This is a genomic window from Roseibium marinum (assembly GCF_002906165.1).
Taxonomy (GTDB): Bacteria; Pseudomonadota; Alphaproteobacteria; order Rhizobiales; family Stappiaceae; genus Roseibium; species Roseibium marinum.
In genome coordinates this window covers 113,574-171,244 of the sequence record NZ_PPCN01000007.1, presented here as the reverse complement: position 1 = coordinate 171,244, position 57,671 = coordinate 113,574, and the positions used below count along the sequence as shown (strand labels likewise).

Here is a 57,671-nt window from a genome sequence, read left to right as displayed (position 1 = left end):
TCCTTCGGACAGGTGGATGACCTGATCGGCAGAACGGTCACAGACCCGAACGGGACGACGGGTGTCGTGGAACGGGTGGAAATCTACTCGGACGGTACGCTCCTGGCGCTCGACAACGGCAAGGGCGTTCTGCTTGGCCCGGGCATCACCGTATCCTGAGCGGGCAGACCGACCATGAATGAAGTAGACGCACTGGACATTGTCAGGACCGCAATCTGGACGATCCTTATCGGATCGGCGCCGGCGATCGTACCGGCGATGGTCGTGGGGATCGGGATTGCCCTGATGCAGGCCCTTACCCAGGTTCAGGAAATCACCCTGACCTTCATTCCGAAAATCGTTGCTATCCTGGTGATGATCGTCATTGCCGGACCGTTCATCGGCGGCCAGATCTACACGCTGACCACGCTGATCTACGATCGGATCGAGTCCGGGTTTTAAAAAATCCTTCCGGGAAGACCCCGCGTAACCGCACCGACCTTGCTCCGCCACGAGCAAGGCGGTGCGGTTCCGTTTTTCGGCGCTGTGAAACATCCCGGTTCCCCTCCCGGCGGGTCAACCGCATTCATCCGCGATTATCGCAATGCCAGGTGCTCTAAAAGCTTCACGCAAGCTTGAGCGGCGACCTTGCGGGTCTCCAACACGTCTGCGAGGGCAGGAATGACAGACACCTCAGTTTCACCGATTGCCGATGGACCGCCTGAAAGCCGCCGAGACGTGGGTTTCGCGCTTGGCATCATCGTCATTCTCGTGGTTCTTTTTCTGCCGATCCCGACTTTTCTGATCGATTTTGGTCTTGCCATGTCGATTGCGCTTTCCGTGCTTATCCTGATGGTGGCGCTGTGGATCCAGCGGCCGCTGGATTTTTCATCCTTCCCGACGATCCTGCTGATCGCCACCTTGCTGCGGCTGTCGCTCAACATCGCCACGACCCGGGTCATTCTCGCCAAGGGGCATGAGGGACTGGATGCGGCCGGTTATGTGATCCACGGCTTTTCGCAATTCGTGATGAGCGGAGATTTCGTTATCGGGCTGATCGTGTTCTCGATCCTCGTGATCGTGAACTTCATGGTGATCACCAAGGGCGCGACGCGTATCGCTGAAGTCGGCGCGCGCTTTACGCTGGACGCGATCCCGGGCAAGCAGATGGCGATCGACGCGGATCTTTCCGCCGGGCTTATCGATGACAAGCAAGCCCAGCACCGGCGCAAGGAACTGGAAGAGGAAAGCTCCTTTTTCGGTGCAATGGACGGTGCCTCGAAATTTGTGCGCGGCGATGCCGTCGCCGGGCTGATCATTACGGCGGTCAACATCCTTGGTGGCATCGTCATCGGGGTGACCCGCTATGACATGAATGTCTCGAACGCCGCCGACGTCTTTACCAAACTCTCCGTCGGGGACGGTCTGGTTTCCCAGATCCCGGCTCTGATCGTGTCTCTGGCGGCGGGTCTGCTGGTCTCCAAGGGGGGAACCAGAGGCTCGACGGACAAGGCGGTTCTCGGCCAGCTTGGCGGGTATCCGCGCGCCCTGTTCGTTGCGGCGATCCTGATGGCGATCTTTGCGGTCATGCCGGGGCTTCCCATGCTGCCGTTCCTGCTGCTGGCCGGCCTGATGGGTTTCGTCGGGTACACCATTCCCAAGCGCCTGGCCGCCAAAAAGAAGCTCGAAGCGGATAGCAAGACAGCCGCCGATGAAAAGACCAGGCTTGAGGAAAAGGATTCCGTCAAGGAGACACTCAAATCCTCCGAAGTCGAACTGGTTCTCGGCAAGCAGCTTTCGGCCGAACTCCTGACCAAGCACGGTGAACTTTCGCGCAGGGTCGCCAAGATGCGGCGGAAATTCGCGGAACAATACGGGTTCGTGGTGCCCGATATCCGCGTTACCGACAGCCTGACGCTGGATCCGAAAAGCTACCAGATAAAGATTCACGGCACGATCGTCGCCTCGCAGCACCTCAAGGTGGGCGAATTGCTGGTCATTCCGAATTCGGATGAGGCGCTGCCCGTTCCGGCCGATGCCACCAGGGAGCCAGCCTTCGGCATGCCCGCCTACTGGGTGCCGCCGGCCTACAAGGACGAACTGAAACGCCGCGGTCTGACGCCGGCGGAAAACATGACGGTCATTCTCACCCATCTGAGTGAAGTGATCCGCAACAACCTGCCGCAGCTTCTGTCCTACAAGGACATGCGGATCCTGTTCAACCGCCTCGACCCGGAATACCAGAAGCTGCTGGACGACATCTGCCCGGCCCATACTTCCTTCTCCGGCCTGCAGGCCGTCCTCAAGCTGCTGCTGGCGGAACGGGTCTCGATCCGCAACCTGAACCTCATTCTGGAAGCGGTAGCTGAAATCGTTCCGCATGTGCGCCGCTCGGAGCAGGTCGTGGAACACGTTCGCATGCGCATAGCCCAGCAGATCTGCGGCGATCTCGCCGAAGGCGGATCGCTGAACGTCCTGCGTCTCGGCAACCGCTGGGACCTTGCATTCCACAACGCCCTCAGGCGCGACGCGAAGGGGGATGTGATCGAGTTCGATATCGAACCGCAACTGGTTGAGGATTTCGGAAACCAGATGTCCGAAGCGGTCAAGAAGCACATGAAGAACGGCAGCCGGTTCGCCATCGTGGCGGCGCCCGATGCCCGGCCCTATGTGCGCATGATCGTGGAGCGCATGTTCCCGACCCTGCCTGTTCTGTCCCACCTTGAGATCGCCCGTGGAGTGGACGTCTCTGCCCTTGGAAGTGTCTCGTGATTGCCGGCGGACTGTTGCTCGGCACATTCAATGCTTCGGTTCTGCTGGCCGTCTTTCTGCTGTTCTGCCGGATCGGCGCCTGCCTGATGATCATTCCCGGGTTTGGCAGCAACCGGATTCCGGTCCGGATCCGCCTGTTCGTCGCCCTTTCGGTTTCGCTCGCGCTGTCGCCTCTGTTGACCCCTGCGATCCAGGCGGCCCTGCCGGATGAAGAACTGGCGACGGTCGCCTGGTTCATCGGCGCGGAACTGCTCACCGGTGCTTTCATCGGATTCCTTGGCCGGGCATTCATCGCGGCGCTGGAAACCCTGACGACGCTGGTGTCCATGTCGATCGGCCTCTCCAACATGCCCGGACTGCCGATCGAGGGTGTCGATGCCCTGCCGCCGGTCGCGAACCTCTTCACGGTGACCGCGACGGCAATGGTCTTCATCACCAACCAGCACTGGGAGATCCTTCGCGGTCTTGTAGCTTCCTACGAGGCCATTCCCGCGGGGGTGCCGCTGACGGCTGTCTCAAGCCTGGAACAGTTCACCGACCAACTGGCGCAGACCTTCGTGCTGGCACTACGGGTGTGCAGCCCTTTCGTGGTCTACACGGTGGTGGTCAACCTGGCGGTCGGCCTGGTCAACAAGCTGACCCCGCAGATCCCGGTCTATTTCATCTCCATGCCGTTTGTCATCGCAGGCGGACTCTACTTCCTCTACCTCGTCATAGCGGAGGCGATCATGATCTTCCTGGACGGGTATTTCACATGGCTTCAGATAGGATAGGACGATGGCGCGAAACAGTCAGGATATCGAACGTCTGTTCCGGACGCAGAAGCAGATCTTTCTGTTTTCCTCGTGGCTCTTGCAGAAACTCGATGCCCAGGTCTACCAGCTCTCCGAAAAGGAACGGCGTATTCTCCTGGCGCTTTCCAACGGCGACCTGGCCCAGCATGACCGCTTCATCGCCAATGCGGCGGAGCGCTTGCGGCGGATTATCGAGGAAATGGCGCGGCTGAGCGAAGCCCGTTCCAGGGTGAATTCCGAATTCGACCGTCAGCGGATGATGCTGAAGCTGATGGCCGAGCGGCTGGCGAAGATGCGCGGCGAGGAACAACGGGCGGAAGAAGAACGCGATCTGATGGATCTGCTGGCACGCCGTTTTGGCTGACGGCCCCAAAAGTTCGGGACGCAAGCCTCCCGCAAGCTGCGACAGCTACAACAGAAGCTGCAAACAAGGCCTGAAGTAAGCTTCCCTGCTTGCCTTGCCCTGTCACCCTGCGGGCCTTGTTTGCAACCAGTTTTGACCAAGGAGCCGTCTTATGGCGATTTCGCCCCCGTCCGACCTGATCCTGGATGTTGCCAAGGCCGCGGACCCGGCCAGTCTTCAGGCCGCCACCAGCCGATTGAAATCCATCGCCGTTTCGGGGTCGGGAGCAGATTTCCCACTCGCCTTTGCCGATGCTTCCGCCAGCACGACGGCGGCGTTCAACCGCTACAGTCCCGAGGCTGCAAAATCTTCCGGGGCGAATAAATCGCCTGCCGAGAAGTTCGAAGCCATGATCCTCACCCAGTTCGTGGAAACGATGCTGCCTGAAAACTCCGAAGCTATCTTCGGTGAGGGGGCCACGGGAGAGATCTGGAAATCGATGCTCGCCGAACAGGTCGCCAATCAGCTTGCCGCCAGCGGCGGGGTGGGAATCGCGGACATGATTTCAAACACGCTTGATCACGGAGTAAAAGCATAATGGACGCCGGCCAGGAAATCGCCATTCAGGAACAGGTTCCCAACCCGGTGCATTCGGCGCCGCTGATCGTCGCGGTCAAGCGTGCGAGCAATGCCGTGCGTGATGAAACCCTGGCGCTGCGCGCCGATCCGATCGCAGATCTCAAACGGTTCGAATATGCCAAGAGCCAGGCGCTTCTGGACCTTTCGCGAGCTCGTTCGGCAGTTCCGCCGAATGCCTTCTCCAGGGAGCTGAAAGCCGATCTGGCGGAGTTCAAGGAAGTGCTGGAAGAAAATGTCGGTCTCTTGAGACTGCATATGAATGCGGTTTCCGAAGTGGTGCAGATGATGTCCAGGACGATGATCGATTTCGACTCCGACGGCACCTACCAGGCGCCGTTTCCGGAGCCCGCGCGATGACGAAAATCCTGATTGCCGGCATCTGGATGGCGGCCACCATGCTGGTGTCGGGATATGCGACCGCGCAATATATCGCCTCCCAGAAGCGGATCGGCGTGAACGGCGAGGCAAATTTCGTCGGTCTCGACTATGAAACGCTCAAGCCGGTCAACGTTCCGATCCTGTTCGAGGGAGCCTTGCAGGGCTACGTCGTCGCCAAGCTGGTCTTCACCGCCGATGCCGAAGTCCTGCGCCGTCTGCCTGTACCGCCTCATCCGTTCCTGGTCGATGAGGCCTTCCGCGTGCTTTATTCGGACAGCCACCTCGATTTCAGAAACCTGGAACGCTACGACCTGGACAAGTTCACCGAGGGCCTGAAACAGAAGACCAACGCCCGTTTGGGCCGCTCCGTGATCCGGGACGTACTGGTGGAAGAACTGAACTATTTCGACCAGGACGTCGTGATGACGCATTAACGGGCAGGGGCCCCTGCCTTGTTTTTTTCACTGCCGCCTCCCAGGCACCGGCGCTTGCTTTTATGCAGGCGCCGTTTTTTTTGGAGGTCGCCTCTCAAGAGACATGAAACTGACAGCGCATTCCCGTGCATCGATTTCCGGGCTCACGCAACAGGATTGAAGATCGTGTCAATGGCCTGGAAAATCGTGTTGTAGACGCCAATTTCGTCTCGTGCGAAATCACCATGCGGCACCGCCTTTTTGGCCTCGTTGATCAGATCGGCCTTAATGGCTTCAAGATCTACACCTGTGCTGCCGGCGTGGTTTGAAAGCTCCAGATGCAGCCGCTTGGCGATACCGGCATAAGCGACGATTGCCGTCACCATGTGTGCCGGTTCCTCCGGTATCGGGATCTTCTTCATGCTCGCCGTTTCCATGGTTGAAACAATGCCGTTCTGACGCGGTTGAGTGCGCTCGGGGTGATTGTAACACTACAAATCAATTGAGCGCTTGGCGGAACCAGGAGGTCCGTTGAAATTGAGAAAGACCAGGTCAATGGCGCCGTGTCGCGTGAAGCGCTTCAGTGGAAAATCGACTGGCTGAAACAAGGCGCATGTGTCGAAAGACGCCTCGTCCCTACCTCAGCCGTGCATCCTTCAAGGCATCCAGCAACAACTCCGTCTCCTTCACCTTGTCGCCGGCGGCGTCGGGCACCTCGACGTAGGAGACGTTGACCGCATTGTCCGGCCAGGCCAGCACGACGGTGAAATAGATCCACGCGCCTTTATTGAAGAATTCGAGATCGAGCGAGATCTTCGGCGTGGTTTCCCATTCGACATCCGCCTGGGCGGCCATGGAGTAGCGCAAGGATCCTTCCTTGAAGTACAGCTCGGCCGCGGTCTTGATCAGTTCCTCGATGTTGCCGTGCTGGTCGGTGCGGATATAGGCGACGAAATCGACCACATCGACGAGCTTCAGGTCTTCGATGAAATCCGTCAGGGCCGAGGCTATCGCCTCCTGGCGCTGCCGGTCGCTGGAAAGGCCGGTTGACATGTTTCTGTCGCCTTCAGGCAGATCTTGCATAACCGGCACCTCCAATTCGATTGGAAGAGCCAAGCACAGTCCGGGTCGTGTATTCAAGGTTCGCGCGTTGTTGGAGCACCAGGTGCGCGCCGCGCGCCGAAAGATTCCGCGTGCGGCCGGAAGACCGAATTTGCTTCGCCGATAAACCCAAAATCAAACGTCCCTAACTCCAGCCGTAACGAGGATTAATCCGGTGCGATGGACTAATCTGACCACGACTTCATCTATACTGCAGTTCTTGTTTGGCGTGAGTACACATAACAGATAATTTCTGCAACCGCTCTATAGAATTCCGGTGGTATCATGCGTTCGATTTCCGTGGCCGCGTAAAGAGAGCGCGCCAGTTGAATGTCTTCGATCACCGGAATGTTGTTGGTTTCCGCGATCTCCCTGATCTTCAGGGCGATCAGGTCCTGTCCCTTGGCGACCACAACCGGCGCCGGGCTCTGGTCGCCGTCATAGCGCAAGGCGACGGCGAAATGGGTCGGGTTGGCGATGACCAGGGTAGCCTGCGGCACGGCGGACATCATGCGGTTGCGGGCCCTGTCGCGCGCCAGCGAGCGCTGGCGGGCCTTGACGATCGGGTCGCCTTCCATCTGCTTGTGTTCGTCCTTGATTTCCTGCTTGCTCATGCGCAGATTTTTGCGCCAGTGCGAGCGCGACCACAGGACATCGACGGTCACCAGCAGGATTGTGACGATACAAACGCCGGCGATCAGCCGCATTGAAATCTGCAGGATCGTTTCTGGCAACGCGCTGGGGTCTGTAAACATGGCGTTGATCAGTTCCACTTCATTTGCCCGGAACTGGCCAAACACGATGGCGCTGACCGTGGTGAACTTGAAAACCGCCTTGAGAAATTCAACAAGGCCCTGTGCCCCGAAAATCCGCTTCCAGCCTTTCGAGGGCGAAAGTTTCGAAAAATCCGGTTTGATCCGGTGAAAGACGATGCTCGGGGTGTTCTGAAGGAATGCCGAAGCCAGGCCGGCGACAGACAACAGCGCGATGACAGGGGCAAGGAACACGGCGGTCTCGATTGAAACCGCGTGGGAGAGCAGCAATGCGTCGGCGCTGTTTCCAAGTCTCACTCCTCCCGAGAGATCCAGGAGATGGGTCAGCTTTCCGACAAGCTGGCGTGCTCCCGATGTCACCACGAAACCACCGATCAGCAGGGCGGCAACGAAAGTGGCAAGGACCGGTGCTTCTCGCGAAACCGGAGTGTTGCCTTTCTCGATTGCATCCCGAACCTTTTTCTCGGTCGGTTCTTCTGTTTTTGAGTCCTTGTCTGTCTCTTCCGACATTCAGCGATCCGTCTCCTGGCCCGCGGCGCCGCATTTCCGGTCCGGCAGCGGTCAGGCGAAAAATGCGCCGTCGTCCTGTTTCGGATTCAGTTCGATCTCGCCCCTGCCGGCCATTTCCAGCGCCAGGTTGGTGATCGCGCTGCGGGCATCCAGAACGTCGCGCTGCGCGGCCGGTTCGCCTGCCGCCAGCTCATGCTCGGCAATGCGCCGCGCACGGGAGGTCAGGGACGACAGGATGACTTCGCGGAACTGCGCGTTGGTTCCCTTCAGCGCCAGGACGATCCGGTCGGTCGGGATCTGATCGAAAATCGCCATCCGGGTCCGGGCGTTGAGATTGATGACGTCGTCGAAGGTAAACAGCAGGCCCTTGAGAAGTTCCGCCGTTTTCGGTTTGACCACATTGAGGTTATCCAGCGCGTCCTCCATATGCTCGCGGTCCATCTTGTTCAGGATGTCCGCCATGCGGGCATGGGAATCGGCCTCCAGGGTTCCGGACAGGTTGAGCATGAAATCCTCGTGCATGGTCTTTTCCACGTCGCGCATGATTTCCGGAACCACCGCCTTGATGGACAGCATTCTGCGGACAAGCTGGTTGCGCGTTTCGCCGTTGACCTGGCCCAGAACCTTGGCCGCCGCGGCGGGTTTGATCTTGGTGAGGATCAAGGCGGCGGTCTGGGGATGCTCCTTGAGGAGATAATTTGCAAAGACGGTCTCAGAAACCGTGGTCAGGCGGTCCCAGATGGAGCGGTTCGAATTGCCGAGCACATCCGACATGATGTCAGAAAGCTGATCGTCAGGAAGGATCCCCTCCAGCATCTTTTCAACTTCATTGGCGGATCCGTAGAGGGTCGTGCCGTGGGAAAACTGTTCGATAAATTCCTCGGCCAGCCGGTCGAGTTCTTCCGATGCCACCGTTCCCAGCTGTGCCGCGGAGACGGTGATCATGCGGATTTCTTCCTGGTCGAAATGCTGCAGCAGCTTCTGGGAGCTGGTCTTGCCCAGCGACAAAAGAAGTGCCGCCACCCTTTGCACGCCGTTCAGGCGGCGCGCGGGCGGAGAAGGAGGATTGGAGAAGCTCGCGGATTGCGCCGCGGCCGCGGCATTGGCAGTGCTCGACATTGTCACACGTTCCTGAGGAGACCTGGGGCTACGGGCCGGTTAGCTTCTGGATCAGATGTCCAGACCGCCGTTTTGCGCGCTGATGATTTCCGTGAGAGAGACACCGAAACGGGAATTATCGTCTTCGACGACCACCACTTCGCCGCGCGCGATCACCCGGCCGTTCACGACGATGTCGATCGGTTCGCCGACACGGTGATTGAGCGGAATGACCGCGCCACGGCCGAGTTTCAAAAGGTTGGACACCAGCATCGTCGCGGAACCCAGAACAACCTGAATATTGACCGGAATACCCAGGATCGTGTCGAGGTTCTTGTCGTCCCCCATGGTGCCGGGCGAACTGTCCCTGGGCGGAGATTCAACCTTGGCGAAATTCGCCGCTTCGGCCGGTTTCGTCTTCACACCCGCATCCGCGGAAACGTGATCAATAACAGTGTCGGACATTACATCTTATCCTTTTGGTTCATGGAAACGGTGCGGAACGGACTTCCGCCAGGGTTGTCGATCCGGTGAACGCGGGCCGGGACCGGCTTCGGCGTTTCGCCCCGGTGAATGGACGCCGTGTCCTTTTGGGCTCTGCCGGCGGTCATGACGCCCGCGTGCTGCAGGGGAGCGAGCGGTGTGTCCGAATCCGCGAAGATCTCCAGGTCGTCCCTTGCTGGCGTAAGCCGGCTTGACGTCTCGAACAGGGCCGTTGCCTTGGAAAGCTCCTTCAGTTCCGCCCGCAAAACCGTTTGCTGGCGCTTGGCTTCGCGTGTCAGCCCGTCTATCTCGGCGATGAGTTCGCGCGCATCGTCCATGCGGTTGCCGAGAGCATTGAGGATCTGCGCGCTCTTGACGTTGATCTCCTGGATGGAGACTTCGATCCCGTCCAGAGCCAGTACCGTCTGGTCGAAAATACGCTGGTAATCGGCGTGATATGTTCCGAGGCGCCGCAGCTCCCGGTGCATGGCCAGCATCCGGACCGTCGTCGCGACGAGCGCGATCAGGAGGACGCCATCAACGATTGCGGAGATCATCGAAAAGATCCTTTTCTTCCTCATGAATGAGTTCTTCGATCTGCAGCGTGTAGGACCCGTCCAGCTGTCCGAGCTGACAGGTGAAGATCGGCTGGTCGTTGCAGGAAAGGGTGACCGGGCTCCGTGCGGTCGCCTGAAGCTCGATGGTCTGGCCGACCCTCAGGGCCGAAAGTTCGCCGAGCGACATTTCGCGTTCTTCCAGGATGGCCTCCAGCCTGACTTCGGTGCGCTGGATTTCGTTGTGGAAGTGCTGCGTCCACTGTTTGTCGCGGCCCGACATTTCACCGGAAAGGACCTGTGAGAGGCGCTGGCGCAGCGGATTGAGGGTGGAATGCGGCATGACCACGAACACCTCGCCGCCACGGCCTATTGCCTGCTGCAGCAAACGTGCGACCACGGCCGGGTTGTTGCGGCGGCCGACGACGGCGAAGTCCATGCGGCTTTCCACGCGCTCGATCCTGAGCGTCGTTTCCGCGATCGGCGCGAAGGATTCAGCCAGGGCTTTGGAAGCCACCTCGAACATGGTGCGCGCGATGCGGGTTTCGATGTTGGAGAAGGGGCGTTCGTCATCTATCGGCGGTTCCGTTCCATCGGCGCCGAAAAGCACGTCCACCAGCGTGAAAATGAAGTCGCGGTCAAAACCGACAAGAACGCGGGCGTCCCATTCGGGAGAATAGAGCACCGCCACCAGCGCATTGGATTCGAATTCGTCCAGAATGTCGCCGATGCGGTTGTTTTCGACGTAGCTCACCGAGATATAGGAAGGTGAGGGGGACTTCTGCCGCATGGCGTCCGCCATGAGGCGTGCCATGCGGTCGAACACCACCGGAAGCATCGGCAGACGGTCTACGGAGATCCCGGCTGCGTCCAGCAGGCGGTCGGCGATCATGGCCCGCTCGGAGCTGGAACCACCGGAATTTGCTGTTGCTGCTTCGATCATGACTTATGCCGCTCCCTGAAGGTCCTGGACGTTGTCGCCGCCGGACCCCGCGCTCATGGTCTCGTTTTCAACCTCGTCGATGGTCGGGCGGTCGTAATCGGAAATGGTCTTGCGGCCATGCTCCAGAGCGATCTGCGGATCGGCGCCGTTCATGAAGGCGAGGAGGGTCTGCTTGACGACGATGTAGGTCCGCAGCCGGGATTCCCGCACGTTCTTGATCTTCACGGCCAGCGGGCCGAAGAGGGAATAGGAGAAGAAGATGCCGACGAAGGTTCCCACCAGTGCGGCGCCGATCAGGCTGCCGAGCAGCTGAGGGGACTGGTCGATCGCGCCCATTGCCTTGATGACGCCGAGCACGGCCGCGATGATCCCGATCGCCGGCAGGGCGTCGGCGACGCTGCTCATGGCGTGGAACGGTTTCATCTGATCGCGATGGATCGTCTGCAGCTCCTCGTCCACCAGTGCCTCGATCTCATGAGCGCGGGCATTGCCGACGATGATCAGACGGAAATAGTCGCAGATGAAGGTCGTCAGGTTGGCGTTGCGCAGAACCGTCGGATATTTTTGAAAGATCTGCGACGTGTTCGGGTCTTCGATATGCGGTTCGACCTGGTTCCGTCCCTTGGCGCGCAACTCGCGCATCAGTCCGTAAAGCAGTGCCAGCACGTCCAGGTATTCGCGTTTGTTGGGAACCGCGTTCCGCAGCGCGTCGGATACCGCGAACACCGTTCCCCGGATGGTTTTCATCGGGTTGGCGACGACGAATGCACCAACGGCAACACCCAGGATGATGAGGAGCTCCCAGGGTTGCCAAAGAACGGAGACCTTGCCGCCGAGTGCGGCAAATCCACCGATAAGGGAAGCGCCCGCAATGAACAGGCCAATAAGAATGGTCACCTAAAAGCTCCCGACTGGTGAGAAAATCGACTGTGATTGGGAGAACGCTAGGAGGTGAGACTTGTCCGAAGCTGACGCGGTGGCGTTTTGGCCGGTATTGGCGCTTCCTGGCCGCGGTCAGCCTGGCGTAAGCTCGCCGCGTGAAAATTCCTCAAATTCTTTTGCCCGCCAGGAGGGATGAGGACATGATCAACACGTTGACCCAGGTGCAGCTCGTCAGATCGAATATGGAGCGTTCGTTGAAGAGCGTGGAAGCGGATCCGACGGTCGAACGCCAGACTGAATACTACCGGGAAAATATCCGCGACATTAAGTCTGTCGACGATTTCCTGGCGGATGACCGCATCTACAATTACGCGATGAAGGCCATGGGTCTGGAAGACATGACCTATGCCAAGGCATTCATGCGGAAAGTGCTGGAAGAGGGCGTTACGGAAAGCGATTCCTTCGCCAACAAGCTCGTGGATACGAGATACAAGGAATTCGCCGAGACCTTCAACTTCGAGCGCTACGGATCGACGACGACATCCTTTTCCCGAACCCAGGAAGGGATCGTCGACAAATACTACCGCCAGACGCTGGAGGTTCGCGAAGGCGAACAGAACCAGGGGGTTCGTCTTGCCCTTTATTTCGAGCGCAAGGCTGCCGATATCACCAACGCCTACGATGTGCTTGCCGATCCGGCGCTGGCCGAAACCGTTTACACCGCACTTGGCCTGCCGCAGGCATTCGCGATGGGCGACATCGACAAGCAGGCCGCCTATCTGGAGGAACGGCTCGAGTTCGACCAGTTCGGCGATCCCGACTATCTGGCTGATTTCCTGACCCGGTTTTCCGCGCTCTACGATCTTTCGAACGATTCCCAGGCCAGCCAGTCTCCGGCCCTGACCATCCTCGGGAACAGCAACGGCATCGTACAGATGGGCGAAAGTCTTCTCGCCAGTATTCAGAAATTCCGCCTCGGAGGCTTTTGATCCATGCAGTCCGCTCTCTATGTCGCGCTTTCGGCGCAGGTCGCTCTGTCCAACCGTCTGGAAACCGTCGCCCGGAATGTCGCCAACATGAACACGGCGGGCTACCGGGCGGACGAGGTCAAGTTCGCGGAACTGGTCTCCCAAGCCGGTCAGAACAAGGTGAGTTTTTCGACCGGCGGGGAGAAATACATCTCGCGTCAGATCGGAAGCCTGAACAAGACGGACAATCCGCTCGACATGGCGATCGAGGGCGATGGCTGGTTCGCGATCCGGGATGCGAACGGCACGGTTTCCTATACCAGGGATGGCCGCTTGCAGATCACGCAGGACGGAACACTTCAAACGCTGACCGGCCAGGTCATTCTGGGGACCGGGGGGCAGCCTATTTCTGTGGATCCGGAAGCCGGGACGCCGCTGATTACCCAATCGGGAGAAATCTCGCAGCGTGAGATCGGTGTGGTTGGACAGGTCGGGCTGTTCCGCATTCCGGAGGAGGCGAAGCTGACGCGCAAGGACAATTCGGCGGTCATTCCGGATGTTCCGGCCACTCCGGTGCTGTTCTTTGACCAGCACGGCATTCGCCAGGGATTTGTCGAAGGCGCGAATATCAATCCGGTGCGCGAGATGACCAAGATGATCATGATTTCTCGTGCTTTCGAAGGCGCGACGAAAATGATCGACATGAGCGATGAAAGCCAGCAAAAGGCGATCCGCGAACTGGGAGCGACTTCATGAGCGCGGTTGACGTAACCGCCGCCATCGGCAGGGCGCCGGAACCGCACACAGGCATGCCGGAAGCCCATGCGGCGGCTGGCCGGTCCGCGTTGTCCGCCGAACAGGCAGGTGGAAACTTCAGTTTCGGGGATTTCCTCGATGTGATCAATCCGCTGCAGCATATTCCGGGGATCGCGGAACTCTACCGCTCGGTGACCAATGACCGGATTTCCGACGATGCACGCAAGGCCGGGAATGCGTTTTACGGATTTGCTCTTGGCGGTCCCGTCGGGCTCGGCGCCATGCTCGCCTATAGCGCTGCCGGCGATCGCTGGGCCGGTTCGGCGGATGAAAATGAGCCGGCTAATCTTCAAGTCGCCGACGCCTCGAAAGTGCCTGGCGTAACGGAAAGCTCCGAAACGGATGGCATACCGGTGCCCGCACGCAAGCCGGAGCTGACGCCGGAGGCCGCGCCTGAGGTTGCACCGGGGGTCACCGACAGTCCGCAAGGGGCCAGGACCGGTGACCTTCTGGGTCAGAAAGTCGCCTCCATAGCGGAGAAATCCAACCCGCCACTTGTCCTGTCCAATCTGTTGTCGAAGGAAGTTTCTTCGGCCAGTGCCGGGAAGGCGAGTGCCGCGGCCGGGACCGGAGCGTCCTCGGTTTCCTATGTTGATGGCGCACCTGCCGCGCATCCGCAGAAGCCCGCTCTTCCGGACGAGCAGGGACTTGGACGTCTTGCGACGCACAAAGCCAACCATCTTCCTCTGGATGTATTAAAGGCCCTTCAGGAACGCCATGCCCAACGCACCGCATCTGAACGCTCTTGACCAGGTTGTCGCGTCGCTGTCGTCACTGGAGACTGAAATCGGTCCCGTGAAACTCAGTGGCCGCGTGACGCAGGTTTCCTCCGAGGCAATCCGGGTGTCCGGCCTGTCGCGCATCGTGTGTCTGGGAGACCTTGTCCAGTTCGAGGGGCGTTCCGGCCTCCGGCAAGGCGAAATCATCCGGCTGGACCAGAAAGACGTCGTGGTCAAACCGCTCGAGCGTGTCACGGATATAGGTATCGGCAGTGTCGCCTCGGTGACAGGCGGACTTGCAATTCATCCGGACATGAGCTGGCGCGGGCGCATCATCAATGCGCTGGGAGACCCCATCGACGGAGCGGGGCCGTTGACCCATGGCGTGGAGGCCTTCCTGCTGGACCGTGCTCCACCTCCGGCCATGAACCGGGCCAAGATTTCAGACGGCGTGAAAACGGGCGTGAGGGTGATCGACCTGTTCACTCCGCTCTGCGTCGGGCAGCGGCTTGGCGTTTTCGCCGGTTCCGGTGTTGGTAAATCCACGCTGCTCGGCATGCTGGCTGGCTTCGGTGACTTCGACACAGTGGTCGTTTGCCTTGTGGGCGAGCGCGGCCGCGAGGTGCGTGAGTTCATTGAAGACAGTCTCGGTGAGACGCTGGCCAGTTCCGTCGTGGTTGCCTCGACCGGAGACGAAAGCGCAATGCAGCGCCGGCTCGCGCCCAAAACCGCCATGAGTGTCGCCGAATTCTACCGCAGCCACGGCCACAAGGTTCTGCTCATTCTGGATTCGGCTACCCGATTTGCCCATGCGGCCCGCGATGTCGCGCTTGCTGCGGGTGAACCGCCGGTCGCCCGCGGTTATCCGCCCAGCGTGTTTGCGGATCTGGCGCGCCTTATCGAACGGGCGGGACCGGGAAACTGCGGCGAAGGGTCCATTACCGGTATCTTTTCGGTGCTGGTGGACGGAGACGATCACAATGACCCGGTTTCCGATACCATCCGCGGTCTGCTTGACGGTCATATCGTCCTGGATCGACAGATTGCGGAATCGGGACGTTACCCTCCGGTAAATGTCCTGAAATCCACCTCCCGTCTTGCGACGCGGGCCTGGACCCCGGAGCAGCAGGAGCTGATCCACAGGATCAAGGGGCTGATCTCGCAATACGAGGACACAAAGGATCTGCGCATGATGGGCGGTTTCCAGAGCGCAGGTGACGAGCAGCTTGAGAAAGCCTGCCGTCTCGTTCCAAAAATCTACGAAGCGATGCGCCAGCGTGCAGACCAGGTTCTGCCGTCCGACCCGTTTGCCGAGCTTGCTCAAGCGCTTTCCGCGGACGCGTAAACTCTTTGTTTGCTTACCGACGCTGAAATAAAAAATGCGCTTTGAAGCGCTATGGTTTTCCTATATACAAACTCGAATAATTTTAAAGAATTCGCTGCTATTTCAGGTGCTTAGGATTTTAGATAAATTATCGGTGACTTTGTCCTCAATATGGATGATCTTTTATTTATATTGATCCGTGAAATTACAAGTTGTCTCTACTATGTTTCTCGAAACAATCCCCAAATAAGGGAAGAAGTGTTGACCTTGTGAATGAGTAATTTTACCCATTGGATATTGGTAAATCCAAGGGGCTAATATGTTTATCATCGTAGACTCGAGAGAGATCGTGACCGCGGGCTATTCCTCGGCATTTGAGCGCGAAGGATACGCTTCGCTGGAACTTCACCCCTCAGAGCTTCTGGACTGGATGGAAATCACCAGCGCCCAGGACCTGTCTTCCGTCGATGCGATATTGCTCGGTGAAAGCGAGGAACGCGCTGGATTTGTCACGTCTATCCGCAACCGCTGCCCGGAAGCGCAGATCGTTGCCCTGCAGGACGCGGCAAGCCTGGAAAGCACACTTGAGCTGTTTTCCGCCGGATTGGACGATGTTCTCAGAAAACCTGTGCACGTCCGTGAGATCATCGCCAGGGTGGGGGCATTTCGCCGCCGCATTACCGCCCGGAACAGTTCTGCCGGAACAGGGGCGATCGAAGTGTTCTTCGACGGCCGCGACCCCCTGGTCGGCGGCGATGTCATGGAATTGCCGCGCCGGGAACGCCGCATTCTGGAATATCTTGTGAAGAACAAGGGTCGCCGTGTGACCAAAACGCAGATTTTCAACGCGGTTTACGGGGTGATGAACGATGGCGTGGATGAGTGCGTGGTCGAAAGCCATATTTCCAAGCTGCGGAAAAAAATCCGTAAAAAGCTCGGCTATGACGCGATCGAATCCACCCGCTATATCGGCTACATGCTGAAGGACGGTTCCGCGGCCAAGCCTAAGGTCGGAGACACCCGCAGACCCGTTCAGGCGTCGCAAGTGGCTGCTTGTGCGAGTGAAAAGACGGCAGACAACAGGACAGTCAAGACGCCTTACCTTTCCGTGGTCAGCGCGTAGCAACACTGCGGACCGTTTAATGTCTTTCGATTGTGATGGGTGGTCTGGCATGGACCTGCGCCAGAGATTTTTGCATGAGGCAAAACCGCTCGCGATCGTGTGGTCGAACGGGAAGCCGCGTTTCTTTCTCAAAGTTGTTAAGGCAAGGGGTGTTTCAATTTACAATTGATTTTTATGGAAAATTTAGAAACCCTATCGAAGATGTGTCGAGAGTCCGGCGCTCTGATCAATTCCGTCAAAGCGAACGTAACATGTTGATAGGGCTCCAGCGCGATGTTGCTGCGTCCCTGAATCGCGTATCGATAAATTAAGCTGGTTTCATCGCCTTAATTTATTCTGTTGCGCGAGGTAAACACATCAAAGCGGAATTGTATTGTTTCCTGTCTTTCCGGACCGGAAGGACAACGTCGAGGTGGGCGTCTTGAGTCTTAGCGGCAGTGCGTCGTTGCCATATACTCCCAAGGAGATGGGCCGGGCGAGCCTGTCCCGCACGTTTATACTTTACACGCTTGGCCTCTTCGCAATTCTTGGCATTATCTTCGTCGGAATCCTCACCAAAATCACCTGGGATGCCGCGCATGCGCGCGCAATCCGTGTCACGGAGGCCTTCTTTCAGGCCACGAAACGGCCGTTTGAGCGGGCGATCTGGACCGTGAACGCGGATGCTACCCTGCAGCTCATTCGTGGTCTTGAAAGCCTTGAAGTGGTCGAGAGGGTCTGGGTCGAGACGCCGGACACCGGGAATTTCGGAGAACCGGCATCCGGGCCCCGGCAGGCCGAGGCATTAAGCTATACCTTGAATTCTCCCAGCACGATCCTGCAGAAGGATGCTATCGGCCAGGTCTTCATTCTGATCGACCGGAACACGATCTCCTATGAAATCGTCTCCACGGTCGGTTTCATCGTATCGGCCATCATCATCTATCTGTTGCTTCTGGCGGTCGTTACCCGGACGGTCTTTCGCCGCCTGATCGGCCGTCCCCTGTCGGCAATCGTGGAGTATCTGTCGACACCCCGCTTGATCGAGGATCCTCCGAGAGCGAAACTGATGGCCGGCCGCGCCGATGAAATAGGCATTCTGGCGGAAAGCCTGCAGTTGATGGTTCAACGTCGTCACCTGGATCTGAAGAAGATCCAGGAGTATCAGACCAATCTTGAAGAGCTGGTTGCTCACAGGACGGAACAGCTCAAGCTGGTTCAGGAGGAACTGATCCAGGCGGACAATCTGGCGGCACTGGGGGCGCTGGTCGCCGGGGTTTCGCACGAATTGAATACGCCGCTTGGCAATGCCCTGATGGCCGCGACGACGATCAAGGATTCAACCGGATATCTTCGCACGGAACTTGACCGCCAGAGCCTGAGCAAGGAAGCGCTGGAAAACGAAGTCGGGCGGATCAGCGACACGGCCAATATCATTGAAAAGACGCTTGGCAGGGCGCGGGAGCTTGTCGGAAACTTCCGGCAGGTTGCCGTCGACCGGCAGAGCGAGAAGAAAAGGCCTTTCAATTTCGACCATATCATCCGTGAAACGCTGGCAACCCTTCAGCCGACGATCAGGAAAACCTCATTCGAGATCGAACTCGACCTGGATGCAGACGAAGTTATCGACAGTTATCCGGGGGCGGTCAGCCAGCTTGTTTCCAATTTCGTCGAAAATGCCATCAAGCACGGATATGAGGGCATCGACCAGGGCCGGATCAGGCTTTCCTCGCAAATCATATCTTCAAAGGAAGACGGTGATGGTGGAGAGCCTGAAAAAACAGTCGTCTTCAAATGCAGGGATTACGGCGTCGGCATTCCAGAGAAGAACCTGAAAAAGGTCTTTGAACCATTTTTCACGACGAAGTTCGGCAAAGGGGGATCCGGTCTGGGAATGGCGATCTGTTACCAGCTGGTGACGGAAGCCCTCAACGGAACGATTTCTGTTACCTCTGAAGTGGGATCGGGTACTGAATTCACGATTGAATTTCCTGCCAGAGCCCCGCAGAAGGCTCAAACACCAATAAGAAAAAGGGTTCAATAAAATGGTGATGGACTTTCTTGCGCCCGTAAAGCCCAGGCTGGAAAAAAGCAAAAAGTCCCCTTGGAAAATTCTGATCGTCGATGACGATCCCGACGTTCATGAGGTGACAAGGATCGCGGTTTCCGGTTGCCTTTTCGAAGACAGGCCGTTCGAGCTTCTTCATGCTCTTTCCGCTGAGGAAGCACGCGTGATTTTCCTTGAAGAGGACGATATCGCGGTTGCGCTGGTGGACGTGGTCATGGAAAGCGACACTGCGGGTCTCGGTCTGGTCAGCTGGATCCGGTCCGAACTTGACAACCAGTTCACGCGTTTGATCCTGCGGACAGGCCAACCGGGCTATGCGCCGCAAACCGACGTGATCATGAAATTCGATATCGACGGCTATGCCGAAAAGGCGGAACTGTCCCGTACCAAGCTGATCACGGCGATCATTACGGCATTGCTGGGCTACAAGCTGGTCATGTCGCTGGAAGCCAACCGGCAAAAGCTCAAGCAATTGAATGCGCATTTTGCCGCTATCGTCGAAAAGAATGCCCTGAGCGATTTTGCTTCGGCGGTTCTAACGGAGATTACGCAACTGATCGGTCAGCCCGTCGGGTGCTTCCTGTGCGGTCTGGACGCACTTCCCGACTATGGGATCGTCGACAAGTCCAACGTCAGGGTCCTGGCTGCGTTGGGCGATTTTGCTGACAAGACCGATCTTCCGATCGATATGCTGGGCGACGATACCATCCGGGCCTCGGTGCATGAGTGCATTGAAACCCTGACATCCAGTTCATCGCATCAAGGGGTCGCCCTGCCGCTCGTGACGCGCAACGGCATGACCGGAGCGCTTTTTCTGGCCATGCCGGAGGCGGAGCTTGAGGAACTCGTCGGTTCGGAAGTCGTCCAGCTCTTTGTTGCCAACGTAGCGCTCGGCTACGAGAAGACCGGCCTTCTGGAGCATATCCGCAATCTTGCCTACGTCGACCGGATAACGGGCCTGTCGACCTTTTCGGGGTTCATCGAAACCTTTCAGCGCCACGCAGCCAAGCACACTTCTCTTCTCGTCGTGCATTCTGACATTCAAAGGTTCCGGGTGATCGTCGACGGTATCGGCGATGAAAAGGCCGGCGCCGTCCTGAAAAAAACCGGTCACAGGCTGGCGCAAACGTTCCCGGATGCGCTGTCGATCGCACGCAAGGAAAAGGATGAATTCCTCATTCTCCTGAAGGGAGGCGAGGACAACCGGATTCAGGATGTCGTTGCGCGGGTGGAAGATGCCTTCCATGAACCGATCACGCTGGACGACACCCAGATAACCTTTAGGATGCGGCTTGGATTTGCGGCTGTGGGAGACGGCGAACACCAGGAGGCGGAGCAACTTGTGCGCCACGCCTCAATTGCGTTGAACGACGTCCGGCAAAAGCGCCTTACCAATCACGCGGTGTTCCATCCCCTGATGCAGGAGGCGGCGTTCGAGCGTCTTCGTCTTGCCTCGCTGCTCACCGAAGGGAGTGACAAGACCGAATTCTTCCTGCATTACCAGCCGATCATGCAGGCACGGGACGAGAGTATCGCTTCTTTCGAAGCGTTGATGCGGTTCCGTACCCCGTCGGGCAACTTCCTGAACACCGCCCGTATGATCGAAGCTGCTGAAACCAGTGGCCTGATCTCCGAAATCGGCGCCTGGATCTTCAAGACGGCCTTTGCCGAATTCAGCGCATTGTCTGCTGTTTCCGATCAAGTCCGGCTGAATGTGAACCTGTCCCCCCAGCAGGTCCAGGCAAACAGGATCTACAAGGACATTGAAGATGCCGCCTCGGCCGCGGGTTTGTCCCTCAACCGTCTTGTCTTCGAGGTGACGGAAGGATTGTTCCTGAACAACGATCAGGTCACGCTGTCCCTGCTGACATGGTTGCGCAACAAGGGGGCGAAGGTCGTCATAGACGATTTCGGCACCGGATATTCGTCGTTAAGCTATCTGCGCAAGCTTCCGGTCGACGGTATCAAGATCGATCGCAGCTTCATCATGAACATGGAGCAGGATCCGGATGCGCTGGCGGTGGTCAAATCCATCGTCGCGGTGGCCCAGGCTCTGGATCTGAGCGTCACGGCGGAAGGCGTTGAAACAGATGGTCAGCGCAAGCTCATGCGGGAGTTGCGGTGCGATTATCTGCAGGGATATTTTTATTCAAAACCCTTGAGCAGCACCGATCTCATTGCCTTTGTCCAAAAAGCCGCAGGGCCCGGAGTGGCTGTCGGGTAGGGAGCCCTGCACCCCGTTTCGTCAAGCTTGTCCCTCACAATTGATGCCCTGAAGGCAGGTTGCTTGCCCGTGTAGGGTCTACACAGATTTTCCACGCAGATAACCGATTGAAATTTTATACAAAACACGCTCTCATGGGATCAACGCAACAGCGCTGAACGCCTTTTTGCGTTGAGGTGCAGCCAAGTCATTGCCAATATTCGCCGAAGCGCGAGATGGGGAGAAGATAAATGGACATGAACGGATCCCACCGGATACCGGCCAAACGGGAAACCGTCTGGGAAGCTCTGAACGATCCGGAGGTCCTGAAAGCCTGCATACCGGGTTGCGAGAGCCTTGAAAAAATCTCGGACACGGAAATGACCGCCGCTGTGACCACCAAAATCGGTCCGGTCAAAGCCAAGTTCAAAGGCGCGGTGACTTTCGAGAATATCAACGCTCCGGAAAGCTATACGATTTTAGGGGAAGGCAAGGGTGGCGTTGCCGGATTCGCCAAAGGTTCAGCGGAGGTCAAACTGACCGAGGAAGGCGATGAGACCGTTCTGAATTATGTGGCCAAGGCGCAGGTCGGTGGAAAGCTCGCCCAGCTCGGCAGCCGGCTGATCGATTCCACCGCAAGGAAGATGGCGGAAGAGTTTTTCGGCAAATTTTCCGAAATGGTGGGCGGAACATCCGCGCAGGACCAGGCCGAAAGCGTTTCTGACGATCAGCTTGATCCGGGCGTGGCTGAGGATGCCAAACGGATTGCGCTGGAAGAAACAACCGACGAGGTCGTTCACGCGATCGAGGACGCCGAGCACGCCGTTGAAGAGAAGTTGCATCAGGCCGAGGAAAATCTGGAAGCGGCTGCCGGCCGGAATGTTCTGGGTGGACCCGTTGTCTGGGGTCTGGCCCTTCTGGCGGCTGTCATTGTTGTTCTGGCACTTGCAACATGAGCGATGTTGCTCAATCTTAAATCGGGGGGCGACTTAATCTGAGGTCTGGCGGTTTCCGTTCCGCCGGACTTCAGCAAAAAAGAACACGGCGGCAAGCCGGATGCTGTTGAGTCCAGGCTCGAAGAATTACATGAGGGAGAGGTATTCATGTCGAAAGTATCGATGGTATTGAACGGCAAGGCTGTTTCGGCGGATGTCGAAGACCGGACGCTGCTTGTTTCGTTCATCCGCGAAGTCCGCGAGCTGACCGGCACACATGTCGGTTGTGACACGTCGCAATGCGGCGCCTGTGTCGTTCATGTGGACGGCAGGGCCGTCAAGTCGTGCACAATGCTGGCGGCGCAGGCTGATGGCGCCGAGGTCCTGACCATCGAGGGGCTTGCCAGAGATGGCGCGTTGCATCCGATCCAGGCCGCATTCCGCGAGCATCATGGTCTGCAATGCGGTTTCTGCACACCCGGGATGATCCTGAGCGCTCTGGATATGATCAACCGCCACGGGCCGGGAAACCTGGATGAAAAGACCATCCGCCACGAGCTGGAGGGCAATATCTGCCGCTGCACCGGCTACCATAATATCGTCAAGGCGATCAAAGCCGCTTCCGACCAGATGGCCGGTATGGCCCAGGCTGCTGAATAATCGGCCTGCACTCCTGACTTTGACGCGCGGGAATTCCCGCGCAGAGACAACAAGACCGTTCAGCTTGATCCGTTGCCGGGGGGAATTTGGCAATCGAGGGCTGTCCGCCGGGTCTTGAGACAGACAGAAACCGGTTCCGGCGGTTGCCGGGACGACCGGTCTGAGGAGATTTTCCGGAACAGGCGGCTCCGGAGCAGTTTTTAGGGAGAGAGACGATGGCAGTTGAGGGGATCGGGGCACGCGCCCTGCGCAAAGAGGACAAGCGCTTTCTTACCGGCAAGGGCCGGTACACGGACGATATAGTCGCTCCGGGTATGGGGTTTGCGGCCTTCGTGCGCTCGCCGCACGCTCATGCAAGGATCAAGGGAATTGACGCCAGCGCCGCCCTGGCCAAGCCAGGTGTCGATGCGGTCCTGACCGGCGACCAGTTGGTCGGCGACGGGATCGGCAATATTATCTGCGGCTGGATGATCCATTCCAAGGACGGCACGCCAATGAAAATGGGCGGCTGGCGCGCTCTTGAGCCGGAACTCGTCCGACATGTCGGCCAGGCCGTTGCCGTGGTGATCGCGGATACGCTCGGGCAGGCCCGCGATGCGGCCGATGCGGTTGTCGTCGATTATGAGGAATTGCCATCGGTCACCGATGCGGTCGCGGCTCTTGGGCCGGATGCGCCGCAAATTCATCCCGAAGCGGAAGGCAACCTGATTTTCGATTGGGAAATCGGCGATGAGGCGGCGGTCAATGCCGCATTCGAAAACGCCGCCCACGTCACGCGGATGAACATCCAGAACAACCGGGTCGTTCCGAACCCGATGGAACCGCGCGCGGCACTGGCGGACTACAACACCGCCGAGGAGCATTTCACGCTCTACACCACCTCGCAGAACCCGCATGTGGCTCGGCTGGTGCTGTCGGCATTCTACAATATAGCTCCCGAACACAAACTGCGGGTGGTCGCGCCGGATGTCGGCGGCGGATTTGGCGCCAAGATCTATGTCTATCCGGAAGAAATGGTCTGCCTCTGGGCGTCCAAGCGCGTCGGCAGGCCGGTCAAATGGGTTTGTGACCGCACGGAAGCCTTCCTGACGGACGCCCATGGCCGGGATCACCAGTCCGAAGCGGAACTGGCACTTGATTCGGATAACAAGATCATAGGCTTGCGGGTGAAGACCGTCGCCAATCTCGGCGCTTACATGTCGTTGTTCTCGTCCGCGGTGCCGACCTATCTTTACGCGACCCTGCTCTCGGGCCAGTATAATATTCCTGCGGTCCACGCCAATGTGAAGGCGGTCTACACCAATACAACGCCAGTGGATGCCTATCGCGGGGCGGGGAGGCCGGAAGCGACCTATCTCCTGGAACGGATCATGGAAACGGCTGCGCGCGAAGTCGGTCTTTCACCGGCTGATTTCCGCCGCAGAAATTTCGTCAGATCCTTCCCGCATCAGACGCCGGTCATCATGTGCTATGACGCCGGAGACTATGACGCGACACTGGATGCCGCCCTGAATGCCGCCGATTATGACGGATTTCCCGCCCGCAAGGCGGAAGCTGCGTCACGCGGAAAACTGCGCGGCATCGGTATCTCCTGCTACATCGAGGCTTGCGGCATCGCGCCCTCGGCCGCTGTCGGTTCGCTGGGAGCGGGTGTCGGACTGTGGGAATCGGCCGAGGTGCGGGTGAACCCGGTCGGAACGATCGAGATCCTCACCGGGTCGCACAGCCATGGCCAGGGCCACGAAACCACGTTTTCGCAATTGGTCTGTGAAAGGTTCGGCCTCGATAGCGATTCCGTCGCCATCGTCCACGGCGATACGGACAAGGTGCAGTTCGGCATGGGTACCTATGGCTCGCGTTCCGGCGCGGTCGGCATGTCCGCCATAGTCAAGGCACTCGACAAGGTCGAGGCGAAGGCGAAAAAGATCGCCGCTCATCTCATGGAAGCCTCGGAAGGCGATATTCAGATCGAGGGCGGTGAGCTGAAGGTCGCCGGCACGGACAAAAAGCTTTCCTTCACCGAAGTGGCGCTCGCCGCCTATACGGCTCACAACTTGCCGGAAGGCATGGAGCCCGGTCTGAAGGAGGGAGCCTTCTACGATCCGACAAACTTCACATTCCCGGCGGGGACCTATATCTGTGAAGTCGAGATCGATCCGGAAACCGGCAAGACCGAGATCGTGAATTTCGTCGCCGCGGACGATTTCGGCAAGGTCATCAACCCGATGATCGTGGAAGGCCAGGTACACGGCGGACTGGTTCAGGGGATCGGCCAGGCGCTTCTCGAAAGCGTCACCTATGGAGAAAACGGCCAACTCCTGACCGCGACCTACATGGACTATGCGATGCCGCGCGCGGATGACGTTCCGTCCTTCAACCTTTCGACCCACGAGACCCTGTGCCCGGGTAACCCGCTCGGCATCAAGGGCTGCGGAGAAGCCGGAGCGATCGGATCGCCTCCTGCCGTCATCAACGCCATTACGGATGCGATCGGCAACAATGACCTGACAATGCCGGCCAAGCCCGAAAAAGTCTGGGCGTTGTACCATTCTTCCATGAAGGAGGCGGCCGAATAAATGACGCAGCCGAACGTGAATCACAAGGCCATGGCGGGTGCGCCCGTTCAGCGGATACTGGTGCCCCTTTCAAGGGGCGGCCGCCGGCAGCCCGCAGCTCCAAGTGCAGTTTTATCAAACCTGAACCCATCCATATGGGAGACATATTATGTATGAAACGACTTATCACCGTGCCGGATCGGTTGCCGACGCAGTCCGAATGATTGCCGAAGCAGAAGACGGAAAATTCCTGGGCGGGGGGCAGACGTTGCTGCCAACCATGAAACAGCGTCTGGCCGCGCCGTCCGATCTGGTGGACGTCACGAAAATTCCGGACATGAAAGGCATTCGGGAAGAGGGGGGGCAGATTGTCATCGGCGCTGCGACACCGCATGCCGAAGTCGCCGCCTCTGCTCTGGTCAAATCCAAGCTTCCGGGACTTGCCACCCTTGCCGGAGGCATCGGGGATCCGGCTGTCCGCCACATGGGAACAATCGGAGGCTCGATCGCCAACAACGACCCGGCCGCCGACTATCCGGCTGCTCTTGTCGGTCTGGGCGCGAGCGTGACGACCAGCAAACGCACGCTTTCCGCGGAAGATTTTTTCGTCGGAATGTTCGACACGGCACTCGATGAAGATGAAATCGTGATCTCCGTTGCCTTCCCGGCTGCCGAGAAGTCGGCTTATGCCAAGTACCCCAACCCTGCCTCACGCTATGCGATGGCCGGGGTGTTTGTTGCCCGGCACAGCGATGGTTCCGTGCGCGTGGCGGTCACCGGAGCCGGGCACTACGGTGTCTTCCGGGTCGACGGAATGGAGGAGGCGCTGGCCGCCAACTGGTCTCCAGAAGCCGTTGCCGGCATCAGCGTCGATTCAGGTGGAATGTTGCATGATGTTCACGGGTCCGCCCACTACCGGGCAAACCTGGTGACGGTCATGGCAAAACGGGCTGTGGCCGCCGCAGGCTGACGGTTCGGTATTTTTCCCGGACGTGAACCCGGCCGCTTTGCGGCCGGGTTTTTTTACGTACTTCGCTGATCAGAGAATCAGGACCGGCACCGGTGTCCCGGCTTTTTGAGCAGGTGCATGGGGCGGGCGGATGATGAGCGCGCCGGATTTTGCCAGAAGGCCGAGCATGGAACTGTCCTGCCGGGAAAACGGTGTTGCGATCAGGTGACCGTCCGCGTCCTGCGAAAGCCCGGCGCGCACATAGTCCTGCCGCCGGTCGTTTTCCGGCAGATCCCCACCCAGCACAGCCTGTTTCTGCGTTGTGTCGCCCGGCGTGTTTCCAAGCATTGCCTGCAGGAGCGGTTTCAGGAACAGCAGGCCGCAGACCAGGCTGGAAACAGGGTTGCCTGGAAGCCCGAGAACTCTGGTTCTGCCGAGGTGGCCGGCCATCAACGGCTTGCCCGGCCGCATGGCGATACGCCAGAAGGAAAGATCCATGCCTTCCTTTCCCAGAACCTCCTGAACGATGTCATGATCGCCCACGGACGCGCCGCCAAGCGTTACGAGAATATCCGCTTCTTCAGTGATGGCTCTGCGGATATGCGTGGCAAGCTCTACCGGATCGTCGGGCGATATGCCCAGATACAGAGGTTGTCCGCCGCAATCGGCAACGAGCGCGGCAATCCCGATATGGTTTGAGGCGATGATCTGATCCGGACCGGGTTCCGTCCCGGGAGGGACCAGTTCGTCTCCGGTCGCAAGAATGGCGACTTTTGGCTTGCGGATTACCGGCAGCTCGGCATGGTTCATGGCCGCGGCAAGGGCCAGATGCCTGTAAGCCAGCTTGAGAGGCGGTGCGAGCAGGACGTCGCCGCTTGAAAAATCCAGGCCGGCAGGACGGACAAAAGCGCCCATCCGGGGCGCTTCCAGAACCGTGATCAAATCGCCGGAGCGCTGTGCATTTTCCTGAATGAGAATCGTGTCGGCGCCATCGGGAACCGGCGCGCCGGTGAAGATGCGTACCGCCTGACCCGGTTCGACGCTGCCTGTAAAACCATGGCCCGCGGGGGCTTCGCCTATGATCTGCAATTGCGTCCGTTCGCCGGCTAGATCCTGGTGCCGGATGGCGTAACCGTCCATTGCCGAGGCGGAAAAAGGGGGCTGGGTGCGTGTCGATCTGAGCGCTTCGGCAAGGAACCGGTTGTTGGCCAGCTCCAGCGGTACGGTTTCCCTTCCCAGTGGAGACACTCCAGCCAGAAGTCTTTCAAGTGCTTCGGCGACCGGCATCAGGCTCATCAGGTGCCGCCTTTGCCGCCGTCTTTGTCCAGTGTCCAGCGACCGCTTTTGCCGCCAGCCTTTTCCACCAGCCGGATGTCGCCGATCACCATGCCGCGGTCGACAGCCTTCGCCATGTCGTAGACGGTCAGGCAGGCGAGGGAACAGGCTGTGAGGGCTTCCATCTCGACACCCGTCTGGCCGCTGACCTTGGTGGTCGCGGTGACGACCAGGCCGGGGAGCGCTTCGTCGGCTTCAATCTCGACCGTGACTTTCGACAACATCAAAGGATGACAGAGCGGGATCAGTTCGTGGGTTTTCTTGGCGGCCAGTATGCCGGCGATACGGGCGGTTCCGATCACGTCGCCTTTCTTGGCATTGCCCGAGCGGATCAGGTCCAAGGTCTCCCGGCGCATGGTCACGGAGCCCCGGGCGACGGCTGTGCGGTGCGTGACGCTCTTTTCAGAGACGTCCACCATGTTCGCGGCACCGGTTTCGTCCAGATGCGTGAGTGTCGGATCCTGACCGGCCATTTCCGCCTAGACCGCCCTGGAAAACACAGGGCGGCGGGCCAGCAAAGCCCTTGTCGCCGCCGCCACATCGTCCTGCCGCATCAGGCTTTCGCCGATCAGGAATGTGGAAATTCCGATCTTGTTCATGCGCTCAAGGTCCGCCGGTGTGAAGAGGCCGGATTCTCCGACCACGATCCTGTCGGCGGGAACCTGAGGCGCCAGCTCTTCACTGATTTCCAGCCTGGTTTCAAAGGTCTTCAGATTGCGGTTGTTGATGCCCAGAAGCGGGGAGGAGAGTTTCAACGCGCGCTCAAGTTCGTCGGCGTTGTGAACTTCCAGCAGAACGTCCATTCCAAGATCGAACGCGGTCTCTTCCAGTGCCCGGGCAGTCGCATCGTCGACGGCGGCGAGAATGATCAGGATGCAGTCCGCGCCCCAGGCACGCGCCTCGTAGACCTGATAGGTGTCGTAGAGAAAATCCTTGCGCAGCGCGGGCAGGGAGACCGCGTCGCGGGCAGCCGCCAGGAATTCGGGTTTTCCCTGGAATGACGGCGTGTCGGTGAGGACCGACAGGCAGGCGGCGCCTCCAGCCTCATAGGCCCTGGCAAGTTGTGGCGGGTTGAAGTCTGCCCGGATCAGGCCCTTGGATGGGCTCGCCTTTTTGATTTCGGCGATCAGGGCAAACCCGCCATCGGCGTGTTTCGCCTCGATGGCCTTCGCAAAGCCTCGCGGCGAAGCAAGATCGGCAATTTGCGCCCTGAGGTCCTCCAGGGAAACCCTGGATTTGGCCGCGACGATTTCCTCGCGCTTATAGGCTTCGATTTTCTTCAGGATATCAGACATTTGCCTATCCGTTCGAGACTGCGACCAGTTTTTCCAGCGTGTCGGCCGCCGAGCCATTGTCTATCGCGCCGGCCGCCATGTCGACACCGTCCTTCAGGTTGTCCGTCTTGTCGGCAACCATCAGCGAGGCGGCGGCGTTGAAGAGAACAATGTCACGGTAGGCGTTTTTCACACCCGCCAATACCTCCCTCAAGGCCTTTGCGTTTTCCGCAGGAAGTCCGCCCTTCAGGTCCTGCGGCCTGGCGAGCGGCAAGCCGACCTGGTCCGGGGAAATTTCGAAGGATCTGATTGAACCGTTTTCCAGTGCGCTCACGAAGGTCGGGCCGGTGGTGGTGATTTCGTCCATACCGTCGGAACCGTGTACGACCCACGCTTTTTCCGAGCCGAGATCCTTCAGGGACCGGGCGACCGGTTCCACCCATTCGCGGGCGAACACACCGACCATCTGGCGCTTGACACCGGCCGGATTGGAAAGCGGACCGAGCAGATTGAAAATCGTCCGGGTACCAAGTTCCACCCGCGTCGGGCCGACATGCTTCATCGCGGCGTGATGAAGCGGCGCGAACATGAAGCCGATACCGGTCTTGTGGATGCACTCGGAAATCTTTTCCGGCGGGATATCGATATTGACGCCCAGTTCCGCCAGCGCTTCCGCCGCGCCGGACTTTGAGGACAGCGAGCGGTTGCCGTGTTTGGCGACCGGTACGCCGCATGCGGCGACGACGATCGCCGTGCAGGTCGAGATGTTGTAGGTGCCGGAATTGTCGCCTCCGGTTCCGACGATATCGATGGCATCCGCCGGTGCCGATACCGGCAGCATCTTTGCGCGCATGGTGGCAACCGCGCCGGTAACTTCGGCGATGCTTTCACCGCGGACACGCAGGGCCATCAGGAAGCCTCCCAACTGGGAGGGCGTGGCGGCGCCTGAGAGGATCACTTCAAAGGCTTCCCGGGCTTCTTCCGGGTTCAATGCATGGCCATCGGCGACCTTGGCAAGGAAGTCTTTGAAGGTGGTCATGTCGTCAATCCGCTTGTCGTGGAATCAGTTCTGGTTCAACCCGATCGCCTGGGAAATCGCCGCATTGTTGATTTCGACACCTGCCTTGTCTTCCCGATCGGTAATGAACTGGCCGAGGAGAGAATCCTGTATCTGCTGGGACATCTGCTGGCCCAATGCGGTTACTTCAGGTGAAGAGGCATTGAATTCGGGAACGGTCGCCGCGGTGACCTCGAGTACAATCTGTCCCGCGCCATCGGCCGATTCCGTTGTCCCGTTCGTTCCGACGGGTCCGCTGAACACCGTAGAAACCGCGTTCCGGCCGAAGTCGCCGGACGGGGAATTGCGCGTCAGGCCCGTTGCTTTCTTCACTTCCAGCCCGGTCTCTTCCGCGAGGGACTGAAGCGGAGTTCCGCTTTCCGCCTTTGCAAGCAGATCGGCGGCGGTATCGGAAAGCCGTTTGGCGAGTTCATCTTTCTTCCAGGCGGCAATCACGTCGTCCCTGACCTCGTCAAGGGTCCGGTCGCGGGATGGGATCACCTTGGAAACTTCGTACCAGAGAAAGCCCCTGTCCCCGAGTTGAAGGACATCGTTTTCAATGCCGATATCGCTGTCGAAGGTTCCGGCGGTCAGGCCTTCCGCGTCCGGCAATTCAACATCCGCGCCATTCATGGACTTGCCAGAGGCGTCGAAGGCTTCCGGCGTCTCGATCGTCAGCGAAAAGCGTTCGCCGATTTCCTCCAGCAGCGCGCCACCGGCCCGGGCATCCTCGACCTCATCGAGGAGATCGAGGATTTCCCGTTCCGCCTGTTCCCTGGCAAGATCCTGAACGATCCCGGCCTTGACCTCTTCAAAGGGCTGTGTGCTTTCCGGCAGAACTTCCTGGACATTGAGGATAACGGTGGAGAACCGTCCTTCAACCGGGCCGCTCGTTGCGCCTTCTTGCAGCGAAAATGCGGCGTCGCCAAGCGTCTCGTCGAGAAAATCGGCCTTTGACATCACACCGAGAGAGACATCGTTGCCGCTGAGGTTGCGATCACTCATGAGCTCGTCGAAGGTCTTGCCGTTTTCCAGCTCCGCGGCGGCTTCCACGGCTGCTTCCTGTGACGGAAAGGTCATCTGGCGCACTTTGCGGCGTTCCGGCTGAGAGAAGTCCTCGCTGCGGCGCTCGTATTCGGCGCGGGCATCTTCCTCCCTGATATCCGCAGGGCGCGCGACCGTGTCCGGCGTCAACGCGACAAATTTGATTTCGCGGTATTCCGGAGCGCGGAACTCATCCTTTTTCTCATCGAAATAGGTGCTCAGAACGTCGTCGGCGGGATCCTCGATTTCACCGATGAAATCCGCGGTGACGAGCAGGTAGTCGGCATCGCGGGTTTCGCGCTGATAGGCATCGAGAACTTCCACATAGCTGACCGGGGCTTTCATGCCACCGGCAAGGCCTTCGGCAAGCTGGCTTCTTTCGGCAATGGCCCGGCGCTGGAGCACATATTCGTCTTCACGGAAACCGTTGGCCTGAAGCACCTGCTGCAGGCGGCTGCGATCGTAGCGGCCGCCAGGACCCTGAAAGGCGGGATCGGACTGGATGATGGTTGCAAGGCGCTCGTCAGAGACACCGAGTTTCAGGTTCCGGGCCGTATCGTTCATGGCGGCCTCGGCGATCAACTTGCCAAGAGACTGCTGCGGCACGCCGAGAGAAGCGCCTTCTGCTGGCGTCAGAGGACGGCCGAATTGCTGGCCAAGCCTGTTGAGGTCCTGGCGGTAGGTCCGGTCGAAATCGAAAAGGGAGATATCCGAATTACCGACCTTGGCCACGGTGTCCTGGTTTATATTCCCCAGAAAACCGCTTATTCCCCAGACGGCGAAGCTGAAAATAAGCAGAGCGATAAACAGTTTGGCAAACCAGGTGCCAGCGCCCTTGCGCAGCGCGTCAAGCATGACGTCTCCCGTTATTCTTGTTTTTCCAACAGCCGGACTTCCGGGCTGCGTTTTGCTTCGGCCCAGGCCGGAGCGGGCGGATCATAATGAGGTGGCGCCGCAGCCGCAAGGCGGCCCGGACACAAACTTTACGCGTAATCGCAAGGGCCTGAACGTAAATTCACCGCGACAGGCAGATTGCATCGGTCCGGCGCTTCTGCTCTAAAGTCGGCAAACAGGTATCAGGCCGTGGGAGGAAGTTGACTATGGGTGTGAAGATCAAACCGCTGGTGGCCGGAAACTGGAAGATGAATGGCCTGAAATCGAACCTGGCGGAATTCTACAAGATGAGGGCCGGGCTCACGGACGATCTGGCGGAAGCTGTAGACACCATGATCTGCCCGCCCGCGACGCTGATCGCCGTTCTGGCGGAAAGTTCGGCGGGTGGGGCGATTGCGCTTGGCGGCCAGGATTGCCACGCTGAGATGTCCGGTGCGCATACAGGCGATATTTCCGCCGAGATGTTGAAGGATGCCGGGGCAAAGGCCGTTATAGTCGGTCATTCGGAGCGGCGCGCGGATCACGGTGAAAAAGATGCCGACGTCAATGCCAAGGCGCAGGCGGCCTGGCGGGCGGGCCTGACCGCAATCATCTGCGTGGGAGAGACCGAGGCGGAGCGAAAAGCCGGACAGGCTGTCGGCGTCGTCGAGCGTCAGCTCAATGGCTCCGTTCCAGACGGGGCGACGGCTGAAAACACCGTTGTCGCCTACGAACCTGTGTGGGCGATCGGGACCGGGCTCACGCCGACAGCAGGTGACGTGGAAGATATGCACAAGGCCATGCGGGACAATCTGGTGACCAGATTCGCCGGTGCCGGTGACGCGATGCGGCTTCTTTACGGCGGCTCGGTCAAGCCCGCCAATGCCGGGGAACTTATGGCGGTTGCCAATGTCAACGGAGCTCTTGTGGGAGGCGCCAGCCTCACCGCGGACGCCTTTTTGGGAATACTGGCGGCCTATTCCTGAACGGTGGTTCTTGAAGCTTCTGCGACGAAGGTGCATTTGAAGGGTGGAAAGCTGCCGGTGTCTGGTGTAGAAGGCCGCAAATCTTGAACTCAATACAGAATGGCGTTCGATGGAAACCGTAGTCATCGTTATCCACCTTATGGTCGTGTTGGCCCTGGTGCTTGTTGTCCTCCTGCAGCGTTCCGAAGGCGGTGCGCTTGGCATTGGCGGCGGAGGCGGCGGTCTGATGTCGAGCCGCGGTACGGCGAACATCCTCACCCGGGCAACCGCGGTTCTGGCAGCTGTTTTCTTCGTGACGTCCATCGCGCTCAGCCTGATTGCCAAGAACCAGGAAAGCCCGGCGTCCATTCTGGACGCGACACCGGCTGCAACCACCGGCACTCCGGCAACCACGGATGGTGGTGCCGATACAGACGGCGCCGGCGGTATTCTCGATTCTCTGAAACAGCAGAGCCAGCCTTCCGGGCCACAAGTTCCGGCAGCGCAGTAGGTTTGCTGCCGCGGCTCTTCGGCCCTTTCGCCTGACATATGCCCTGCGGTTGAACACGCAGGGCATTTTTATGTGTTAAGAACGTAACTCCCGAGTGGCCAAAGCGCCCTCGGCACGGATATGGTATTGGTCCATGGCGCGATATATATTCATCACTGGCGGCGTGGTCTCCTCGCTTGGAAAAGGTCTTGCTTCCGCGGCACTTGGCGCATTGCTCCAGGCACGCGGATATAAGGTCCGACTGCGTAAGCTCGACCCTTATCTCAACATCGATCCGGGCACCATGAGCCCGTATCAGCACGGCGAATGTTTTGTGACCGACGACGGGGCCGAAACCGACCTCGACCTCGGCCACTACGAACGCTTCACCGGCCGTCCCGCGAACCAGCAGGACAACATCACCACCGGCAGGATCTATCAGGACATCATTGCCAAGGAACGCCGGGGGGATTATCTCGGCGGGACCGTTCAGGTCATTCCTCACGTTACCGATGCGATCAAGAATTTCGTCGTGACCGGCAACGAGGACTATGACTTCGTCCTCGTTGAAATCGGCGGAACCGTGGGCGACATTGAAGGTCTGCCCTTCTTCGAGGCGATCCGGCAGCTTGGCAACGATCTGCCGCGCGGCGATGTGGTCTACGTCCATCTGACGCTTATGCCCTACATACCCAGTGCCGGGGAGATGAAGACCAAGCCGACACAGCACTCGGTCAAGGAATTGCGGTCGATCGGAATTCAGCCAGATATCCTGATGATCCGCTGCGACCGGCCGATTCCCGAGACCGAAAAGCGCAAACTGTCGCTGTTCTGCAACGTGCGCGAAAGCGCCGTGATACCGGCCTACGACGTCAAATCGATCTACGATGTGCCGATTGCCTATCACAAGGAAGGGCTCGACGACGAAGTGCTGGCCGCGTTCGGGCTGACAGGCGCTCCCGCGCCCGTGCTGGACCGCTGGGAAGGTATTTCCCAGGCGGTAGCCAACCCGGAAGGCGAGGTCAAGATCGCGATTGTCGGCAAATACACGGTTCTCAAGGACGCTTACAAGTCCCTGATCGAAGCGCTGGTGCATGGCGGTATCGCGAACAGGGTCAAGGTGGACATCGAGTGGATCGAATCGGAGACGTTCGAGAAGCAGGATCCGGGCCCCTATCTTGAGGGAGTTCACGGCATTCTTGTTCCCGGCGGTTTCGGCGAGCGGGGCGCGGAAGGCAAGATCGCGGCGGCCCACTATGCCCGCACCCGCGATATTCCCTATTTCGGGATCTGCTTCGGCATGCAGATGGCTGTTCTGGAAGCCGCGCGGAGCCTTGCCGGCATCAAGGAAGCCAATTCCACCGAATTCGGTCCCGCGAAGGAACCGGTGGTCGGTCTGATGACCGAGTGGACAAAGGGCAACTACAAGGAAGTGCGGGATTCGGAAGGCGATCTCGGCGGCACGATGCGTCTCGGCGCTTATCCCGCAAGCCTCAAGGCCGGATCCAAGATTGCCGAAATCTACGGTGAGACAAGCATTTCAGAACGTCACCGCCATCGCTATGAAGTCAATATCGGCTATAGGGAAAAGCTGGAGAACTGCGGCCTCATCTTTGCCGGCACGTCTCCGGACGGTGTGTTGCCGGAAACGGTCGAAATCGAGGATCATCCGTGGTTCATCGGGGTTCAGTACCATCCGGAACTGAAATCCCGGCCGTTTGCCCCGCATCCGCTGTTCGCCTCCTTCATCGGTGCCGCTGTTCATCAGAGCCGTCTGGTCTGACGGGATTTCGCCAACACGGCAAGGGAGAGGTTATGGTGCGCGGGCTTGATCATCTGGTCGTCGCGGTGAAGGATCTCGACGCTGCCTTCCAGGCTTATACAGGTCTCGGCTTCACCATGACGCCTGTGAACCGGCACTCCTGGGGAACCGCCAACCGGCTGATCCAGCTCGACGGGTTCTTCATCGAAGTTCTGGCAGTCGCCGACCCGGCACTGATCCAGGAAGCGGAAGGCGAAGCCTTTTCCTTTGGCGCGTTCAACAGGGATTTTCTCGCCAAGGGGGAAGGGGCCAGCATGCTGGTTCTTGAAAGCCGGGATCCGGGTGTCGACCGGGCCGATTTCGTAAAAGCCGGACTGCAGGTGTTCGAACCGTTTTCCTTTGAACGGACCGCGAATCTCGCCGACGGGTCCACAGCCAGGGTCGGCTTCGATCTGACATTCCTGCGCGACCCCCTGGGGCCTGGGATCGGCTATTTTACCTGTCACAACAGGTTTCCGGAGAATTTCTGGAAACCGTCTTTCCAGAGCCACGAAAACGGCGCGCAAAGCGTCAAGGCCGTTTACCTGCTGGCGGAAGACCCCTCCGATCATCACGAATTTCTGGGCGGCATGACCGGTCAGCGGGAAATGCGCGCCACCAGCCTGGGTCTTGAGCTGAATACTCCGCGCGGGAAAATTTCGGTTCTGACACCCCGGGCCTATCGCGATCTTTTGGGAGATGAGGCGGCTAACGCAGCGAAGGGCGATCTGCCACGAATCGCCGCGCTGGAAATTGCGTGCGCCGGCCTGGAAGAAACGAAGATAATTCCGGCGGGCGAACTCTTCGGCCTGTCCCTGATACTTTCCCCGCCGGTGTGACAACCGCCGAACACCTGAGGATGCGCCCTCGGCCTTGCCTCATAGCGTGTTGCGTTTAAGAGGTATCATGGTTTCAGGAAGACGCCCGAGGCAGCGTTTGCGTTGCGAATGCGTTCGGGCGATTTCCTGAATTCAATTTAATGCGACATACTTTAGGCGGCAAAACGGATTGAAAACGCGGCGGAATTTATCCGTTACGAACCCTCCGGATCAGCAAAATTGTCTTGTTGAATCAATCTGCCCACTTATAGTGAATTCCTAACGGACGCCTTGATGCGACTGCCCGAGCCACACGGTTCGGACTGCGGAGTTTAACGAATGCCGTTTTTCAGTTTTCCCATTTCCTCCCGTTCTCTCGTGCTGGCGGCATTTGCATCCGCCCTGCTTGCGGGATGTTCCGACGACACGAAAAAATCCGCAGCGCCAGTTGCTCCGCCTCCGGCTGTGACCGTGGCGAAGGTCGTCAGTCAGGAGATAAGACAGAGTGAGAACTTTGTCGGCCAGATCGCTGCGGTGGATCAGGTGAATCTGGTCGCCCGGGTCAGCGGCTTTCTGGAGAAAAAAGCGGTTGCGGATGGGTCCATGGTGAAAAAGGGTGACCTGCTTTTCACTATCGAGAAGGCGCAGTATGAAGCCGCGTTGACGAAGGCCAAGGCGGATCTGGCAAGTGCCAAAGCCGACGAGGCCCTGAAATCAGCCAACGAAAAACGCGACAAGGACCTTCTGGAAAAAGGCCATATTTCCGAAGCCGCCTATGAAGCGACGCTGGCCCAGAAGCAGCAGTCCGAAGCTTCCGTTGAAGCGTCCCAGTCCGGGCTGCAGCAGGCTGAGCTGGATCTCAGTTACACAGACATTTCCGCGCCTTTCGCCGGACAGCTGGGAAAAACGACCTACAGTGTCGGAGAAGTGGTTGGGCCAAGCACGGACCCGCTCGGAACATTGATCAGTCTTGCGCCGGTTTACGTCAATTTTTCGGTCAGCGAAGCCCAGTATCTCAACGCGGTCAAAACGCATGGCATCAACCCGGCGGATATTTCGCCGGAAAAATCCCCGGCAATCAGCCTTATCCTGCCCAACGGCGCGACTTACGGAGAAAAGGGCAGGATCGTCTTTATCGATAATGAGGTGGATGCGACCACGGGAACGATTTCGTTCCGGGGCCAATTCGACAACAAGGACACGCGCCTGCTTGCGGGCAGTTACGTTACTGTCATTCTTGAAGCGCCCGATACGGAAACGGCGCTGACCGTGCCTCAGTCCGCCATTCAGCGCGACCAGCAGGGTGCATTCGCGCTTGCAATCACCGCCGACAAGAAAGTCGAACAAAAATATGTCGATCTGGGCCAGCAGATCGAAACGAAATTTGTCGTCACCAAGGGTCTTAAGGAAGGCGACGAAGTGATTGTCGAAGGGCTGCAGAAAGTGCGGCCAGGCGTTGTGGTCAACCCTGTTCCTGAATCCAAGCCGGCGGAGAAAAGCTAGATGTTTTCAAGCTTTTTCATCTACCGGCCGAAATTCGCGCTGGTCATTTCCATTGTGATTACGATTGCCGGTGTGCTGGGATACCTGTCGCTGCCGGTCGAACAGTTTCCGGACATTACGCCACCGGTCGTCAATGTAACCGCGTCCTATACCGGGGCCAGTGCCGAAGTCCTGGAAGATACTGTTGCCGCGCCGATCGAGGGACAGGTGAACGGCGTCGACAACATGCTCTACATGCAGTCGACCAGCTCCGCCAGCGGCACCTATTCCCTCGACGTCACATTCGCGGTCGGCACCGATCCCGATATTGCCACGGTCAATGTGCAAAACCGGGTCAGCCAGGCCACCAGCCAGTTGCCAAGCGATGTGACCGCGCAGGGGGTGACGGTTCAAAAGTCCAGCACCAACATGCTGCTGGTCGTGACACTCTATTCGCCAAACGGCACTTACGATCCGGTTTTCCTGTCAAACTATGCGTCCATCAACCTGAAGGACACCCTTGCCCGGGTTCCTGGCGTGGGCCGCGCGGATGTCATGACGGATTTCGCCTACGGCATGCGCATCTGGCTCGATCCCGACAAGCTGACGAGCCTGGGCATGACGCCGAGCGATTTCATCGCAGCGGTTCAGGACCAGAACATTCAGGTCGCGGCCGGTCAGATCGGCGCGCCGCCGGTGCCCGCCGGACAGCAGTTCCAATATACGGTCACCGCCGAGGGGCGGCTGTCGACACCGGAACAATTCGAGCAGATCATACTGCGCACCGGCAACGACGGCGCTGTCGTCACCATTGGCGATATCGCCCGAGTGGAACTCGGTGCGCAGAATTACAGCGCTTCGGGCGAGTTTAACGGCAAGCCGGCGACCGTCCTTGCCATTTACCAGGCACCGGGTGCGAATGCCCTTCAGGTTTCAACAGCCGTCCTGGCGCGCCTGGAAAGCCTGTCGAAGAACTTTCCCTCGGACATGACGTATGGCGTGCCGTTCAACACCACTGACTTCGTGCAGCAATCGCTCGATGACGTGATTACCACCCTGTTCCTGACTTTCATGCTGGTGATCACGGTGGTGTTCATCTTTCTCGGTAACTGGCGTGCGACCATCATTCCCACGGTCGCCATCCCCGTTTCCCTGATCGGGACCTTTGCCGTTCTTCTGGCGCTCGGCATGTCGCTGAACACGATTTCGCTGTTCGCGCTGGTGCTGGCGATCGGGATCGTGGTGGACGATGCCATCGTGGTCGTCGAAAATGTGGAACGGATCATTGCCGACGAAGGGCTTTCGCCCAGGGAAGCAACGGCAAAGGCAATGGGGCAGATCACCAGCCCGGTGATTGCCACAACGCTGGTGCTTCTCGCCGTTTTCGTGCCGACCATCTTTATGCCGGGCATCACCGGCCGGCTGTATTCGCAGTTCGCCGTGACCATTTCGGTTTCGGTGATCATTTCCTCCATCAATGCGCTGACGCTTTCTCCGGCGCTCTGCGGCCTGATCCTGAAAGCCCGCTCCGGACCTCCGCGCGGTATCATGGGGGTGTTCGACCGGGGGATCACCTCATTCCGCAACGGTTACACCGCCATAGTCCGGCGTCTCGTGAGGGTCGCTTTTGTCGGCCTCATCATCGTCGCGGGTGTCGTCGCGCTGATTGTCACACTTGGCGGAACGCTGCCGCAAGGCTTCCTGCCGTCGGAGGACCAGGGTTATCTCATGGTCGATGTCCAGTTACCGGATGGCGCGGCTCTGGGGCGGACGGAAGACGTCACCAAGCGCATCGTCGATCTGGTTGAGAATACGGCCGGTGTCGCGAATGTGGTGGTCGTCAACGGCTACTCGATCCTCAATGGCGCATCGTCCTCGAACACGGCGCTGGTGATCGCCACCATGACCGGATGGGACCAGCGTCAGGAACCCGGCCTGCGCATCGACGCGATTCTCGGCAAGTTCTGGGCGCAGTTCTCGACCATTCCCGGTGCAAGCATCATTGCCTTCAACCCGCCACCCATCCCGGGACTTGGAACAACCGGCGGCGTCCAGTTGATGCTGCAGCAAACCGGAGACGGAACGCCGCAGGACCTTGCTTCCGCAGTCGGTTCGATGGTCTACTCGGCCAACCAGAGTCCCGAGATCGCGCGCGCCTATTCGACGTTCCGGGCGAATGTTCCGCAGATTTTCGTTGATCTTGACAGGCAGAAGACCAAGACCCTCGGTATCAATATCGCGGATGTCTTTGTGACGCTGCAGTCCTATCTGGGCTCCTACTATATCAACGATTTCAATATTTTCGGCCGGGTCTACCGGGTCATGATCCAGGCGGATGGAGAATTCCGCGACAGGGTCGAGGATATCGGCCGTCTGTACGTCCGCGCGACGGACGGCACAATGGTGCCGATGCGAAGTATCCTGACCACGCAAACCACTCTGGGGCCGCAGATCCTGACCCGCTACAACATGTTCCGCTCCGCGGCCGTGATGGCCGATCCGTCGCCGGGAGCGTCCACCGGTGTCGTGATCAACGAAGTTCAGGCCGCCGCGAGCGAAGCGCTCCCGCCCGGCTATTCCTATGAATGGACAGGAACGGCCCTCCAGCAGCTCGGGTCCGGGCAGGTCGTGATTTTCATTCTGATGCTATCGATCCTGTTCACCTATCTGTTCCTGGTGGCGCAGTATGAGAGCTGGACGATGCCGGTGGCGATCCTGATGTCGGTTTCCTTTGCCATACTCGGGGCGCTGGTGGCGGTGTTCGTGACGGGGAGCGACGTCAATCTCTATACGCAGATCGGCATGATCATGCTGGTCGGAATGGGTGCTAAAAACGCCATCCTGATCGTCGAGTTCGCCATAGAACAAAGAGACAGCGGCAAGTCCATCATCGATGCAGGCGTGGAGGCGGCGCATCTGCGTTTCCGGGCCGTTATGATGACCGCGCTGTCGTTCCTGCTCGGTGTCGTTCCACTGATGACCGCCTCCAGCGCCGGCGCGGCCAGCCAGAAGGCCATCGGCTTCGCGGTGTTCGGCGGCATGCTGTTCGCTACGTCGATCGGTGTTCTGCTGATCCCGATCCTCTATGTCAGCCTGCAGACCATACGCGAAACGGTCAAAGGCTGGCTGGGCGGGCAATCGGTGAAGAAACAGGATGTTCCGGCCGCCTGATCGGCCGGAACTATTCTTTTCCGACCGGATCCACGGCGACGTAATTCTTGGTGTTTGTTATATGGAGACATCGCCGGGCTGGATCATCTGCCGGTGCGGAAGCAGCGAAGCCGCGCGTTCAGAACCCGTGAATGACAGAGACAGGCGAATTGCCGCTCGCCGTGCCGGCGGCGATGACGAAGCTTTGCCGGCATTCAGCTCGCGGATTTGGGCGGATCTGGCTAAGTCTCTGGAAATAATGGTGAGCCGACAGGGGTTCGAACCCTGGACCTACTGATTAAAAGTCAGTTGCTCTACCAGCTGAGCTATCGGCTCTCACCAAATTTCCGGTGCGGGCCGGCGCATTGTTTGCAGGGCCACCGCGTTGGTGGCGTGTGTTTAGGCTGACAAAGGGGACATTGCAAGAGGCAAATTGGTTTTTTTCAACAGGTGGGACAAGAACAAATAAACCTCAGAAACGGGACTGAATTACTACGTCAGCTATCCGGGGAATGTCAGTTTATTCCAGTATATGTGTGTTGAATAGAATACCTAATGGTAATCATTGTTCGAGAACGCGCAGATATTTTCCAATGTGTTGATTTGAAATATTCAAATTTAAGAAAATAACGATCATTCTACTGCAAAAACTGTCAGGTAGCGTGAAAATGCTGTGTGAGGTAAAGTTGTCGGGTGCAAGAGAGGTTACATGCAGACAACGACAGTGGACACAGAAACGAACTCCGTCGAGTTCGATTTCGTCAAGGGTCATATCGCCGCGACGATGACGCTTATTCACGGGCTGATCGATCAGGGTCTGATCGACCGGGGGCATCTTGATGCCTTCTTTTCAGCTTTCCTCGGCGACCTTCCTCACAGCCGCGAAACCCTGGGCTTGCGTCTGATTCTGGATCAGTGGCGGCAGGGGCTGCGGGACGGGGAAGACGAAGATGAGCTGAAGGGCAAGCTTTTCGAAGTCATCCTGGGAGGCCGAAACAACTGAACTGATGCGGATATGGCCGGCCAGGGCAGAGGGGCCGGAACATATTCTGATATCGCGGATTTTAGGTTGTGGGCGCGTCAGCGCCTTTTTTGATTCCCGCAATTCAGTCCTGGGCGCAAGGAAAACTGGTCTTACCCTATCTGGTTTGCTATCCCTTATGAGGGGAATTGCTCCAATCCGGTCCGAAGAGGGTAGAATTTTATCTTGTCCAGGAGCCTGAAGAGCGGATACGTCCCGTCGGAATGGAAAACTCCGTCGAACCGAACCGGAATTTCTGTTGCCTCAGCACTTTATAACTTCTTCTTATTGATAAGTTTTTTGTCGATTTCAATCGTGCCGGCCCTCGCCAGGGATCAGCATTTCATAACTATCGGTACCGCCGGCGTGACGGGAGTTTATTATCCAGCCGGCGGAGCAATCTGCAAAATCGTCAATCTGAGCCGCGCCGAACACGGTGTACGCTGCTCGCTTGAAACGACGCTCGGATCGATTTCGAATATCAGGCTGATCCGATCCGGAGAACTGGACTTCGGCTACGTCCAGTCGGATTGGCAGCATCACGCCTATTTCGGAACGTCTGTCTTTGAGACGTCCGGACCCTTCAAGGATCTGCGCTCCGTCTTTTCCCTGCATTCGGAGGTCGCAACGGTGGTGGTCAGGGAAGAGGCCGGGTTTCAGGAGTTTGACGACCTGAAATCGGCGAAAATAAATATCGGCAGCAAAGGGTCCGGATCCGCCGCGTCCTGGAACGCGCTTATCGGCAGCCTGGGCTGGACGCGGCAAGACCAGCGGAATCTCTCCAACCTCACGACATCGGAACTCTCGGAGGCGCTTTGTTCCGGAAAGATCGACGCCTATTTCGAATTGATAGGTCACCCGGCCAGCCTGATCGAGGAAACCCAGGATCAATGCGATATCCGCCTGCTTGGCATTGAGAACGATGCCGTCGATACAGTGTTGAGCGAAATGCCCTACTACACGAAAGCCACCATTCCGGCCGGGTTCTATGGATTCTCCGGACCGGTCGGGTCCCTGGGAGTGGTGGCCACCTTGGTCACCTCGGCCAGGATGCCTGATGACATAGTCTATACGGTGGTCAGGGCGGTCTTTGAATATTTTGACAGTTTCAAACGTCTGCATCCTGCCTTGAGCCGGCTTGAGGTCGAGGAAATGGTCTCCCAGCGTATGCCGGCACCGCTTCATCCTGGCGCATTGAAATTTTATCGGGAACAAGGCTTATTGTCGCCGGACGACTAGGGCGTGTCGCGTTTGAGCGGATTATTGGTTTCAGGAAGACGCCCGAAGCAGCGTTTGCATTGCAAATGCGTTCGGGCGAATTCCTGAATTTAATTTAACGCGACACGCTATAAAAGTCCGCCGGCCAAGGGAGCCTTCAAAAGCGGGATGGTCTGAAAGGCGGAACTCTCCAAAAGGTGAGCGCCAATTGTCTTTGCGCTAAGGGTAAATCGGACTAAACCAGTGTGCCTGAACGAGCGGGAACGTGACCAAGCTGTTTTCCCCGGAATGAAATCTCGAACCTGCCGGAACCCCAGATGATCCAGGATGTGTCAATTATTGGCGCCGCGTTGGCCGGTCTCCTGTCCTTTGTCTCGCCTTGCGTATTGCCCCTCGTGCCGCCTTATCTGGGTTTTCTGGCCGGTGTTTCGCTGGAACAGCTGACAGGAGAAGATGACGAGGCAGGGAACGCTTCGCGCAGAGCTTTTTTCAGCGCGCTCGTCTTCGTGCTCGGGTTTTCCACGGTGTTCGTGCTTCTTGGAGCGACGGCCAGCTTCTTTGGCCAGTTCATTCGCGCCTATCTGGATTATCTCGGCTATATCGCCGGTGCAGCGATCATCGTGATGGGGCTGCATTTTCTGGGTGTCTTCAGGATCGGATTTTTGTACCGGGAGGCGCGGATCCATGTCGACAAGAAACCCGCCGGGCCACTGGGAGCTTACGTCATCGGACTGGCGTTCGGATTTGGCTGGACACCCTGTGTCGGTCCGATCCTGGCGGCCATTCTGTTTGTCGCGGGGAGCGAGGAGACGGTCGGGCAGGGGGCATTGCTCCTGAGCGCCTATGCGCTCGGCCTCGGAATTCCGTTCCTGGTGGCGGCGCTTTTCGCCGGTCCGTTTCTGAAATTCATGAAACGCTTTCGCAAACATATGGGGGCCGTCGAAAAAACGATGGGTGGCGTTCTGGTGCTGACCGGGTTCATGTTCCTGACCGGACAGATGGCAGTCCTGTCGTATTGGCTGCTGGAGACCTTTCCCGCGCTGCAGACCCTCGGATAGCTACTGGCGGCGGACCGGCGGGACGGGGCTTCGAACGGGACTTCTCCGGGCCGTCAGAATGCCGTGCCGCGGAATTCCGCCGTGGTCACCAGGGATTCGCCCGCGAACAGGGTCGGGTGGCACAAAGCCGCGACATCGAGCAGATGCAGGCAGGCGACGGCGGCATCGGCGGCATTTGCAAATGGGCCGACCAGAAGGGCAATCCCGCCTTTCGCGTCCAGCCTTTTGGTGAGCAAAGGATGCATGTCGTGCACCCGGTCCCGGTTCTGCTCCTTGAATCTTGCCCAGGCCGCGGCTGCGGCTGCCTCCGTTTCGTAGTGACCGATCACGGCTCCGAAATCGCTGCGATTGACCTGGCTTGCTCCTCTGCCGTTAAACTTTCCCGCCGGTTTGGAAGGAGCAACGACCATTGGCTGAGGGCTTGTGCTGGTAGGCGTGGCGTCGAACGCTTCCGGAGCCGGCCCGGCGCTTTGCGGGGGAATGGAGCCAGTCGTTTGCGGATTACCGTCTGCGTCCGGCAAACTGACGATCCGAACCGGATCCTGAGTGTTGATATCGACCCCGGGTATGGATGCGGAGGGCTTTTGTTCGCGGTAGATGCTGATCCGGCGCGGCACGGACTCCGGGGATGGCCGGGAGACCTGTGCCTCCCGGAGCGCCGCTTGCATGGATCTGGCCTTCATGGCTGCTTCCGGAGCTGATTCTGGGGCCGCTTCCGGCCGGTCCGGCGCGGCATTCGCGACCGGTGCCGGAGTTGCCCGGCCGGATCCGCCCTGCAGGCGTCCGGTCTCGGGCGCCGCTTTCGTGATGATTACGCCAGGGCCGGGTTCGGCCGGGTTCATGGCATCGCCGGAGCCGGAATGTGCCGATCCGGAGAGCTTGGTCACGGCCACTTCCTGTTCGAGCGCGGCGATACGGCGTGAATAGGTCAGGTTCTGTTCCGACAAGGCGCTCAGGCGGCGGCGCAGGCCGACGAGTTCGCGCTGCAGCACCTCAATCTGACTGCGGGTCAGCCCGGCTGCGTCGCCATAGCTTTCGGTTGCGGGCATCCGCATGATTTCCACCGGCGTCGACGTGCCGACGGATCTTATGGAAGCTGTCGTCGAAACGTCTCCACCGGGAGGCAGGGTAAAGGTACCGGTCAGCATTCTTTTGGATGATGACAGCATCGCCTGCCCGCCGAACTGGAAAGAGGCAAGGCCGACAGTTCCCATGATCACTGCTGCGAACGCCCATGACAATACGCCGACACGCGAGGGCGTGAACGTTTCCCGGATCATCTCCCGGACCGTCAACTTGGGCTGCGGTTCATACAAGACGCCTGTTTCCCGAATCCTGTTGGCGAATCTGAACAAGGTTAGCGTAACAATCGTTAATTATGGTTAACGAAACGCAAACCGGCGCGCGCAGGCAGACAGATCTTTCATTGTTCTGTGGATCGGGGCATATAGAGCGCAAAACGATCCCGCCGTGCCCGCATTCCTGAAACTGGAACTTTCATGACAGCTCGTTCTTGCCTCTCGATAATTCTTGCCGCCGGTTTGGGGACGCGAATGAAGTCCGGCCTTCCGAAAGTCATGCATGAGATCGGCGGGTTGCCGATGGTCGGACACGTTCTGAAAGCGCTCAAGACAGCCGGGTCGGAGCGAATTACCGTGGTCATCGGGCCGGAAGCGTCAGCACTCGAAACCTTCGTCTACGAACAGGCGCCCAATGCACGCTGCTATGTTCAGCATGAACGGCTCGGCACCGCCCATGCCGTCCTCGCCGCGAGACCGTCGCTCGAATTCGATGCCGACGATGTTCTCGTGCTTTTCGGCGATACGCCGCTCGTGACGCCGGAAACGGTTGGCAAGGTCCGTCAGGCTCTGGCGGAGGGCGCGGACCTGGCGGTTCTTGGATTTGAAACCGGTAATCCGTTCGGATATGGACGGCTTTTGACGGAAAACGGCCGCCTCGTTGCCATCCGCGAGGAAAAAGACGCTTCGGAGGAAGAGCGCGGGATTACGTTCTGCAACTCCGGCATCATGGGTTTTAACGGACCGAACGTCCTTTCCCTGCTGGATGCGATCGGCAACGGCAATGCCAAAAGCGAGTTTTATCTCACCGATGCCGTTGAAATCGCGAATGCGCGCGGGCTGAATGTCGTTTCGGTCACCGGTTCGCAGACCGAAACGCAGGGCATCAACACGCGGGCGCAGCTCGCTTCCTGCGAAGCGGATTTCCAGGACAGGATGCGCCGGGCCGCAATGGACAACGGCTGCACGCTTCTGGCGCCCCAGACTGTCTTTTTCTCGCATGATACGAAGCTGGATGCGGACGTGATCGTCGAGCAGAATGTCGTCTTCGGTCCCGGTGTAAAAGTTGCAGGCGGGGCAAGGATCCGCGCCTTCAGCCATCTGGAAGGGGCTGTCGTCGGTTCGCGAAGCGTGGTTGGTCCCTATGCCCGTCTGCGCCCCGGGGCCGTGCTGGGCACGGATACGCGCATCGGGAATTTCGTCGAAGTCAAGAACGCGACTTTCGGAGCAGGCGCCAAGGCTAACCACCTCAGCTATATCGGCGATGCCAGCGTCGGGTCCAAATCGAATATCGGCGCGGGAACGATCACCTGCAATTACGATGGTTTTCTGAAGCACAGAACCGAGATCGGCGCGGGGAGTTTCGTCGGCTCCAACTCGACGCTGGTTGCGCCCATCAAGCTTGGCAACGGCGCTTTCGTGGCCGCCGGAAGTGTCATCACCGATGATGTGTCTCACGATGCCCTTGCGTTCGGCCGGTCGCGGCAGGTCGTCAAGGAAGGCAAGGCCAAAGCGTTGCGCACGCGGCTCAAGGCGGAAAAAGACGGCAAATCGTGAAAACCGCGCGGGGAAACCGGCCGTTTGTCACGTTCTGAAACAGGGTTTGATTTCAGCATCGGCCGCGCTGTCGTCTAAGTCATTGCGGCCAATTGGTTATACTTTCAAAAGGGTTGCTCCATGTGTGGAATTGTTGGTGTTCTTGGCAGGATCGAGGCTGCTCCGCGGATCGTGGACTCGCTCAAACGGCTGGAATACCGGGGTTATGATTCCGCCGGCGTGGCGACCCTTGTCGATGGTGCGCTCGTCCGGCGCCGTGCGGAGGGCAAGCTCCGGAACCTTGAGGCGGTGCTTGAAATAACTCCCCTGAAGGGAACCTCCGGCATCGGCCATACCCGGTGGGCAACCCATGGTGCGCCGACCGTTTCCAACGCCCACCCGCATCAGGCGGGATCCGTGGCGGTAGTCCATAACGGCATCATCGAAAACTTCCTTGAGCTGCGGGAAGAGATCGTCGAGGCCGGGGCCGTGCTGGAAACGGACACGGATACGGAAGTCGTCGCGCATCTGATCAATCTTGCACTGTTGAAGGGGCTGTCCGCTCAGGATGCGGTTGCAGCGGTTCTGCCCCGCCTGAAGGGCGCCTTCGCGCTGGCGATGCTGTTTGCCGGTGAAGACGATCTTCTGATCGGCGCCCGAAAAGGATCTCCCCTGGCGATCGGCCATGGAGAGGGAGAAATGTTTCTCGGGTCGGACGCGATTGCCCTGTCTCCCTTCACGGATCGCATCACCTATCTGGAGGAAGGTGACTGGGCGGTGATTACCCGCTCGGGGGCCAGAATATTCGATCGGGGCAACCAGCCGGTCGAGCGGCCGGAAGCCAAGTCCGCCGTCACCTCCAACCTGATGGACAAGGGCAACTACAAGCACTTCATGGCCAAGGAAATCCACGAACAGCCGGAAGTTCTCGGACACACGCTGTCGCGCTATTTCGACTACAGCACCAATCAGGCCAGGGTGGCCGGTGCGGAACATCTGAACTTCAAGAACCTGTCGCGCCTGATCGTCACCGCCTGCGGGACGGCTTATCTGGCGGGGCTGGTTTCAAAATACTGGTTTGAGAAATACGCCCGCCTGCCGGTTGATATCGATATCGCCAGCGAGTTCCGCTACCGCGAAACGCCGGTGAGCGGCCAGGATACGGCGCTGTTCATTTCCCAGTCGGGCGAAACCGCCGACACGCTTGCCTCGCTGCGTTATTGCAAGGAGGCAGGGGCCGCGATCGGCGCGATCGTCAACGTGCCGGAAAGCACCATCGCGCGCGAGGCCGACATGGTTTTTCCGACGATTGCCGGTCCGGAAATCGGTGTTGCGTCAACCAAGGCGTTCACCTGCCAGCTTGCGGTTCTGGCCGCTCTGGCTCTGCAGGCGGGCCGCGAACGGGGGGTGCTTTCTGCCGAAAAGGAACGGGAACTGGTGGCGGAGCTTACCGAAGTGCCCAGTCTTGCCCTGAAGGCGCTCGCCGCGGAGAGCGACATCGTGAAACTGGCCCTGCCTTTGTCGAAAGCGGACAACGCGCTTTATCTCGGGCGGGCGACCAGCTATCCACTCGCGCTGGAAGGCGCCCTGAAACTGAAAGAACTTTCCTACATTCACGCGGAAGGCTACGCGGCCGGTGAACTGAAGCACGGACCCATTGCCCTGATCGATGAAAACATGCCGGTTTTTGTCATCGCACCGCATGACGCCATATTCGAGAAAACCGTTTCCAACATGCAGGAAGTCGCGGCGCGAGGAGGCCGGATCGTCCTCATCACGGACGCGCGCGGGGCGTCGGAGAGCGGCAATGCGGCGGAGAACGTCGTGATCATGCCGGAGATGTCCGATATCGTCGCGCCGATCATCTACGCGCTTCCCGTCCAGTTGATCGCCTATCATACGGCCGTCTTCATGGGGACCGACGTCGATCAGCCACGCAATCTGGCAAAATCAGTGACAGTGGAATAATCGAGCGCCGCATGCCGGCGAAAAGGCGCTGTCGCAAGCCGGACCGGCTTGGTTGAGACCTGGATCGCTTTTCAAGTGTTGGGGCGCTCGTCGAGCGGCGGCCCTTTCGGGCCGGACGGGCGGCTGAGAACGAAGATTGCCGACCCGGTCATGAAGACCGCGACGAGCAGGGCCAGCCACAGGTCAGGCCGGAGCGTTAAATAGAATACCGCATAGCCGAAAACCATGCCGGCAAAGGCGACTATCTTGATCTTGACCGGGATCGCGCCGTGCTCCCGCCAGGCGATGACCGGGGGCCCGAAGACAGGATGGTTCAGCAATCTTTTTTCAAGTTCCGGTGAGGAGCGAGCGAAACAGGCTGCCGCCAGGATGAAAAAGATGGTACTCGGCAGGATCGGCAAAAACGCACCGGCAATACCAATCCCCGCAAAACCGGTTCCGAGGACTTTGAATGTGGTTCGCCGCAAGTCTGCCTCCGATTCCGGCAATATTCGGGTAAATCGCTGAAAAATAAATCGCGCGAAGGATACCGCACCGGGTTTAAGATGCTTATCTAAGTGCGGGCTGGTGAAAAGACAAACGTCAAAAGGACTTCGAGCGGATTTCCCCCATGAGCCGGAACAAACAAAAATCAGACGATCCGCAAACGAAAGGCCATCGCCCGGGGGCGGCCACGCGTCTGCGCAACTATTTCCTGACCGGTCTGGTGATCACAGGCCCCATCGGGATTACCCTTTGGCTGACCTGGACAATCATCAAATGGGTTGATGGCTGGGTTAAGCCCTTCGTGCCGAAGATCTACAATCCCGATACCTATCTGCCGTTTCCCATTCCGGGCTTCGGACTGATCGTCGCATTCTTCGTTCTCACCATCGTGGGCTTCCTCGCGGCCAATTTCCTGGGTCGCAGTTTCATTTCCCTCGGCGAGAACATAGTCGGGCGCATGCCGCTTGTTCGTAATATATACAGTGGCTTGAAGCAGATCTTTGAGACAGTACTTGATGAACGGGGGAGCAGCTTCACCAAAGCCGCGCTGATCGAGTATCCCCGACGGGGGCTCTGGGCGATCGTGTTCATTTCCACCGATACCAAGGGAGAAGTCGACAGGCGCCTCAAGGATACGGCGGATACGGTCTCGGTTTTCCTGCCGACCACCCCGAACCCGACGTCCGGGTTCCTGCTGTTCGTTCCAAAGGAAGATGTCGTCGAACTCAACATGAGCGTCGAGGATGCGGCCAAACTGGTGATTTCGGCCGGCCTTGTCAGTCCTAAATATCCGGACATGCTGGAAGACGCGATTGCCGATCCTTCGAAATTGAAAAAGATCAGAACGCCCGAGGACGCCTGATCAGCCGGCCCTCAGCAGGCGTATGGCGGCGTCCCGTCCGAACAGATAGAGCAGACAGCGAAGCGCCGCGCCGCGTGCCGACTTGAGATCCGGATCGGTTTCCAGAATCAGCCGGGCATCGTCGCGGGCGACTTCCATCAGGTCGGCATGATCCTCCGCTCTTGCGATCCTGAAACCCGGCGTGCCGGATTGCCGGGTGCCGAGGATTTCACCGCCGCCACGCAGTTTCAGGTCTTCTTCCGCAATCAGAAAGCCGTCATTTGTCTGGCGCATGATGTTGAGGCGCGCGCCGGCGGTTTCGCCGAGCGGGCCTTTGTAGAGCAGCACGCAGGAGGAAGGCTTGTCGCCGCGGCCGACGCGGCCCCTCAACTGGTGAAGTTGGGCAAGTCCGAAGCGTTCCGCGTGTTCGATCACGATAATGGTCGCGTCCGGCACGTCGACCCCGACCTCGATCACCGTGGTCGCGACGAGAATTTTGCATACGCCGGATTTGAAATCCGACATGGCGGCATCCTTTTCATCGGCGTTCATCCGGCCGTGAACCAGGGCAACCCGCTGCCCCAGTATGTGTTCCAGAACCCGGTGGCGGTCCTCGACGGCGGCAAGGTCTATCTTTTCGGATTCTTCAACGAGCGGGCAAACCCAATAGACCTTCTGTCCCTCGGCAACGGCCGCCCCGACCCGCGTGATGATTTCGTCCAGGCGGTCCAATGACACCGAGACGGTCGCGACGGGTTTGCGGCCCGCGGGCTTGTCGGTCAGTTTCGAGACATCCATGTCGCCAAAACAGGTCAGCACCAGGGTGCGCGGGATCGGGGTGGCCGTCATGACGAGAACGTCGACGCCATGGCCCTTGGAGGAGAGCGCCAGACGCTGGTGGACGCCAAACCGGTGCTGTTCGTCGACCACGACGAGGCCGAGATTCTGGAAGGTCACGGTTCCCTGAAACAGGGCATGGGTCCCGACCACCAGATCGATTTCACCGGCGTCCAGCTGCGCCTGCCGCAGGCGTCTGTTCTTCTGGCTGTCCTTGCCGGTCATCAGGGCGAGCCGGATGCCGGCTTTTTCACAGAGCGGGGCCATGGAGGCGAAATGCTGGCGGGCGAGAATTTCCGTCGGCGCCATAAGCGCGCCCTGTGCACCGGTTTCAATGACCTGGGCGAGAGCGGCAAGGGCGACGACGGTCTTGCCGGATCCGACATCCCCTTGAAGCAGCCTCAGCATGCGCACCGGTCTGGCGAGATCCTCGTTGATTTCCCTGATCGCGGTTGCCTGGCTGCCGGTGAGCTGAAACGGCAGCGCATCGATCACCGCCTGCTGCATGGCGCCGTTCGGCGCGCGGGCAATCCCGCCAAGCGTGCGCATATGCGCCCGGACCATCGCCAGGGCCAGCTGGCTCGCCAGCAGTTCGTCATAGGCAAGACGCTGCATAAAGGGGGAGGCGGGCTCGATGTCGCCGCGTTCCTTCGGCGTGTGGACGGTCCGCAAGGCTTCTGCGAAATCAGGCCATCCTGTTTTGTGCAGGTAAGCCTCATTCATCCATTCCGGCAGATGGGGCACCTTGTCCAGTGCGGCTTTCATGGCTTTTTGCAGCGTCTTGGCGGCAAGGCCCGCCGTCAGCGGGTAGACCGGTTCGATCGTTGGCATCTGCTCGGCTTCGTCCGGTTTGAGCGAATAATCCGGATGGACCATCTGCGGGCGCTCATTGAACCATTCGACCTTGCCGGAGACGATCCGTCTTTCGCCTTCGGGAAAGGTTTTTTGCAGCCAGTCCAGACGCGAATGGAAAAACACGAAGGTGATCTGGCCCGTCTCGTCGTGGGCGGAAATCCGGTAGGGCGCCCTGGAATTGCGGGGCGGGGCCATGTGCCGGCCGATGGTTACATCCAGTGTGACGATGTCGCCGTTTTCCGAATAGGCAATTCCGGGGGTGTGACGCCGGTCGATAAGGCTGTGGGGAAGGTGAAACAGCAGATCGGCGACCGTCGCATCCCGTTCCGGCTGACTTCCGACCAGTCCGGATACAAGTTTCGCGATTTTCGGTCCGATCCCGGGAAGTGTCGAAACGGGAGCAAACAGGGGATCAAGAACCGGCGGGCGCATGTGTGGTGTCAAAACCTCTGGATCTCGGCGGGCGGGTTCTGCGAAGGTGTTCCAGATCCCGGACCTTGTTCTGCCATGAAGCCGCCTTGGCGCGCAACAATCGGAACATTCTGTGAACTCGGACGCTGACAAGGCGGAACACTGACGTTATATATCCGGCACGATCGCTCCCGGGCCGGCGTTCCTGTCGAGAAGAAGACCGTCTCCGGAGTGCGGCCCGCCAGTTCCAGATAGGTCTTTCATGTCCGAAACATCCGGCAAAAGCAATGACATCTCTCCTCAGGCAAGAGACCCGAGGCGCAAGAAGATCCTGTTCCGGTGCTGGCACCGGGGCATGAAGGAGATGGATCTTCTGCTGGGTGGCTTTGCCGACGCGGAGATCGACAGGCTGACGGAAGACGAACTCCGTGAACTGGAGCATCTCCTGACCGCGGGCGATCCGGATCTTTATGCCTGGATGACCGGCCGCACGCCTTTGCCCGGGGAATGGGACGGACCGCTTTACCGCCGGATCATTGCCTACCACGAGATTGCCGGCGCTGCCGGAAACGTCAAATAACACCAACAAGGACAGACATCTGTGTTTGACAGCCTGCTCAAAGACCAGGCCAACGTCACGCTGGCCGGCGTGCCCGATGGGGCTGAAAGCTATGCACTGGCGAGACTTCTGGCCGAAAGCGAGGCGAAGGGGCTGGCGCTTGTGTTTGTCGCCCGCGACGCCACGCGCATGGCGATGGTCAGCGAAGCGCTGAATTTCTTCGACCCCGACGCCGAAATCCTGCAGCTTCCGGCCTGGGACTGCCTGCCCTATGACCGGGTATCGCCCAATTCGGCCATCAGCGCCCGGCGGCTGCTGGCGCTGGGGCAACTTGCCCGCGGTATCGGCGACAGCAGAAAGACCATTCTGCTGACCACCTTGAATGCAGCCTCGCAGCGGATGCCCGAACGGTCCTTCATGGCCGAACAGACGTTCTCCATGGCACCGGGCAACCAGGTCGACATGGCTGCGATTTCCAGCTGGCTGGAGATGAACGGTTTTTCACGCACGCCAACGGTACGCGAGACCGGTGAATACGCCGTACGCGGCGGCATTGTCGATCTGTTCGCGCCGGGAGCCGAAGAACCGGTTCGCCTCGATTTCTTCGGCGATACGCTGGAATCGATTCGCTCCTTCAATGCCGAAACCCAACGGACTTCCCGGCAGCTCAAGCGGCTGGATCTGGTGCCGATGAGCGAAGTTGTCCTTTCGGAAGAGGCAATCTCCCGCTTCCGCCGTTCGTATCTGGCGAATTTCGGCGCGGCGAGCCGGGAGGATGTGCTCTATCAGTCGGTCAGCGACGGGCGCCGATACGCCGGCATGGAGCACTGGTTGCCGCTGTTTCACGAAAAGCTGGAAACGCTGTTCGATTATATCGGCGATGCGCCCATCGTACTCGACACCAGTGCATCGGACGCGGCGCGCGAACGCTTCGAGCAGGTCAACGAGTATTACAAGGCGCGGCAGGACGCGCGTGAAATGGGGTCCGCGGCCGGTACGGTTCCCTATATGCCGGTTGCACCCGACAGTCTCTATATCACCGAGCGGGAATGGACGGCGGCAATCGCCGACCGGGCGAGCGCCGCCCTCGATCCGTTTACGCCACCACCTGGAAGCGGGAAGACGATTGTCGAACTCGGCGGCCGTCAGGGTCGCAGTTTCGCCGCCGAGCGCGCAGCCGGCGACATCAACATCTTCGATGCGCTGACCGTTCATGTGCGCGACTTGCAGAAAACCGGCAAGAAGACTGTAATTGCCTGCTGGTCGGAAGGATCCCGCGACCGGCTTGGGCAGATTCTGGACGATCACGGTATCGGATCCGTGCGGCAGGTCGATACCCTCACGCACGTCGAGGCCCTTCCGAAAAATACCTCGGGCCTGTGCATTCTGGGCATCGAACACGGGTTCGAGCTCAAGGACGTCGCCTTCATCGGCGAGCAGGACATTCTGGGTGACCGGCTGGTGCGCAAATCGCGCCGCAAGGCCAAGGGCGCCAATGTCATCACCGAGGCGACTGGTCTTTCGGAAGGGGATCTGGTCGTCCATCTCGAACACGGCATCGGCCGTTTCATCGGTCTCAAGACAATCGAGGCGGTCGGCGCGCCGCATGACTGCCTGGAGCTGCAATATGCGGGCGGCGACAAGCTTTATCTGCCGGTTGAAAATATCGAGCTTTTGTCCCGCTACGGTTCGGAGGACCAGGAAGCCCAGCTCGACAAGCTGGGCGGCGGCGCCTGGCAGGCGCGGAAGGCGAAACTCAAGAAACGCATTCTGGAAATCGCCGACGGCCTGATCAAGACCGCTGCCGCGCGCGCGCTGAAAACCGCGCCAGTGGTGGAGACGCCGGAAGGGGTCTACGACGAATTTTCGACCCGCTTTCCTTATGAGGAAACGGAAGATCAGCTCGCCGCCATCGATGCCGTCTTCGACGACCTGTCCTCGGGCCGGCCGATGGACCGGCTGATCTGCGGCGATGTGGGCTTTGGAAAAACCGAAGTCGCGCTGCGTGCGTCCTTCCTCGCGGCCATGTCCGGCCGTCAGGTGGCGGTGGTCGTGCCGACGACACTTCTGGCGCGCCAGCATTTCAAGACGTTTTCCGAACGCTTCCACGGACTGCCGATCAATGTCGCCCATGCCTCGCGCCTGGTGCCGGCAAAACAGCTCACCCAGACAAAAAAGGGTCTCGCGGACGGTTCCGTCGATATCGTCATCGGCACCCATGCGCTGCTTGGCAAATCGATCCAGTTCCGCGACCTCAGCCTGCTGATTATCGATGAGGAGCAGCATTTCGGTGTCAAGCACAAGGAACGGCTGAAAGAGCTGAAGTCGGACGTTCATGTGTTGACCCTGTCGGCGACGCCGATCCCGAGGACATTGCAACTGGCGCTGACAGGCGTGCGCGAACTGTCCCTGATCGCGACACCGCCGGTGGACCGTCTTGCCGTGCGTACCTTCGTCTCGCCATTCGACCCGCTGGTGGTGCGCGAAGCCCTGCTTCGGGAACACTATCGGGGCGGTCAGAGTTTTTATGTCTGCCCGCGCCTGACGGATCTGGCGGAGCGCCGGCAATTCCTTGAGGACAGCGTTCCGGAACTCAAGGTTGCCGTTGCCCATGGCCAGATGCCGCCAACCGAGCTTGAGGACGTGATGAACGCCTTTTACGAAGGCAAGTATAACGTTCTGCTCTCGACGACGATCGTGGAATCCGGCCTGGATATACCCACGGCGAACACGCTCATCGTCCACCGGGCGGATATGTTCGGTCTGTCGCAGCTCTACCAGTTGCGCGGACGGGTGGGGCGGTCGAAAACCCGGGCCTATGCGCTCTTCACCGTACCGGCGAACAAGACGCTGACGGCAACGGCTGAGCGCAGGCTGAAAGTGCTGCAGTCCCTTGAAACGCTCGGCGCGGGCTTTCAGCTCGCCAGCCACGACCTTGATATCCGCGGGGCAGGGAACCTGCTCGGAGAGGAACAGTCCGGCCACGTCAAGGAAGTCGGCTTCGAGCTTTACCAGCAGATGCTGGAAGAAGCTGTCGCCCAGTTGAAGGATGGCGGCGCAGATGTCGGCGAGGAGCAGTGGTCGCCGCAGATCAATATCGGGACCCCGGTGCTGATCCCGGAGGCTTATGTATCTGACCTGCAACTGCGGCTGCAGCTCTACCGGCGTCTGGGCGACGTGACGGAGGCGGAAGAAATCGATTCCTTCGGCGCGGAACTGATCGACCGGTTCGGCCCCCTGCCGGACGAGGTCCAGCATCTCCTCAAGATCGTCTACATCAAGGGGCTTTGCCGCAAGGCGAATGTCGAGAAGGTGGATGCCGGGCCGAAGGGCATCGTCATCACCTTCCGCAACAGCGAATTCGCCAATCCCGCCGGTCTGGTGGGCTACATTGCCGAACAGGGAGTGCTCGCCAAGATCCGCCCGGACCAGAGGGTAGTGCTCACCAGGGACTGGGAGAGGACGGAGGACCGTCTGAAGGGCACCGCAACCGTCCTGACCAAACTTTCCCGGCTGGCGGCGGCTTAGAGACTCGGGCTGGAAACGGTTTGGGCTGGACGCGTCAGCGTCAGGAACAGGTTCCGGCGCGCCGTGTCTTTCGAGTTGAAGAAAGTCGGAAATACAGCGGGTTACCCTGTGCCTGCCGTCGCAAGGATGACAAGCTGAGAAAGGCTGTTCACTTCCACACCAATCGTGGGCTTGCCGCCTTTAGTAACTCTCGTCCGGCCAGCCTTCGGCGCCGACAAGTGGCACAAAGGCGACTTCGCCCTGGGGCTCCGTATCGTAATCCGTGTCGGACAGGCGTCTTATTCTCAGAAGCTCCTGAGACCGGCTGTTCGAGCCGACCGGAATGACGAGCCGGCCGCCGGTTTTCAACTGCTGCTTGAGCGCGTCGGGGGTTGCCGGTGCGCCGGCGGCAACGACGATGGCGTCGAAAGGGGCTTCATCGGGACACCCGAGGCTGCCGTCGGCGCAGATCACGCGGACATCCGGATAGCCCGCTTTCAGGAGGTTCTTGCGGGCAAGTTCAGCCAGTTCGGGCATGCGTTCGATCGTGATGACCTCGTGCGCAAGTTCGGCCAGAACGGCTGCCGCGTAACCGCAGCCCGCGCCGATTTCCAGCACCTTGTTTTCCCTGGAAAGTTCCAGCAGTTCGCACATCAGCGCGACAATATAAGGTTGGGAGATTGTCTGGCCGTGGCCGATCGGCAGCGGACCGTCATTATAGGAAGCTGCCTGCTGCGCCGCGGGCACGAAAATATGCCGGGGGACTTTACGCATGGCCGCGAGGACACGTTCGTCCCGGATACCGCGGCCTTCCAGCTGCCGCAGGACCATGTCCTTGCGTTGGGACTCCATCTGATTCACGGCGGTGCTCCGGATCGCTCACAATATTTGCGTGCATTTGAACGGCTTTCGCAAGACTCTATTAAACCTAAAGCCGCATAGTGGCTGGATAAAGAGGCCACGAGTTTAGCGTTAAGGTCCAAGAGTGCCCCGAGCAGCCACGCGTCAGAGAAAAAAATCCGTATTCCGCCGGTTGATCACGCCTGCAATCGCCATTGCAGCGCTCGGTTATTTCGGCTTTCATGCCATGAACGGCGAATTGGGGCTGGTCGGTCGCGCCATGATCGAGCGGCAGGTGTCGGAGCTTGAAACCGAACTTTCAGCGCTTGCCGCGGAACGGCGCGAGCTTCAGGCGCGTGTCAGCCTGCTGCGCCCGGAGAGCCTCGATCCGGACATGCTGGACGAACGGGCACGGCTCAATCTCAATCTGGTTCACAGTAACGAACTGGTTGTCCTGCGTCCTGGTCACCGTTACGAAATAAACTGAATTTCAGTTTATATTCGCCTCTTAACTCATATCCAGTTAAAATTAAATCCGTCAATGAATACAGTAATGTATTGCTATACCGCATTGCGAGATGGACGGATTGGATTGACAGCGGCAACAGGATAAGTTGCTGCTACACGTCTTAGGGGAAACGCCACGTCGAGATGAGGGTAATGGCCGCAACATCAAAGACCACCTCCGCTAGCTCCAAGAGCACCAGCCGGACCCGTAGCTCCGCCAAGAAGGCCGAGCCTGCGATCGCCGAGTTCGATAAGGACCAGGAACTTCACGCTTACCGCGAAATGCTTCTGATCCGCCGATTTGAGGAAAAAGCCGGACAATTGTACGGCATGGGCCTGATCGGCGGATTTTGTCATTTGTATATCGGCCAGGAAGCCGTTGTCGTCGGTCTGCAGATGGCCAAGAGGGACGGTGACCAGATGATCACCGGCTACCGGGACCACGGCCATATGCTGGCGATGGATCTCGACCCGAAAGG

Annotated in this window: 52 protein-coding genes and 1 tRNA gene (2 of these 53 cut by a window edge); 35 read left to right on the top strand and 18 right to left on the bottom strand. The window is 59.0% G+C overall.

What is annotated here, in order from left to right:
• The 8 genes from flgD to CLV41_RS16435 all read left to right on the top strand — a co-directional run.
• Positions 1 to 159: the end of a flagellar hook assembly protein FlgD gene (gene flgD, locus CLV41_RS16470; RefSeq protein ID WP_103223521.1), read on the top strand. The gene continues 243 nt to the left of window position 1, outside the view; only the last 159 of its 402 coding nucleotides appear in the window; the start codon falls outside the window, past its left edge; the stop codon is at positions 157 to 159.
• A gap of 15 nt (positions 160 to 174) precedes the next feature.
• Entirely contained in the window at positions 175 to 441 is a 267-nt protein-coding gene (fliQ, locus tag CLV41_RS16465; protein ID WP_103223520.1) for a flagellar biosynthesis protein FliQ, read from the top strand.
• Positions 442 to 660: 219 nt separating this feature from the next.
• Positions 661 to 2,751 carry a flagellar biosynthesis protein FlhA gene (gene flhA / locus CLV41_RS16460; RefSeq protein ID WP_103223519.1) on the top strand — a complete coding sequence of 697 codons (2,091 nt, stop codon included), beginning with the start codon at positions 661 to 663 and terminating at the stop codon, positions 2,749 to 2,751.
• Positions 2,748 to 3,524, top strand: a complete 777-nt coding sequence (fliR, locus tag CLV41_RS16455) for a flagellar biosynthesis protein FliR (protein WP_103223518.1) — start codon at positions 2,748 to 2,750, stop codon at positions 3,522 to 3,524. Before flhA ends, fliR begins: the two co-directional genes overlap by 4 nt.
• A 4-nt stretch (positions 3,525 to 3,528) precedes the next feature.
• On the top strand, positions 3,529 to 3,909 hold the full coding sequence (locus tag CLV41_RS16450; RefSeq protein WP_103223517.1) for a flagellar biosynthesis protein R: 381 nt from the start codon (positions 3,529 to 3,531) through the stop codon (positions 3,907 to 3,909).
• Between the two features lie 151 nt (positions 3,910 to 4,060).
• Positions 4,061 to 4,486 carry a rod-binding protein gene (locus CLV41_RS16445; protein ID WP_103223516.1) on the top strand — a complete coding sequence of 142 codons (426 nt, stop codon included), beginning with the start codon at positions 4,061 to 4,063 and terminating at the stop codon, positions 4,484 to 4,486.
• Positions 4,486 to 4,884, top strand: coding sequence for a hypothetical protein (locus tag CLV41_RS16440; RefSeq protein WP_103223515.1), 399 nt, complete (start codon positions 4,486 to 4,488; stop codon positions 4,882 to 4,884). The genes CLV41_RS16445 and CLV41_RS16440 overlap by 1 nt, the downstream gene beginning before the upstream one ends.
• A complete protein-coding gene (locus CLV41_RS16435; RefSeq protein ID WP_103223514.1) occupies positions 4,881 to 5,339 on the top strand; it encodes a hypothetical protein in 459 nt (152 codons plus the stop codon). Before CLV41_RS16440 ends, CLV41_RS16435 begins: the two co-directional genes overlap by 4 nt.
• A 143-nt stretch (positions 5,340 to 5,482) precedes the next feature.
• Here the strand turns inward: CLV41_RS16435 and CLV41_RS16430 are convergent, their stop codons facing one another.
• The 8 genes from CLV41_RS16430 to motA form a co-directional block, all read right to left on the bottom strand.
• The gene (locus CLV41_RS16430) at positions 5,483 to 5,740 is read right to left on the bottom strand and encodes a hypothetical protein (protein WP_103223634.1); all 258 of its coding nucleotides are present in this window, start codon (positions 5,738 to 5,740) and stop codon (positions 5,483 to 5,485) included.
• A gap of 214 nt (positions 5,741 to 5,954) precedes the next feature.
• Positions 5,955 to 6,371, bottom strand: coding sequence for a hypothetical protein (locus CLV41_RS16425; RefSeq protein WP_208987548.1), 417 nt, complete (start codon positions 6,369 to 6,371; stop codon positions 5,955 to 5,957).
• Positions 6,372 to 6,625: 254 nt separating this feature from the next.
• Positions 6,626 to 7,702, bottom strand: a complete 1,077-nt coding sequence (gene flhB / locus CLV41_RS16420; RefSeq protein WP_103223513.1) for a flagellar biosynthesis protein FlhB — start codon at positions 7,700 to 7,702, stop codon at positions 6,626 to 6,628.
• Between the two features lie 51 nt (positions 7,703 to 7,753).
• A complete protein-coding gene (locus CLV41_RS16415; RefSeq protein WP_103223512.1) occupies positions 7,754 to 8,821 on the bottom strand; it encodes a flagellar motor switch protein FliG in 1,068 nt (355 codons plus the stop codon).
• Positions 8,822 to 8,872: 51 nt separating this feature from the next.
• Positions 8,873 to 9,148 (bottom strand): flagellar motor switch protein FliN, encoded by a 276-nt coding sequence (gene fliN / locus CLV41_RS16410; RefSeq protein ID WP_208977825.1) that lies wholly within the window; start codon positions 9,146 to 9,148, stop codon positions 8,873 to 8,875.
• A 116-nt stretch (positions 9,149 to 9,264) separates the two neighbouring features.
• Positions 9,265 to 9,840 carry a hypothetical protein gene (locus tag CLV41_RS16405; protein WP_103223510.1) on the bottom strand — a complete coding sequence of 192 codons (576 nt, stop codon included), beginning with the start codon at positions 9,838 to 9,840 and terminating at the stop codon, positions 9,265 to 9,267.
• Entirely contained in the window at positions 9,821 to 10,780 is a 960-nt protein-coding gene (locus CLV41_RS16400) for a flagellar motor switch protein FliM (protein ID WP_103223509.1), read from the bottom strand. Before CLV41_RS16400 ends, CLV41_RS16405 begins: the two co-directional genes overlap by 20 nt.
• A gap of 3 nt (positions 10,781 to 10,783) precedes the next feature.
• Complete coding sequence (gene motA / locus CLV41_RS16395) at positions 10,784 to 11,677, bottom strand: flagellar motor stator protein MotA (RefSeq protein WP_103223508.1); 894 nt, start codon at positions 11,675 to 11,677, stop codon at positions 10,784 to 10,786.
• Positions 11,678 to 11,862: 185 nt separating this feature from the next.
• Here motA and CLV41_RS16390 point away from each other — a divergent pair, with 185 nt between their 5' ends.
• From CLV41_RS16390 to CLV41_RS16340, 11 genes are all read left to right on the top strand, one after another.
• Positions 11,863 to 12,651, top strand: coding sequence for a DUF1217 domain-containing protein (locus CLV41_RS16390; protein ID WP_103223507.1), 789 nt, complete (start codon positions 11,863 to 11,865; stop codon positions 12,649 to 12,651).
• Between the two features lie 3 nt (positions 12,652 to 12,654).
• Positions 12,655 to 13,386: a flagellar basal-body rod protein FlgF gene (gene flgF / locus CLV41_RS16385; protein WP_103223506.1), complete on the top strand. Its 732-nt coding sequence runs from the start codon at positions 12,655 to 12,657 to the stop codon at positions 13,384 to 13,386.
• Positions 13,383 to 14,195, top strand: coding sequence for a hypothetical protein (locus CLV41_RS16380; protein WP_103223505.1), 813 nt, complete (start codon positions 13,383 to 13,385; stop codon positions 14,193 to 14,195). Before flgF ends, CLV41_RS16380 begins: the two co-directional genes overlap by 4 nt.
• Complete coding sequence (locus CLV41_RS16375; protein WP_103223504.1) at positions 14,164 to 15,510, top strand: FliI/YscN family ATPase; 1,347 nt, start codon at positions 14,164 to 14,166, stop codon at positions 15,508 to 15,510. Before CLV41_RS16380 ends, CLV41_RS16375 begins: the two co-directional genes overlap by 32 nt.
• Positions 15,511 to 15,808: 298 nt before the next feature.
• Positions 15,809 to 16,612, top strand: coding sequence for a response regulator transcription factor (locus CLV41_RS16370; RefSeq protein ID WP_103223503.1), 804 nt, complete (start codon positions 15,809 to 15,811; stop codon positions 16,610 to 16,612).
• A gap of 445 nt (positions 16,613 to 17,057) precedes the next feature.
• On the top strand, positions 17,058 to 18,635 hold the full coding sequence (locus CLV41_RS16365) for a sensor histidine kinase (RefSeq protein ID WP_208987547.1): 1,578 nt from the start codon (positions 17,058 to 17,060) through the stop codon (positions 18,633 to 18,635).
• A gap of 1 nt (position 18,636) precedes the next feature.
• A complete protein-coding gene (locus CLV41_RS16360) occupies positions 18,637 to 20,883 on the top strand; it encodes a GGDEF/EAL domain-containing response regulator (RefSeq protein ID WP_103223501.1) in 2,247 nt (748 codons plus the stop codon).
• A gap of 230 nt (positions 20,884 to 21,113) precedes the next feature.
• Positions 21,114 to 21,818, top strand: a complete 705-nt coding sequence (locus CLV41_RS16355) for an SRPBCC family protein (protein ID WP_103223500.1) — start codon at positions 21,114 to 21,116, stop codon at positions 21,816 to 21,818.
• Positions 21,819 to 21,965: 147 nt separating this feature from the next.
• On the top strand, positions 21,966 to 22,457 hold the full coding sequence (locus tag CLV41_RS16350) for a (2Fe-2S)-binding protein (protein ID WP_103223499.1): 492 nt from the start codon (positions 21,966 to 21,968) through the stop codon (positions 22,455 to 22,457).
• A gap of 215 nt (positions 22,458 to 22,672) precedes the next feature.
• Positions 22,673 to 25,033, top strand: a complete 2,361-nt coding sequence (locus CLV41_RS16345) for a xanthine dehydrogenase family protein molybdopterin-binding subunit (RefSeq protein ID WP_103223498.1) — start codon at positions 22,673 to 22,675, stop codon at positions 25,031 to 25,033.
• Positions 25,034 to 25,181: 148 nt separating this feature from the next.
• A complete protein-coding gene (locus CLV41_RS16340) occupies positions 25,182 to 25,982 on the top strand; it encodes an FAD binding domain-containing protein (protein ID WP_103223497.1) in 801 nt (266 codons plus the stop codon).
• A gap of 69 nt (positions 25,983 to 26,051) precedes the next feature.
• Here CLV41_RS16340 and CLV41_RS16335 read toward each other — a convergent pair whose 3' ends face one another.
• From CLV41_RS16335 to CLV41_RS16315, 5 genes are read right to left on the bottom strand one after another with little or no spacing between them, the layout of a single operon-like run.
• On the bottom strand, positions 26,052 to 27,257 hold the full coding sequence (locus CLV41_RS16335) for a molybdopterin molybdotransferase MoeA (RefSeq protein WP_103223496.1): 1,206 nt from the start codon (positions 27,255 to 27,257) through the stop codon (positions 26,052 to 26,054).
• On the bottom strand, positions 27,257 to 27,769 hold the full coding sequence (moaC, locus tag CLV41_RS16330; RefSeq protein WP_103223495.1) for a cyclic pyranopterin monophosphate synthase MoaC: 513 nt from the start codon (positions 27,767 to 27,769) through the stop codon (positions 27,257 to 27,259). Before moaC ends, CLV41_RS16335 begins: the two co-directional genes overlap by 1 nt.
• Positions 27,770 to 27,775: 6 nt before the next feature.
• Positions 27,776 to 28,591 (bottom strand): indole-3-glycerol phosphate synthase TrpC, encoded by an 816-nt coding sequence (gene trpC, locus CLV41_RS16325; RefSeq protein WP_103223494.1) that lies wholly within the window; start codon positions 28,589 to 28,591, stop codon positions 27,776 to 27,778.
• A gap of 4 nt (positions 28,592 to 28,595) precedes the next feature.
• A complete protein-coding gene (gene trpD, locus CLV41_RS16320; protein WP_103223493.1) occupies positions 28,596 to 29,609 on the bottom strand; it encodes an anthranilate phosphoribosyltransferase in 1,014 nt (337 codons plus the stop codon).
• A gap of 24 nt (positions 29,610 to 29,633) precedes the next feature.
• Positions 29,634 to 31,526: a peptidylprolyl isomerase gene (locus tag CLV41_RS16315; protein ID WP_103223492.1), complete on the bottom strand. Its 1,893-nt coding sequence runs from the start codon at positions 31,524 to 31,526 to the stop codon at positions 29,634 to 29,636.
• Between the two features lie 245 nt (positions 31,527 to 31,771).
• Here CLV41_RS16315 and tpiA point away from each other — a divergent pair, with 245 nt between their 5' ends.
• From tpiA to CLV41_RS16285, 6 genes are all read left to right on the top strand, one after another.
• Positions 31,772 to 32,530, top strand: a complete 759-nt coding sequence (gene tpiA / locus CLV41_RS16310; RefSeq protein WP_103223491.1) for a triose-phosphate isomerase — start codon at positions 31,772 to 31,774, stop codon at positions 32,528 to 32,530.
• Between the two features lie 109 nt (positions 32,531 to 32,639).
• On the top strand, positions 32,640 to 33,020 hold the full coding sequence (gene secG / locus CLV41_RS16305; protein ID WP_103223490.1) for a preprotein translocase subunit SecG: 381 nt from the start codon (positions 32,640 to 32,642) through the stop codon (positions 33,018 to 33,020).
• 133 nt (positions 33,021 to 33,153) lie between these two features.
• A complete protein-coding gene (locus tag CLV41_RS16300) occupies positions 33,154 to 34,782 on the top strand; it encodes a CTP synthase (protein ID WP_103223489.1) in 1,629 nt (542 codons plus the stop codon).
• A 32-nt stretch (positions 34,783 to 34,814) separates the two neighbouring features.
• A complete protein-coding gene (locus CLV41_RS16295) occupies positions 34,815 to 35,639 on the top strand; it encodes a VOC family protein (protein ID WP_103223488.1) in 825 nt (274 codons plus the stop codon).
• A gap of 318 nt (positions 35,640 to 35,957) precedes the next feature.
• Positions 35,958 to 37,121 (top strand): efflux RND transporter periplasmic adaptor subunit, encoded by a 1,164-nt coding sequence (locus CLV41_RS16290; RefSeq protein WP_103223487.1) that lies wholly within the window; start codon positions 35,958 to 35,960, stop codon positions 37,119 to 37,121.
• Complete coding sequence (locus tag CLV41_RS16285; RefSeq protein WP_103223486.1) at positions 37,122 to 40,271, top strand: efflux RND transporter permease subunit; 3,150 nt, start codon at positions 37,122 to 37,124, stop codon at positions 40,269 to 40,271. It abuts the gene before it with no gap.
• Positions 40,272 to 40,510: 239 nt separating this feature from the next.
• Here the strand turns inward: CLV41_RS16285 and CLV41_RS16280 are convergent.
• Positions 40,511 to 40,586, bottom strand: a tRNA-Lys gene (locus CLV41_RS16280).
• A 373-nt stretch (positions 40,587 to 40,959) separates the two neighbouring features.
• Between CLV41_RS16280 and CLV41_RS16275 the strand changes: the two genes are divergently transcribed.
• The 3 genes from CLV41_RS16275 (at position 40,960) to CLV41_RS16265 (ending at position 43,547) form a co-directional block, all read left to right on the top strand.
• The gene (locus tag CLV41_RS16275) at positions 40,960 to 41,253 is read left to right on the top strand and encodes a hypothetical protein (RefSeq protein ID WP_103223485.1); all 294 of its coding nucleotides are present in this window, start codon (positions 40,960 to 40,962) and stop codon (positions 41,251 to 41,253) included.
• A gap of 318 nt (positions 41,254 to 41,571) precedes the next feature.
• Positions 41,572 to 42,510, top strand: a complete 939-nt coding sequence (locus CLV41_RS16270) for a TAXI family TRAP transporter solute-binding subunit (protein WP_208987546.1) — start codon at positions 41,572 to 41,574, stop codon at positions 42,508 to 42,510.
• Between the two features lie 296 nt (positions 42,511 to 42,806).
• Positions 42,807 to 43,547, top strand: a complete 741-nt coding sequence (locus tag CLV41_RS16265) for a cytochrome c biogenesis CcdA family protein (protein WP_103223483.1) — start codon at positions 42,807 to 42,809, stop codon at positions 43,545 to 43,547.
• Between the two features lie 53 nt (positions 43,548 to 43,600).
• Here the strand turns inward: CLV41_RS16265 and CLV41_RS16260 are convergent, their stop codons facing one another.
• The gene (locus CLV41_RS16260; RefSeq protein WP_103223482.1) at positions 43,601 to 44,863 is read right to left on the bottom strand and encodes a hypothetical protein; all 1,263 of its coding nucleotides are present in this window, start codon (positions 44,861 to 44,863) and stop codon (positions 43,601 to 43,603) included.
• A gap of 183 nt (positions 44,864 to 45,046) precedes the next feature.
• Between CLV41_RS16260 and glmU the strand changes: the two genes are divergently transcribed.
• Positions 45,047 to 46,402 carry a bifunctional UDP-N-acetylglucosamine diphosphorylase/glucosamine-1-phosphate N-acetyltransferase GlmU gene (gene glmU / locus CLV41_RS16255; RefSeq protein WP_103223481.1) on the top strand — a complete coding sequence of 452 codons (1,356 nt, stop codon included), beginning with the start codon at positions 45,047 to 45,049 and terminating at the stop codon, positions 46,400 to 46,402.
• A gap of 120 nt (positions 46,403 to 46,522) precedes the next feature.
• On the top strand, positions 46,523 to 48,349 hold the full coding sequence (glmS, locus tag CLV41_RS16250) for a glutamine--fructose-6-phosphate transaminase (isomerizing) (RefSeq protein WP_103223480.1): 1,827 nt from the start codon (positions 46,523 to 46,525) through the stop codon (positions 48,347 to 48,349).
• A gap of 71 nt (positions 48,350 to 48,420) precedes the next feature.
• Here the strand turns inward: glmS and CLV41_RS16245 are convergent, their stop codons facing one another.
• A complete protein-coding gene (locus tag CLV41_RS16245; protein WP_208987545.1) occupies positions 48,421 to 48,816 on the bottom strand; it encodes a YbaN family protein in 396 nt (131 codons plus the stop codon).
• A 143-nt stretch (positions 48,817 to 48,959) separates the two neighbouring features.
• Here CLV41_RS16245 and CLV41_RS16240 point away from each other — a divergent pair, with 143 nt between their 5' ends.
• Positions 48,960 to 49,697, top strand: coding sequence for a DUF502 domain-containing protein (locus CLV41_RS16240; RefSeq protein WP_103223478.1), 738 nt, complete (start codon positions 48,960 to 48,962; stop codon positions 49,695 to 49,697).
• On the opposite strand, the gene recG is transcribed toward CLV41_RS16240, so the two are convergent.
• Positions 49,698 to 51,800, bottom strand: coding sequence for an ATP-dependent DNA helicase RecG (recG, locus tag CLV41_RS16235; RefSeq protein WP_103223477.1), 2,103 nt, complete (start codon positions 51,798 to 51,800; stop codon positions 49,698 to 49,700).
• Between the two features lie 241 nt (positions 51,801 to 52,041).
• On the opposite strand from recG, the gene CLV41_RS16230 reads away from it, so the two are divergent.
• A complete protein-coding gene (locus CLV41_RS16230) occupies positions 52,042 to 52,359 on the top strand; it encodes an FAD assembly factor SdhE (protein ID WP_103223476.1) in 318 nt (105 codons plus the stop codon).
• Positions 52,360 to 52,380: 21 nt separating this feature from the next.
• The gene (gene mfd / locus CLV41_RS16225) at positions 52,381 to 55,866 is read left to right on the top strand and encodes a transcription-repair coupling factor (RefSeq protein WP_103223475.1); all 3,486 of its coding nucleotides are present in this window, start codon (positions 52,381 to 52,383) and stop codon (positions 55,864 to 55,866) included.
• A 180-nt stretch (positions 55,867 to 56,046) separates the two neighbouring features.
• Here mfd and CLV41_RS16220 read toward each other — a convergent pair whose 3' ends face one another.
• A complete protein-coding gene (locus CLV41_RS16220) occupies positions 56,047 to 56,697 on the bottom strand; it encodes a protein-L-isoaspartate(D-aspartate) O-methyltransferase (protein ID WP_103223474.1) in 651 nt (216 codons plus the stop codon).
• A gap of 133 nt (positions 56,698 to 56,830) precedes the next feature.
• On the opposite strand from CLV41_RS16220, the gene CLV41_RS16215 reads away from it, so the two are divergent.
• Positions 56,831 to 57,172: an FtsB family cell division protein gene (locus CLV41_RS16215; RefSeq protein WP_235867155.1), complete on the top strand. Its 342-nt coding sequence runs from the start codon at positions 56,831 to 56,833 to the stop codon at positions 57,170 to 57,172.
• Positions 57,173 to 57,345: 173 nt separating this feature from the next.
• Positions 57,346 to 57,671, top strand: partial view of a pyruvate dehydrogenase (acetyl-transferring) E1 component subunit alpha gene (gene pdhA / locus CLV41_RS16210; RefSeq protein WP_103223472.1) — the 5' end (the start) only. The gene runs 724 nt beyond the window's last position; 326 of the gene's 1,050 nt are visible here — the first part of the coding sequence; the start codon lies at positions 57,346 to 57,348; the stop codon falls past the right edge of the window.

Bases quoted from the DNA above. Each gene is read 5' to 3' on its own strand.
- CLV41_RS16375 (WP_103223504.1), top strand. From the start codon at position 14,164: ATGCCCAACGCACCGCATCTGAACGCTCTTGACCAGGTTGTCGCGTCG.
- glmS (WP_103223480.1), top strand. From the start codon at position 46,523: ATGTGTGGAATTGTTGGTGTTCTTGGCAGGATCGAGGCTGCTCCGCGG.
- CLV41_RS16350 (WP_103223499.1), top strand. From the start codon at position 21,966: ATGTCGAAAGTATCGATGGTATTGAACGGCAAGGCTGTTTCGGCGGAT.
- secG (WP_103223490.1), top strand. From the start codon at position 32,640: ATGGAAACCGTAGTCATCGTTATCCACCTTATGGTCGTGTTGGCCCTG.
- CLV41_RS16335 (WP_103223496.1), bottom strand. From the start codon at position 27,257: ATGAGCCTGATGCCGGTCGCCGAAGCACTTGAAAGACTTCTGGCTGGA.
- CLV41_RS16355 (WP_103223500.1), top strand. From the start codon at position 21,114: ATGGACATGAACGGATCCCACCGGATACCGGCCAAACGGGAAACCGTC.
- CLV41_RS16435 (WP_103223514.1), top strand. From the start codon at position 4,881: ATGACGAAAATCCTGATTGCCGGCATCTGGATGGCGGCCACCATGCTG.
- CLV41_RS16315 (WP_103223492.1), bottom strand. From the start codon at position 31,526: ATGCTTGACGCGCTGCGCAAGGGCGCTGGCACCTGGTTTGCCAAACTG.
- CLV41_RS16370 (WP_103223503.1), top strand. From the start codon at position 15,809: ATGTTTATCATCGTAGACTCGAGAGAGATCGTGACCGCGGGCTATTCC.
- CLV41_RS16295 (WP_103223488.1), top strand. From the start codon at position 34,815: ATGGTGCGCGGGCTTGATCATCTGGTCGTCGCGGTGAAGGATCTCGAC.
- moaC (WP_103223495.1), bottom strand. From the start codon at position 27,769: ATGGCCGGTCAGGATCCGACACTCACGCATCTGGACGAAACCGGTGCC.
- CLV41_RS16440 (WP_103223515.1), top strand. From the start codon at position 4,486: ATGGACGCCGGCCAGGAAATCGCCATTCAGGAACAGGTTCCCAACCCG.
- CLV41_RS16290 (WP_103223487.1), top strand. From the start codon at position 35,958: ATGCCGTTTTTCAGTTTTCCCATTTCCTCCCGTTCTCTCGTGCTGGCG.
- CLV41_RS16380 (WP_103223505.1), top strand. From the start codon at position 13,383: ATGAGCGCGGTTGACGTAACCGCCGCCATCGGCAGGGCGCCGGAACCG.
- CLV41_RS16360 (WP_103223501.1), top strand. From the start codon at position 18,637: ATGGTGATGGACTTTCTTGCGCCCGTAAAGCCCAGGCTGGAAAAAAGC.
- CLV41_RS16400 (WP_103223509.1), bottom strand. From the start codon at position 10,780: ATGATCGAAGCAGCAACAGCAAATTCCGGTGGTTCCAGCTCCGAGCGG.
- flhB (WP_103223513.1), bottom strand. From the start codon at position 7,702: ATGTCGGAAGAGACAGACAAGGACTCAAAAACAGAAGAACCGACCGAG.
- tpiA (WP_103223491.1), top strand. From the start codon at position 31,772: ATGGGTGTGAAGATCAAACCGCTGGTGGCCGGAAACTGGAAGATGAAT.
- CLV41_RS16445 (WP_103223516.1), top strand. From the start codon at position 4,061: ATGGCGATTTCGCCCCCGTCCGACCTGATCCTGGATGTTGCCAAGGCC.
- CLV41_RS16275 (WP_103223485.1), top strand. From the start codon at position 40,960: ATGCAGACAACGACAGTGGACACAGAAACGAACTCCGTCGAGTTCGAT.
- trpD (WP_103223493.1), bottom strand. From the start codon at position 29,609: ATGACCACCTTCAAAGACTTCCTTGCCAAGGTCGCCGATGGCCATGCA.
- CLV41_RS16230 (WP_103223476.1), top strand. From the start codon at position 52,042: ATGTCCGAAACATCCGGCAAAAGCAATGACATCTCTCCTCAGGCAAGA.
- CLV41_RS16390 (WP_103223507.1), top strand. From the start codon at position 11,863: ATGATCAACACGTTGACCCAGGTGCAGCTCGTCAGATCGAATATGGAG.
- CLV41_RS16300 (WP_103223489.1), top strand. From the start codon at position 33,154: ATGGCGCGATATATATTCATCACTGGCGGCGTGGTCTCCTCGCTTGGA.
- CLV41_RS16285 (WP_103223486.1), top strand. From the start codon at position 37,122: ATGTTTTCAAGCTTTTTCATCTACCGGCCGAAATTCGCGCTGGTCATT.
- CLV41_RS16345 (WP_103223498.1), top strand. From the start codon at position 22,673: ATGGCAGTTGAGGGGATCGGGGCACGCGCCCTGCGCAAAGAGGACAAG.
- CLV41_RS16425 (WP_208987548.1), bottom strand. From the start codon at position 6,371: ATGTCAACCGGCCTTTCCAGCGACCGGCAGCGCCAGGAGGCGATAGCC.
- trpC (WP_103223494.1), bottom strand. From the start codon at position 28,591: ATGTCTGATATCCTGAAGAAAATCGAAGCCTATAAGCGCGAGGAAATC.
- CLV41_RS16405 (WP_103223510.1), bottom strand. From the start codon at position 9,840: ATGATCTCCGCAATCGTTGATGGCGTCCTCCTGATCGCGCTCGTCGCG.
- flhA (WP_103223519.1), top strand. From the start codon at position 661: ATGACAGACACCTCAGTTTCACCGATTGCCGATGGACCGCCTGAAAGC.
- CLV41_RS16450 (WP_103223517.1), top strand. From the start codon at position 3,529: ATGGCGCGAAACAGTCAGGATATCGAACGTCTGTTCCGGACGCAGAAG.
- CLV41_RS16430 (WP_103223634.1), bottom strand. From the start codon at position 5,740: ATGAAGAAGATCCCGATACCGGAGGAACCGGCACACATGGTGACGGCA.
- CLV41_RS16415 (WP_103223512.1), bottom strand. From the start codon at position 8,821: ATGTCGAGCACTGCCAATGCCGCGGCCGCGGCGCAATCCGCGAGCTTC.
- recG (WP_103223477.1), bottom strand. From the start codon at position 51,800: ATGCGCCCGCCGGTTCTTGATCCCCTGTTTGCTCCCGTTTCGACACTT.
- CLV41_RS16340 (WP_103223497.1), top strand. From the start codon at position 25,182: ATGTATGAAACGACTTATCACCGTGCCGGATCGGTTGCCGACGCAGTC.
- CLV41_RS16240 (WP_103223478.1), top strand. From the start codon at position 48,960: ATGAGCCGGAACAAACAAAAATCAGACGATCCGCAAACGAAAGGCCAT.
- CLV41_RS16220 (WP_103223474.1), bottom strand. From the start codon at position 56,697: ATGGAGTCCCAACGCAAGGACATGGTCCTGCGGCAGCTGGAAGGCCGC.
- fliN (WP_208977825.1), bottom strand. From the start codon at position 9,148: ATGGGGGACGACAAGAACCTCGACACGATCCTGGGTATTCCGGTCAAT.
- flgF (WP_103223506.1), top strand. From the start codon at position 12,655: ATGCAGTCCGCTCTCTATGTCGCGCTTTCGGCGCAGGTCGCTCTGTCC.
- fliQ (WP_103223520.1), top strand. From the start codon at position 175: ATGAATGAAGTAGACGCACTGGACATTGTCAGGACCGCAATCTGGACG.
- CLV41_RS16265 (WP_103223483.1), top strand. From the start codon at position 42,807: ATGATCCAGGATGTGTCAATTATTGGCGCCGCGTTGGCCGGTCTCCTG.
- glmU (WP_103223481.1), top strand. From the start codon at position 45,047: ATGACAGCTCGTTCTTGCCTCTCGATAATTCTTGCCGCCGGTTTGGGG.